The 57,671-nt window shown below is 52.1% G+C and carries 46 protein-coding genes and 1 other annotated feature (1 of these 47 running past the window's edge); of the genes, 32 read left to right on the top strand and 14 right to left on the bottom strand.

Annotation, left to right across the window (positions count from 1 at the left end):
• A protein-coding gene (locus AACU55_RS20330; RefSeq protein ID WP_134705992.1) for a DUF3300 domain-containing protein crosses the window boundary here: on the top strand, positions 1-1,080 show its 3' portion. 462 nt of this gene lie to the left of the window's left edge; 1,080 of the gene's 1,542 nt are visible here — the last part of the coding sequence; its start codon lies off the left edge, out of view; it ends in the stop codon at positions 1,078-1,080.
• A gap of 17 nt (positions 1,081-1,097) precedes the next feature.
• Positions 1,098-1,955, top strand: coding sequence for a DUF2950 domain-containing protein (locus AACU55_RS20325; RefSeq protein WP_134705991.1), 858 nt, complete (start codon positions 1,098-1,100; stop codon positions 1,953-1,955).
• A gap of 69 nt (positions 1,956-2,024) precedes the next feature.
• Here AACU55_RS20325 and AACU55_RS20320 read toward each other — a convergent pair whose 3' ends face one another.
• Positions 2,025-3,026 carry a zinc-binding alcohol dehydrogenase family protein gene (locus tag AACU55_RS20320; protein ID WP_037033476.1) on the bottom strand — a complete coding sequence of 334 codons (1,002 nt, stop codon included), beginning with the start codon at positions 3,024-3,026 and terminating at the stop codon, positions 2,025-2,027.
• 100 nt (positions 3,027-3,126) lie between these two features.
• On the opposite strand from AACU55_RS20320, the gene AACU55_RS20315 reads away from it, so the two are divergent.
• Complete coding sequence (locus tag AACU55_RS20315; protein ID WP_013577089.1) at positions 3,127-4,035, top strand: LysR family transcriptional regulator; 909 nt, start codon at positions 3,127-3,129, stop codon at positions 4,033-4,035.
• 64 nt (positions 4,036-4,099) lie between these two features.
• Here the strand turns inward: AACU55_RS20315 and ettA are convergent, their stop codons facing one another.
• From ettA to AACU55_RS20300, 3 genes are all read right to left on the bottom strand, one after another.
• On the bottom strand, positions 4,100-5,767 hold the full coding sequence (ettA, locus tag AACU55_RS20310) for an energy-dependent translational throttle protein EttA (RefSeq protein ID WP_015690481.1): 1,668 nt from the start codon (positions 5,765-5,767) through the stop codon (positions 4,100-4,102).
• 203 nt (positions 5,768-5,970) lie between these two features.
• On the bottom strand, positions 5,971-6,651 hold the full coding sequence (gene rcsA / locus AACU55_RS20305) for a transcriptional regulator RcsA (protein WP_037033474.1): 681 nt from the start codon (positions 6,649-6,651) through the stop codon (positions 5,971-5,973).
• Positions 6,652-6,974: 323 nt separating this feature from the next.
• A complete protein-coding gene (locus tag AACU55_RS20300; protein ID WP_134705990.1) occupies positions 6,975-9,713 on the bottom strand; it encodes a cation-transporting P-type ATPase in 2,739 nt (912 codons plus the stop codon).
• Between the two features lie 596 nt (positions 9,714-10,309).
• On the opposite strand from AACU55_RS20300, the gene sltY reads away from it, so the two are divergent.
• Together sltY and trpR are read left to right on the top strand one after the other, a co-directional pair.
• Positions 10,310-12,229, top strand: a complete 1,920-nt coding sequence (gene sltY / locus AACU55_RS20295) for a murein transglycosylase (RefSeq protein ID WP_205960131.1) — start codon at positions 10,310-10,312, stop codon at positions 12,227-12,229.
• Positions 12,230-12,285: 56 nt separating this feature from the next.
• Entirely contained in the window at positions 12,286-12,621 is a 336-nt protein-coding gene (trpR, locus tag AACU55_RS20290) for a trp operon repressor (protein WP_013577084.1), read from the top strand.
• Positions 12,622-12,644: 23 nt separating this feature from the next.
• Here the strand turns inward: trpR and yjjX are convergent, their stop codons facing one another.
• Positions 12,645-13,178 (bottom strand): inosine/xanthosine triphosphatase, encoded by a 534-nt coding sequence (yjjX, locus tag AACU55_RS20285; protein ID WP_013577083.1) that lies wholly within the window; start codon positions 13,176-13,178, stop codon positions 12,645-12,647.
• 51 nt (positions 13,179-13,229) lie between these two features.
• On the opposite strand from yjjX, the gene gpmB reads away from it, so the two are divergent.
• Positions 13,230-13,877, top strand: a complete 648-nt coding sequence (gpmB, locus tag AACU55_RS20280) for a 2,3-diphosphoglycerate-dependent phosphoglycerate mutase GpmB (RefSeq protein ID WP_013577082.1) — start codon at positions 13,230-13,232, stop codon at positions 13,875-13,877.
• 12 nt (positions 13,878-13,889) lie between these two features.
• On the opposite strand, the gene robA is transcribed toward gpmB, so the two are convergent.
• The gene (robA, locus tag AACU55_RS20275) at positions 13,890-14,753 is read right to left on the bottom strand and encodes an MDR efflux pump AcrAB transcriptional activator RobA (RefSeq protein ID WP_013577081.1); all 864 of its coding nucleotides are present in this window, start codon (positions 14,751-14,753) and stop codon (positions 13,890-13,892) included.
• Between the two features lie 208 nt (positions 14,754-14,961).
• Between robA and creA the strand changes: the two genes are divergently transcribed.
• Positions 14,962-15,444 carry a protein CreA gene (gene creA / locus AACU55_RS20270; RefSeq protein WP_013577080.1) on the top strand — a complete coding sequence of 161 codons (483 nt, stop codon included), beginning with the start codon at positions 14,962-14,964 and terminating at the stop codon, positions 15,442-15,444.
• Between the two features lie 91 nt (positions 15,445-15,535).
• Here the strand turns inward: creA and arcA are convergent, their stop codons facing one another.
• The gene (gene arcA, locus AACU55_RS20265; protein ID WP_013577079.1) at positions 15,536-16,252 is read right to left on the bottom strand and encodes a two-component system response regulator ArcA; all 717 of its coding nucleotides are present in this window, start codon (positions 16,250-16,252) and stop codon (positions 15,536-15,538) included.
• A 666-nt stretch (positions 16,253-16,918) separates the two neighbouring features.
• Here arcA and AACU55_RS20255 point away from each other — a divergent pair.
• The 5 genes from AACU55_RS20255 to thrC all read left to right on the top strand — a co-directional run bounded on the left by AACU55_RS20255 (position 16,919) and on the right by thrC (position 22,684).
• Positions 16,919-17,605 carry a tRNA/rRNA methyltransferase gene (locus AACU55_RS20255; RefSeq protein ID WP_013577078.1) on the top strand — a complete coding sequence of 229 codons (687 nt, stop codon included), beginning with the start codon at positions 16,919-16,921 and terminating at the stop codon, positions 17,603-17,605.
• A 216-nt stretch (positions 17,606-17,821) separates the two neighbouring features.
• Positions 17,822-17,890 (top strand): thr operon leader peptide, encoded by a 69-nt coding sequence (gene thrL, locus AACU55_RS20250; protein WP_071823645.1) that lies wholly within the window; start codon positions 17,822-17,824, stop codon positions 17,888-17,890.
• Positions 17,829-17,945: a sequence feature (Thr leader region), on the top strand. (Overlaps the previous gene by 62 nt.)
• Positions 17,946-17,979: 34 nt before the next feature.
• Positions 17,980-20,439, top strand: coding sequence for a bifunctional aspartate kinase/homoserine dehydrogenase I (gene thrA, locus AACU55_RS20245; protein WP_013577077.1), 2,460 nt, complete (start codon positions 17,980-17,982; stop codon positions 20,437-20,439).
• Position 20,440: 1 nt separating this feature from the next.
• Positions 20,441-21,370: a homoserine kinase gene (gene thrB, locus AACU55_RS20240; protein ID WP_037033471.1), complete on the top strand. Its 930-nt coding sequence runs from the start codon at positions 20,441-20,443 to the stop codon at positions 21,368-21,370.
• A 24-nt stretch (positions 21,371-21,394) separates the two neighbouring features.
• Positions 21,395-22,684 carry a threonine synthase gene (thrC, locus tag AACU55_RS20235; RefSeq protein WP_013577075.1) on the top strand — a complete coding sequence of 430 codons (1,290 nt, stop codon included), beginning with the start codon at positions 21,395-21,397 and terminating at the stop codon, positions 22,682-22,684.
• 67 nt (positions 22,685-22,751) lie between these two features.
• On the opposite strand, the gene yaaA is transcribed toward thrC, so the two are convergent.
• Both yaaA and AACU55_RS20225 read right to left on the bottom strand, forming a co-directional pair.
• Entirely contained in the window at positions 22,752-23,525 is a 774-nt protein-coding gene (gene yaaA / locus AACU55_RS20230; protein ID WP_037033470.1) for a peroxide stress protein YaaA, read from the bottom strand.
• Positions 23,526-23,636: 111 nt separating this feature from the next.
• Positions 23,637-25,064, bottom strand: a complete 1,428-nt coding sequence (locus AACU55_RS20225) for an alanine/glycine:cation symporter family protein (RefSeq protein ID WP_037033468.1) — start codon at positions 25,062-25,064, stop codon at positions 23,637-23,639.
• 275 nt (positions 25,065-25,339) lie between these two features.
• Here AACU55_RS20225 and tal point away from each other — a divergent pair, with 275 nt between their 5' ends.
• The 3 genes from tal to AACU55_RS20210 all read left to right on the top strand — a co-directional run bounded on the left by tal (position 25,340) and on the right by AACU55_RS20210 (position 28,472).
• Positions 25,340-26,293 carry a transaldolase gene (tal, locus tag AACU55_RS20220; protein WP_037033577.1) on the top strand — a complete coding sequence of 318 codons (954 nt, stop codon included), beginning with the start codon at positions 25,340-25,342 and terminating at the stop codon, positions 26,291-26,293.
• Between the two features lie 126 nt (positions 26,294-26,419).
• Entirely contained in the window at positions 26,420-27,007 is a 588-nt protein-coding gene (gene mog / locus AACU55_RS20215; protein ID WP_037033467.1) for a molybdopterin adenylyltransferase, read from the top strand.
• 142 nt (positions 27,008-27,149) lie between these two features.
• Positions 27,150-28,472: an MFS transporter gene (locus AACU55_RS20210; protein WP_037033465.1), complete on the top strand. Its 1,323-nt coding sequence runs from the start codon at positions 27,150-27,152 to the stop codon at positions 28,470-28,472.
• A gap of 60 nt (positions 28,473-28,532) precedes the next feature.
• Here the strand turns inward: AACU55_RS20210 and satP are convergent, their stop codons facing one another.
• A complete protein-coding gene (gene satP / locus AACU55_RS20205) occupies positions 28,533-29,132 on the bottom strand; it encodes an acetate uptake transporter (protein WP_037033464.1) in 600 nt (199 codons plus the stop codon).
• Between the two features lie 319 nt (positions 29,133-29,451).
• On the opposite strand from satP, the gene dnaK reads away from it, so the two are divergent.
• From dnaK to nhaR, 4 genes are all read left to right on the top strand, one after another.
• On the top strand, positions 29,452-31,353 hold the full coding sequence (gene dnaK / locus AACU55_RS20200; protein ID WP_013577068.1) for a molecular chaperone DnaK: 1,902 nt from the start codon (positions 29,452-29,454) through the stop codon (positions 31,351-31,353).
• A gap of 99 nt (positions 31,354-31,452) precedes the next feature.
• Positions 31,453-32,586 carry a molecular chaperone DnaJ gene (dnaJ, locus tag AACU55_RS20195; RefSeq protein WP_013577067.1) on the top strand — a complete coding sequence of 378 codons (1,134 nt, stop codon included), beginning with the start codon at positions 31,453-31,455 and terminating at the stop codon, positions 32,584-32,586.
• Between the two features lie 229 nt (positions 32,587-32,815).
• The gene (gene nhaA, locus AACU55_RS20190) at positions 32,816-33,991 is read left to right on the top strand and encodes a Na+/H+ antiporter NhaA (protein ID WP_013577066.1); all 1,176 of its coding nucleotides are present in this window, start codon (positions 32,816-32,818) and stop codon (positions 33,989-33,991) included.
• A gap of 39 nt (positions 33,992-34,030) precedes the next feature.
• On the top strand, positions 34,031-34,918 hold the full coding sequence (nhaR, locus tag AACU55_RS20185; RefSeq protein WP_037033463.1) for a transcriptional activator NhaR: 888 nt from the start codon (positions 34,031-34,033) through the stop codon (positions 34,916-34,918).
• An 82-nt stretch (positions 34,919-35,000) separates the two neighbouring features.
• Here the strand turns inward: nhaR and rpsT are convergent, their stop codons facing one another.
• Positions 35,001-35,264 (bottom strand): 30S ribosomal protein S20, encoded by a 264-nt coding sequence (gene rpsT / locus AACU55_RS20180; protein WP_013577064.1) that lies wholly within the window; start codon positions 35,262-35,264, stop codon positions 35,001-35,003.
• A gap of 439 nt (positions 35,265-35,703) precedes the next feature.
• Between rpsT and ribF the strand changes: the two genes are divergently transcribed.
• From ribF to ispH, 5 genes are all read left to right on the top strand, one after another.
• Complete coding sequence (ribF, locus tag AACU55_RS20175) at positions 35,704-36,642, top strand: bifunctional riboflavin kinase/FAD synthetase (protein WP_134705988.1); 939 nt, start codon at positions 35,704-35,706, stop codon at positions 36,640-36,642.
• A gap of 61 nt (positions 36,643-36,703) precedes the next feature.
• Positions 36,704-39,520: an isoleucine--tRNA ligase gene (gene ileS, locus AACU55_RS20170; RefSeq protein ID WP_134705987.1), complete on the top strand. Its 2,817-nt coding sequence runs from the start codon at positions 36,704-36,706 to the stop codon at positions 39,518-39,520.
• Complete coding sequence (lspA, locus tag AACU55_RS20165; RefSeq protein WP_013577061.1) at positions 39,520-40,026, top strand: signal peptidase II; 507 nt, start codon at positions 39,520-39,522, stop codon at positions 40,024-40,026. The genes ileS and lspA overlap by 1 nt, the downstream gene beginning before the upstream one ends.
• A 5-nt stretch (positions 40,027-40,031) precedes the next feature.
• Entirely contained in the window at positions 40,032-40,502 is a 471-nt protein-coding gene (gene fkpB, locus AACU55_RS20160; RefSeq protein ID WP_013577060.1) for an FKBP-type peptidyl-prolyl cis-trans isomerase, read from the top strand.
• Positions 40,483-41,436, top strand: coding sequence for a 4-hydroxy-3-methylbut-2-enyl diphosphate reductase (gene ispH, locus AACU55_RS20155; protein WP_013577059.1), 954 nt, complete (start codon positions 40,483-40,485; stop codon positions 41,434-41,436). Before fkpB ends, ispH begins: the two co-directional genes overlap by 20 nt.
• 65 nt (positions 41,437-41,501) lie before the next feature.
• On the opposite strand, the gene AACU55_RS20150 is transcribed toward ispH, so the two are convergent.
• Both AACU55_RS20150 and AACU55_RS20145 read right to left on the bottom strand, forming a co-directional pair.
• Entirely contained in the window at positions 41,502-42,377 is an 876-nt protein-coding gene (locus AACU55_RS20150; RefSeq protein WP_013577058.1) for an SMP-30/gluconolactonase/LRE family protein, read from the bottom strand.
• A gap of 160 nt (positions 42,378-42,537) precedes the next feature.
• On the bottom strand, positions 42,538-43,683 hold the full coding sequence (locus AACU55_RS20145) for a porin (protein WP_037033459.1): 1,146 nt from the start codon (positions 43,681-43,683) through the stop codon (positions 42,538-42,540).
• A 690-nt stretch (positions 43,684-44,373) separates the two neighbouring features.
• On the opposite strand from AACU55_RS20145, the gene dapB reads away from it, so the two are divergent.
• From dapB to kefC, 6 genes are all read left to right on the top strand, one after another.
• Positions 44,374-45,195 (top strand): 4-hydroxy-tetrahydrodipicolinate reductase, encoded by an 822-nt coding sequence (gene dapB, locus AACU55_RS20140; protein ID WP_013577056.1) that lies wholly within the window; start codon positions 44,374-44,376, stop codon positions 45,193-45,195.
• A 477-nt stretch (positions 45,196-45,672) separates the two neighbouring features.
• Positions 45,673-46,824 carry a glutamine-hydrolyzing carbamoyl-phosphate synthase small subunit gene (gene carA / locus AACU55_RS20135; protein ID WP_134705986.1) on the top strand — a complete coding sequence of 384 codons (1,152 nt, stop codon included), beginning with the start codon at positions 45,673-45,675 and terminating at the stop codon, positions 46,822-46,824.
• Positions 46,825-46,840: 16 nt separating this feature from the next.
• Complete coding sequence (carB, locus tag AACU55_RS20130) at positions 46,841-50,065, top strand: carbamoyl-phosphate synthase large subunit (protein ID WP_037033457.1); 3,225 nt, start codon at positions 46,841-46,843, stop codon at positions 50,063-50,065.
• A gap of 335 nt (positions 50,066-50,400) precedes the next feature.
• A complete protein-coding gene (locus AACU55_RS20125) occupies positions 50,401-52,992 on the top strand; it encodes a glycosyl hydrolase family 18 protein (RefSeq protein ID WP_134705985.1) in 2,592 nt (863 codons plus the stop codon).
• A 118-nt stretch (positions 52,993-53,110) separates the two neighbouring features.
• On the top strand, positions 53,111-53,665 hold the full coding sequence (kefF, locus tag AACU55_RS20120) for a glutathione-regulated potassium-efflux system oxidoreductase KefF (RefSeq protein ID WP_037033576.1): 555 nt from the start codon (positions 53,111-53,113) through the stop codon (positions 53,663-53,665).
• Complete coding sequence (kefC, locus tag AACU55_RS20115; protein WP_037033455.1) at positions 53,658-55,511, top strand: glutathione-regulated potassium-efflux system protein KefC; 1,854 nt, start codon at positions 53,658-53,660, stop codon at positions 55,509-55,511. Before kefF ends, kefC begins: the two co-directional genes overlap by 8 nt.
• A 55-nt stretch (positions 55,512-55,566) precedes the next feature.
• On the opposite strand, the gene AACU55_RS20110 is transcribed toward kefC, so the two are convergent.
• On the bottom strand, positions 55,567-56,181 hold the full coding sequence (locus AACU55_RS20110) for a LysE family translocator (RefSeq protein ID WP_013577050.1): 615 nt from the start codon (positions 56,179-56,181) through the stop codon (positions 55,567-55,569).
• Between the two features lie 105 nt (positions 56,182-56,286).
• On the opposite strand from AACU55_RS20110, the gene AACU55_RS20105 reads away from it, so the two are divergent.
• Positions 56,287-57,096, top strand: a complete 810-nt coding sequence (locus tag AACU55_RS20105) for a threonine/serine exporter family protein (RefSeq protein ID WP_037033454.1) — start codon at positions 56,287-56,289, stop codon at positions 57,094-57,096.
• Positions 57,093-57,557, top strand: coding sequence for a threonine/serine exporter (locus AACU55_RS20100; RefSeq protein ID WP_037033453.1), 465 nt, complete (start codon positions 57,093-57,095; stop codon positions 57,555-57,557). Before AACU55_RS20105 ends, AACU55_RS20100 begins: the two co-directional genes overlap by 4 nt.
• Positions 57,558-57,671 lie beyond the last annotated feature (114 nt).

The raw sequence follows: 57,671 nt of genomic DNA, 5'->3' as shown, positions 1-57,671 counted from the left end.
CTGGGTAACGCGTTTCTGGCACAACCGGACGACGTGATGAATACCGTGCAGAAATTCCGTCAGGTGGCACAAAGCAGCGGGGCACTGAAAAGCACGCCGCAGCAGACCGTGACAGTCAAACCCAAACCGGCGGCACAAAGCAGCTCAACCACAGTGGTGAAAAGTGCGCCTGCGCAGCAAACCATCGTGATTGAGCCAGCGGATCCTCAGGTTGTTTACGTACCGAGCTACAACCCGAATGTGGTGTATGGCGCATGGCCGACACCAGCCTATCCGCCGGTGTATCTGCCACCTCCTCCGGGACAGCAGTTTGTTAACGGTGTGGCGTCGGGCATCGGGTTTGGTGTCGGTGTGGCAGCGACTTATGCCATTTTCGGTAGTATTGACTGGGACGATGATGATCATCATCACGATGATTATGATCATCACGGTGGTTCGCAGAACAATTATGTCAACGTGAACGTCAACAACTACAACCGTATCTCGGGCAACAATAATGGGATCAACCCTGCTGGAAATGCGAATACCACGGGCTGGCAGCACAATCCGACCTACAACGCAGGGCTGCCAAATCACGGCGCAAACCTGAACGGTGCGACACAAAACCAGGTGCTGAGCAAGGCGGCGCAGCGTAATAACTATCGTGGTTTCGACAACAACGCGGTCGGGCGTAACAACGGCGGTGTGCAGAATCAAAATCTGGATCAGCGCCGTCAACAGGCGGCATCGGTGATGAATCAGCATCAGAATACGCTGCAGCAGGCGCATACCCAGCAGCGAAACCTGCCGCATTCAGCACCGGCAGCCAGTACCGGTATGCATAATCCGGCCAGTCGTCAGGTGCCGCAGCACCAGCCACTGTCTCAACACAATGCTAAGCGCCAGCCAGTACAGCAAATCAACCAGCATCAGCGGCAGAATCTTAATGCATCACGCAGCACGGCATTCAGCGGTAACTCCAGCCGCGGGCCGTCGTGGCAACAGCAGCAATCGCGGGGTAATCAGAGCCGCGAGCATATGCGGAACTTCCAGCAGTCACGCCCTGCCAATACAGAGCCAGCTCATTTGCACCGTCGCTAGACTGACGAGGAAAAGTCATGAAGAGATTGCGTAATTTTTTAATTTCCACAGGTCTGATGTTGCTGCCTTTAACCGGTTTCGCACAGCAGATGTTCACCACCCCGGAACTTGCCGCGCAGGCACTGGTAAAAGCCATTGAAGCGCACGATGATGCGTCTATGCAAAAGCTTCTCGGGAATAACTGGCAGGTGTATCTGCCGCCAAAAGAGGTGGATCCGGACGAGGTGGCGCGTTTTCTGCGTGACTGGCATATCAGCCATAAAATCGCAGAACACGGCGACACCGCACACCTGAATGTCGGGCCGGAAAACTGGCAGTTGCCGATCCCGATGAAACACACGGCGCAGGGCTGGTCATTTGATATGGCCGCCGGTGCTGCCGAAATCGAAACCCGTGCTATCGGCCGCAATGAGCTTTCCGCCATTCAGGCGGTTTCCGCTTACGCCGATGCGCAGCACGAATATCAGCAGATTGCCGGGCAATATGCTCAGCGCTTTATCAGCACGGAAGGCCAGCATGACGGCCTGTACTGGCCGGTGAAACAGGGCGAAGCGCCCAGCCCGTTAGGTCCGGCCTTTGGCAATGATCAGCCGGGATCGGATTATCACGGCTACTTTTACCGCATCCTCACCGCGCAGGGCGCAAACGCCAGCGGCGGAGCGTACAGTTACATCGAAAATGGCAAGATGACCAAAGGTTTTGCGCTGATCGCCTGGCCGGCGGTTTACGGCCATACCGGCGTGACCAGTTTTATGATCAATCAGCAGGGCGAGGTATATCAGCAGGATTTAGGCGAGCATACGGACGCTGCGGCAAAAGCGATCACGGCGTTTGACCCCGATGCCAAATGGCAAAAAGTAGACGATGGCGAATAGGGGACATACGTGAATGAAAAAGCCCCGCCATGAAAGTGACGGGGCTTTTCTTTTAAAGCGGCATCGTGCTTAGAAGGCGACGACGACTTTACCTTGCATATGGCCGTCGAGCACTTTGGCGTGGGCGGCTTCGATGCTTTCCACTGTCAGGCCAGAAAGGGTTTCACTCAGTGTGGTTTGTACTTTGCCTTCATCAACCAGCGCCGCGACCTGCTTAAGAATTTCGCCCTGTTCGGCAATATCCGGTGTGGTAAACATGCTGCGGGTGTACATCAGTTCCCAGTGCAGTGCGGCACTTTTCAGCTTCAGTTTATTCATATCCAGCGGATGTTCATTTTCAACGATGGTACAGATGTGGCCCATCGGTGCGATCAGATCAGAGATCGCTTCCCAGTGACCGTCGGTGTCATTCAGGCACAGAATGAAATCCACCTGTCTGATGTCGTGTTTGGCCAGTTCACCTTTCAGATCTTTATAGTTCACGGTCAGATCCGCACCGCGATCCAGACACCATTGTGCGGATTCCGGACGCGAAGCGGTGGCAATAACTTTCACTTTGCTGCGCAGTGACGCGAACGGGATCGCCAGTGATCCCACGCCACCGGCCCCGCCGATGATCAGCAGGGTTTTATCGGCAGACGCGTCCTGGATTTTCAGGTGCTCGAACAGTGCTTCCCAGGCGGTCAGCGTGGTTAGCGGCATGGCAGCGGCTTCAGCCCAGTTCAGGCTTTGCGGTTTGACGGACACAATACGTGAGTCGATCAGTTGTTCTGTCGCGTTGCTGCCGGAGCGGGTGATATCCCCGGCGTACCAGACTTCATCACCGGCTTTGAAGTTTTTCACTGCGCTGCCGACGGATTTGACGATGCCGCTGGCATCCCAGCCCAGCACTTTTGGCGCGTCCAGACCGCTTTTCTGCACGCCTTTATGCACTTTGGTATCGACCGGATTGATCGACACGGCTTTCACTTCCACCAGCAGGTCGTAATCCTTCGCGACGGGTTGTGGCAATTCAACAGCAATAAAATGGGCCGGATCTTTCGGGTTTACGGCAATAGCTTTGATTGTCATGTTCTCTCTCTCCGTTAGGTATACAGACAGTCTAGTCCTCCGGCGGGAAGCTGATAAGATGGACAATAACTAACAAAGTGTTCGTCTGAGGTGAACAATCATGTTTAAACAGTTGCAGGATATGGCATTGTTTGCGCTGGTGGCGGAGTGTGGCAGCTTCACACAGGCCGCAAGCCGCGCAGGATTGCCCAAATCGAGTGTCAGTCATCGCATCAGCCAGCTGGAGAAATCCGTCGGCCTGCGGTTGCTGAACCGCACGACGCGACAGCTTAATCTGACGTTCGCCGGTGAACGCTACCTGATCCACTGTCAGGAGATGATGCAGGCCAGCGAACGGGCAGAACTGGCGATCCGCCGTTTACGCGATAACCCGAGCGGACGGCTGCGGATCACCAGTCCGGCGGGTCTCGGCGCGACGTTGCTGGCGCGCATGAACGTTGAGTTTCAGAAGCGTTATCCCGATGTGTCGCTGGAAGTCTCCGTTTCCGATGCGCTGGTCGATCTGGTGCAGGAAGGGTTTGATATCGCGCTGCGTACGGGTAAACCACAGGATTCCTCGCTGATTGGCCGCGAACTGGGGCACAGCCCGCGTTACCTGCTGGCTTCACCGGCGTATCTGGCGCAGCATCCGTCGCTGGATTCGCCGCAGCAACTGGCGTCGCATCACTGTATCGCGCACCGGGCGTGGTCGGAATGGGTGCTACATCGCGGCGACACCTGGCACCGCTGGCTGCTGCCTGCGGCGCATACCACCGACAATTTGTTGTATGCGCGGGAATGCGCGCTGGCAGGCGCAGGTATCACGCTGTTACCGGCATTTTTATGCCATGACGAAGTGGCGAAAGGCACACTGGTGCGCGTGTTACCGGAATGGGAAGCGGAAGGGAATGATCTGTATCTGGTCTATCCGGGACGAAAACTGAATTCTCCGGCACTGGCCTGTTTTATTGAGTTTATGCTGGAAGAATATGGCTTTGCGAAGAGTTACAGCGAGGCGCTGGCAGGCTAGATTTCAGTGAATTGAAGGCATAAAAAAGGCCCGTTTCCGGGCCTTATATTCAGGCGAAAGACGATTACTTGATCATCTTTTTGTACTTGATGCGCTTCGGCTCTAACGCTTCGGCACCTAAAGTACGTTTTTTGTATTCTTCGTATTCGGTGAAGTTACCTTCGAAGAATTCGACTTTACCTTCATCCTGATAATCGAGGATGTGCGTCGCGATACGGTCGAGGAACCAGCGGTCATGGGAAATGACCATCGCGCAGCCAGGGAACTCCAGCAAGGCGTTTTCCAGCGCGCGCAGGGTTTCGATGTCGAGGTCATTGGTCGGTTCATCGAGCAGCAACATGTTACCGCCAACCTGCAGCAGTTTTGCCAGATGCAGACGGCCACGTTCACCACCGGACAACTCGCCAACGCGTTTGCCCTGATCAACACCTTTGAAGTTGAAGCGGCCCACATAGGCGCGGCTTGGCATTTCAGTGGTGCCGATGCGCATGATGTCCTGACCACCGGACACTTCTTCCCATACGGTTTTGCTGTTATCCATGGAATCACGGAACTGATCCACAGAGGCCAGTTTCACGGTGTCACCCAGCTCGATGGTGCCGCCGTTCGCTTCTTCCTGACCTGACATCATACGGAACAGCGTGGATTTACCGGCACCATTCGGGCCGATAATGCCGACGATTGCGCCTTTCGGGACGGAGAAGGACAGGTCGTCGATCAGAACGCGATCACCGTAAGACTTGCTCAGGTTTTTCACGTCGACAACTTTGTCGCCCAGGCGCGGACCCGGTGGAATGAACAGTTCGTTGGTTTCGTTACGTTTCTGGTATTCGGTGTTGTTCAGCTCTTCAAAGCGTGCCAGACGTGCCTTGCCTTTAGACTGACGGCCTTTCGCGCCCTGACGAACCCACTCCAGCTCTTTCTCAATAGACTTACGACGGGCCGCTTCAGAAGACGCTTCCTGCGCCAGACGTGCATCTTTTTGTTCCAGCCAGGTGGAGTAGTTACCTTCCCACGGAATACCTTCACCGCGGTCAAGTTCCAGGATCCAGCCTGCCACGTTATCGAGGAAGTAACGGTCATGGGTAATCGCCACAACGGTGCCTTCGAAGTCATGCAGGAAGCGTTCCAGCCATGCCACGGATTCGGCATCCAGGTGGTTGGTCGGTTCGTCGAGCAGCAGCATGTCCGGCTTTTCGAGCAGCAGGCGGCAAAGTGCCACACGGCGGCGTTCACCACCGGACAGGTTTGCCACTTTCGCATCCCAGTCCGGCAGACGCAGTGCATCGGCGGCACGTTCGAGCTGGCTGTTCAGGTTATGGCCATCATGTGCCTGAATGATTTCTTCCAGCTTGCCCTGTTCGGCCGCCAGTTTGTCGAAATCAGCGTCCGGTTCGGCGTACAGCGCATACACTTCATCGAGACGTTTTAACGCGCCAACGACTTCAGAAACGGCTTCTTCCACGGACTCACGCACGGTGTGTTCCATGTTCAGTTGCGGTTCCTGCGGCAGATAACCGATTTTCAGATCTGGCTGCGGACGTGCTTCACCTTCGATGTCAGTATCGATACCGGCCATGATGCGCAGCAGCGTGGATTTACCTGAACCGTTCAGACCCAGAACACCGATTTTGGCGCCAGGGAAGAAACTCAGGGAGATGTTCTTAAGAATATGACGCTTCGGCGGAACAACTTTGCCGAGGCGATGCATGGAATATACGTATTGAGCCACGTTGTTTTGAGCCTCTTTCTCTGCGGGCCGCGCGCTGTCTGCGAAGGGCAGGCGCTGCGGCAAATTAAAGCCAGCCCCGCCTGATTGCGGCATGACTGATAAGGGTTCCGACTGCGAAGTTTAGCGTGTTTCAGTCGGGTTCCCAACCATCAGGTTCACAGTAAGGCAAGAATGTTGCTGGCGGGCGGCAGGTGGCGGAGAAATCAGCCGAACGGAATGGTGAATTCATCCGTTTCGCGGTCCGGGCGCAGTGGCTGAGTACGCCCGACAAACATCCCGGATGTCAGAATATCGGTGAGTTTAACAACATGATAAATAGCCTGTTTATTCTGAGTTTTTACTTTGCGCTTGATATTGCCTTTGTGTGACGCCACCGTTTTTTGCTTGATATTCAGGTGCTGAGAAATGATTTGCGTGTTCAGCCCCGACATCCACATTTTCAGAATACTGGATTCAGTCCGGCTCAGGCTGACCGGCGTGAGATCCAGCGGTTGTTCCGTTTCTGCCGAGCGCGCCAGCAGCAGGTTATGGGCAATCAACTGATAAATAGTGGCTGTCCGGATGGATTTTGACAAAATAATGATGTTTTTACGGATCGGCACATAGTTCTGATAATTCAGGTTTTCCTTGGAAATGAAAACAAAAAAAAGCGTACCGGGATGCGCGTCGATCACCTCCCGCAGAACGTGACCTGATTGCGCATCAGACGTAAAGCAATCTTCATTCACGAAGATGATTTCAGGCGTCAGGGAATTGCATGTCGCTTGCAGTTCGTCGATGTCCTTAAGCGAAAGAATATCTTTCGGATGTTGTCCGTTTAATTGCAATAGCGAATGCAATGCCAGCTGTGTGTAATAGCACTTATCTACAATGAGCGATGACATTGTGTGTTACCTGTTTGTTGGCCTTTGTTTGACTGCGGTACAGCCAGAGAGCTCGTTTTTATAAAACTGATCGTATAGCGATGGGGCATTCCCGTAAAAGTTGCCGGACGCTGGCAAAACTAACATTGCTGTGAGAAGGGATGCCCCTGGAGAGAGTAATAAGGCGGTAAAGAATTGATGTAAATCAGCAGAATGGGCTTTGGGACGTTTTGTGAGATCTTTGAGACGAATTGAGCGGGGAAAAGACTAAAGTTTCAGAATTGTGACGTTTTTTATGTGAAAAAGCCAGGTTACACAAGGTAACCCGGCATAAGCATAAATCGTCAGACTTTCTTGCGGATGAAGCGGTTAACCAGCCATTTCTCGATTTCGACGATCACGAAGATCATCGCGCCAACCACCAGCGTGATCCCCCAGAATTTCAGTGGCATCGGCACGGTGCCAAACAACTGGTTCATGACTGGCAGATAAATCAACGCCAGTTGCAGGAGCAGCAAGACACCGGAAACAATCCATAACCCTTTGTTGACGAACACTTCGCGCGTCAGCGGGAAACGGTCCATTACGCGGCAGTTAAACATATACACCCACTGCGCGGTGACCAGCGTCTGTAACAGCACGGTACGGATCAAATCGCTGCTGTAACCACGCGGTTGCATCCAGGCTTCCAGCACAAAGGCACTGCAGGCAATCAGAATACCCACGAAGGCGATACGCCAGACAGCATGCAGGTCGAGGACGTGCTGACCCGGCGCGCGCGGACGGCGCCTCATCATGCCTTTCTCACCCGGCTCAAAGGCCAGACCGAAGGACAGCGTGGTCGACGTTGCCATGTTCATCCACAAGATCTGAACCGGCGTCAGCGGGATGACTGCCCCGGCCAGAATGGCCAGGATAATCAGCAGTCCCTGCGCGAGGTTAGTCGGCAGAATAAACAGAATGGTTTTCTTCAGGTTGTCGTAAACGCGACGACCTTCCCTGACCGCGCTGGCGATGGTCGCGAAGTTGTCATCGGTCAGCACCATGTCAGCGGCTTCTTTGGTAACTTCGGTGCCTTTGATCCCCATCGCGATACCGACGTCAGCCTGTTTCAACGCGGGCGCATCGTTGACACCGTCACCGGTCATTCCGACCACTTCACCGGTATCCTGTAACGCTTTTACCAGCCGTAATTTATGCTCGGGACTGGTACGGGCGAAAATATCATACTGGCTGGCGGCAGCGGCCAGTTCTGCATCATCCATATGCTCGAGCTGGTAACCGGTGATGGAATCACTGCTGTTGCCAATCCCTAACATTTTGCCGATGGCCATCGCGGTTTCCTGATGGTCGCCGGTGATCATCTTCACGCGGATCCCAGCCTGCTGACACTGGGCAATCGCATCAATGGCTTCCGGGCGAGGGGGATCCATCATGCCAGCGATACCGACAAAAATCAGATCCTGTTGCAGATCGCTATGGTTCAGGTCGCCACCGATTTCCGGCTCATCTTTCAATGCCGCAGCGACCATGCGCAGACCCTGACGGGCATAGCGCGCCATCTCTTCTTCCCAGTATTCCCGGCGGAAAGACTGCACGCCGTTTTCGGTCAGTTCAAACGAGGCTAAAGAGAACAGTACGTCCGGTGCGCCGGTCACGAACAACCGGGTTTTGCCGTTGATGCGTTGCAGCGTCGACATGTATTTGTGTTTGGAATCGAACGGGATTTTATCCAGCGGCTCGACTTTGCCGGTATTCAGGTTTGATTTCGCCGCCAGTACTTTCAGTGCGCCGGAAGTCGGCCCGCCGGTAATGCCCCAGTGGCCTTTATCGTCCTGCATCAGTTGGCTGTCGTTGCATAAATCAACTGCAGTGATGAAGGTATTGAGCACCGGTGTATGAGTGACATCAATCTGTTGCCGGGTTTGTGCGTCAACAATCCGGCCTTTAGGCTGATAGCTTTCGCCTTCAACCTGATAAACGCGGTCTGCCAGAATGACGGCTTTCACGGTCATTTCATTCATGGTCAGCGTGCCGGTTTTATCCGAGCAGATAACCGTCATGGAGCCGAGTGTTTCGACTGTCGGCAGCTTGCGGATAATGGCGTGATTACGCGCCATCGACTGCACGCCAAGGGAGAGAATAATCGAGATAATCGCCGGTAAACCTTCGGGAACCGAAGCCACGGCCAGGCTAATCAGCGACAACAACAGTTCGCCCAATGGCATATCGCGCAGGATAAAGGCGAAGACAAACAGGAACGCCATCATCAGCAGAATCAGGGCGAAAATGCCTTTGCCCAGTTTGTCGATTTGCTGCAACAGCGGGGTGCGCTGCGGCGTAATCGACGACATCATCTGGTTGATGTGACCCAGTTCGGTGTCTTTACCTGTGGCATAAACCACACCGGTTGCGGTGCCGCCACTGATCATGGTGCCGGAGAACAGCAGGTTGTGGCGGTCGCCGATCATGACTTCATCGTCAATGACCTGTGCGTTTTTCACCACCACGGTGGATTCACCGGTCAGAATGGCTTCTTCGACCTGCAGGTTATGCGCGCTGACAATGCGCAAGTCCGCCGGGATTTTATCTCCCGGGCGCAACTGCACGATATCACCGGGCACCAGCTGGTCGGCATTGATGGTTTGTATCTGTCCGTCACGCATGACAACTGCCTGACTTGACAGCATATTCTGAATGCTTTTCAGCGATTTCTCAGCGCTGTTTTCCTGCAAAAAACCGATCAGCGCATTGATGACGGCCACGCCCAAAATCACCAGCGTGTCCACCCAGTGTCCCATGGCACCGGTCACGATGGCAGCCGCGAGCAGGATATAAATCAGGACATCATTGAAGTGCGCCAGAAAACGCATCAGGGCGCTTTTGGCGGCTTTTTCCGGTAAGGCGTTCGGGCCATATTCTTTCAGACGCTCGCTGGCATCGTGCCGGGTCAGGCCATTCTCGCCAGTTCCCAGACGCTGCATGGCGTCGTTACCACTAATCTGATACCAGTTTTTGTTTTCTGTCGCGACAGAAGAAGAGGGGCTGGCATTCGTTTTTACAGATGAAGTTGAGTGAGTCATATACTTTTCCATAAGCCATGAACTGCGCTGCTATTAATATTTCAATCCTGACGGCGAAATAGTGAATATCAAAAAATCAATTTTACAATAGGGTGTGATCATAATTAATTATCTGTGAATAAATTTGATCTGAGCCAATAAATACTTTTTTTGTATCAGCATTAATAGATAAATTGCTTTAAAAACAGATGGATAAGTCCTTTGGGAATTTCGGTATTAATTACACTTCATTTAGGGTTTGTTTAGGAATTAAATATCTAAGTAAATTGAAGTAAGTAAATCTCAGTTTTGTCAGCGTGGTTATTTTGGTAGAAATGGTAAGGGTGCTATCTATTGGCGTTTTACCGGGCAATACCCGCTAATTAATTGCGGATATTGAATTCTGAGAAATTATTCCCGCCGCCACGTTCTGTGACAGAAAATAGATCTGCCGCTGTCTGGTAACTGTCCGTCGCTTGCACCACACTGTGTAAAGTTTGTGATGCTGTCCGCACATCGCTTCAATTTTAAAAATGAATCGATTAGCGTAGTGGCTGTCTACAGAATGCAAAACAGTTTCGGCACAACCCGTGAGGATAAAGGTAAGTATGGTCAAGGTGGACAAATGGCACTCTCTGGCAATGAGCGTGTTGCTGGTAACAGTATCGGGCGTGGCGAAAGCTGACTCGCTGGACTCGCAACGCCAGCACTATATGCAGATTAAACAGGCGTGGGATAACAATCAGTTGGACGTCGTCAGTCAGCTGATGCCCACGCTGGAAGATTATCCGCTTTACCCTTATCTGGAATACCGGCAACTGACGCAGGAACTGGGCGATGCCACGCCCGCGCAGGTGAATGCCTTTATTAAAGCCAACCCGACATTGCCGCCTGCGCGTTCCCTCCCGGCCCGCTTTGTGAATGAGCTGGCGCGTCGTCAGGACTGGAACAGTTTGCTCTCTTTCAGCCCGCAGCCGCCGAAACCGGTCGCTGCACGTTGCAACTACTATTACGCCAAATGGGCGACAGGCGATCAGAAAACCGCGTTTGATGGCGCGAAAGATATCTGGCTGACCGGCACGTCACTGCCGAATACCTGCGACAAGCTGTTCTCCGTCTGGCAGGGCGCAGGCAATCAGACTGCATTGACTACGCTGCAACGCATCGGCCTGGCGATGAAAACCGGCAATACGAATCTGGTGAACTTTCTGGCGAAGCAGTTACCGCCGGATTACCAGACCATGCGCGATGCGCTGCTGGATTTACAAAATAACCCGAATACCATTGAAAGCTTTGCGCGCAGTGTCGGGCCGACTGATTTTACCCGCAATGCCACCAGCATTACGTTTGCGCGTATCGCCCGTGATGATGCGGAAAATGCCCGTTCGATGATCCCCGTTCTCGTGCGTCTGCAGAAGATGAGCGACAGCGAACGTCTGGATCTGGAAGAAGCGGTCGCCTGGCGCTATATGGGCAGCGACGCCACACCGGAACAGGCGGCATGGCGCGATAACGTTATTCTGCGCAGCCATTCCACCACGCTGGTGGAGCGTCGGATTCGTATGGCGCTGGCCGCCGGTGATCGTCAGGGACTGAGACAGTGGCTGGATCGTTTACCTTCGGATGCCCTGCAGGAAGATGAATGGCAGTACTGGCGTGCGTCAGTGATGATCGACAACGGTCAGCGCTCACAAGGTGAAGCGATGCTGCGCACATTAATGAAAGGGCGTGGATTCTATCCGATGGCCGCCGCGCAAAAGCTGAATGTCGCTTATCCGATGCAAATTTCTGTGGCTGCGAAGCCTGATGCCAGTATTGCGAAATTGCCGGAAGTCGCCCGCGTTCGTGAACTGATGTACTGGCAGATGGACAATCTTGCACGCACTGAATGGAGCTATCTGGTCAGCAGTCGTTCTGAATCTCAGCAGTCGGCACTGGCGCGTTACGCTTTCGAGCAGAAATGGCCCGATCTCAGCGTGCAGGCGACCATTACCGGCAAGCTTTGGGATTATCTCGAAGAACGTTTCCCGCTGGCCTGGCCGGATGAATTCCGCCGTGCGACCAATGACAAAGGCATCACGCAAAGCTACGCGATGGCGATTGCCCGTCAGGAAAGCGCGTGGAACCCGAAAGCCCGTTCGCCGGTAGGAGCCTCTGGTCTGATGCAGGTGATGCCTGCGACAGCGCAGCATACCGTGGATATGTTTGGTTTGCAGGGCTATAGCAATCCGGCGCAACTGCTGGACCCGCAAATGAACATCACCATCGGTACCAGCTATCTGGAATATGTCTATCAGATGTTTGGCCGCAACCGTATTTTATCCAGCGCTGCTTACAACGCCGGGCCTTCCCGTGTGAATACCTGGCTGGGCAATAGCGCGGGCAGGGTAGATTCGGTCGCGTTCATTGAGAGTATCCCTTTCTCCGAAACTCGCCGATATGTTAAAAATGTGTTGGCATATGATGCATTTTATCGCTATTTTTTACATCAACCGGCCAAGATTTTGACGGATGCCGAATGGCAGAGGCGTTACTGATCCCGTATCGTTTATGATAAGCTGCTGTACTAGTTTAATAGTATGGCAGCCCAATCATGAATCAACGACCCATCACTGACCCTGCTCTTTCCCAACAAGGCAATGAGGACTGGCAGTGCTTTCTGGCACTGCTACAGCAATCTTTTGCTGAAAATCTGCATCAGGATCTGCTGCAACTGCTTCTGACGCCCGACGAACGTGCGGCGCTGGGAACGCGGGTACGCATTATTCAGGAGCTGATGCGGGGAGAGATGAGTCAGCGCGAACTGAAAAGCCAGCTGGGTGCCGGTATCGCTACGATAACCCGGGGATCTAATGGCCTGAAAACGGCTCCGGCAGCGCTAAAGGATTGGTTGAGCGGGCAACTGCTGGCAGACAAAACGGGCGAATGAAGTGCCCGTTTCAGTCTGAAATTTTAATGGGTCTGGGCGCGGGTTTGATAAACCGGGTTATGAAAAGGCGCTAAAGCCAGCACCAGTGCCTGATGATAAACGCTGGTGCGGTTCAGTTTCCCGGCGGTAAAAATGCCGATGGCGCCGCCTTTACGCTTCACCTCTGCGATACCCGTCAGTTTTTCCATTTCATCCCCCAATTCACTGCCCTGGTTGATCCCCTGTAAAATGATTTCAGGTAACATTAAACTGGCTGAACGTGATTCGCCGCGCTGGTGCATATTCTCAATCACCATCCAGGCGAATGTCATATTGTCTTCGATACCCGCTTCCACGCCGACCCAGAAGTCTGCTTCGGGACGAACCTGACGCGCACCGATTACACGATGGCGTGCCCCGGTACGGGTTTCATTACTGCCAATAGGTTGATTTGGAACACCACTGTCGACATCAACGCCTTCAATGCGAAATGCCTCAGCGCCGAAAATGTCTTCAAAAGCCATGGCGATAGCTTTGATTTTTGCCGGGTTAGTGGTTGCAGCGACAACATGATACATAGAGTTTTAGCATCCTTTAGCAAATTTCACGCAGTATAACGGAAAACACTCATGTTACAGGTATATCTCGTCCGTCATGGCGAAACAGAATGGAACGCCGCCCGCCGTATTCAGGGGCAGTCAGACAGCCCGCTGACGGCTAAAGGTCTTTACCAGGCCCGTCAGGTTGCTGAGCGCGTGCGTAAAGAAGGGATCACTCACGTTATCACCAGTGATTTAGGACGTACCCGCCACACGGCGCAGATTATCGCTGATGCCTGCGGGTGTGAAGTGATCAATGAGCCACGTTTGCGCGAACTGCACATGGGCGTGCTGGAAGAACGTATTCTGGATGGTCTGACGGAGCAGGAAGAAATATGGCGTAAGCAGATGGTTGATGGTTCACCCAAAGGGCGCATCCCCGAAGGTGAAACGATGACTGAACTGGCCGTGCGTATGCGTGCCGCGCTCGACAGCTGTCTGGATTTACCGGCGGGAAGCAAGCCGCTGCTGGTCAGCCACGGTATTGCGCTGGGCTGTCTGATCAGTACGATCCTCGGCTTGCCTGCGTATGCGGAACGCCGTCTGCGCCTGCGTAACTGTTCGCTGTCGCGTGTTGATCACCAGCAAAGCGCCTGGCTGGCAAATGGCTGGATTGTGGAAACGGCGGGCGATGTCTCACATCTTGATCTGCCCGCGTTAGACGAGTTGCAACGCTAACGCCAGAAGGCGTTAGCGGCGGATTGGGATCAGGTAATCACACTGTATTTCGGTTGGCGCAGTGCCGGGAGCATGGCCATTCGTGTAAAAGCGTTCGATATCCTGTCCCTTTCTGCGGGTCAGTTTCAATGTTGGCAGACAGGTGCTGTACAACGTCAGAATAAATTCCTGCAAACGTTCCGGCGTGCCATTGTAGTGGAACATGGCATATTCACCGTGCTGCAACACAATAGGCTGACCTTCAACGTTTTCCGGCAGGTGCTGAGCTTCCAGCGCTGTCGTGTACAATACTTCCTGCTCGTCATCTTTCTCCTGGCTTGGACGTGAATGGTGCAGGCCATAAAGAATTGGCGGCAGCGTTTTCGCTTCCCCAATGTATTGACGCCAGAAGTGACGACGCATCTCGTTGCGGTACGTGGTGATTTGCTCCAGCGTACATGAATAGCTTTGCGTCATGCCTATCAGATGCTGTTCTGGTAATGAGACATACTCGGGTTGCGGCAGAATGAATGCACCCAGTCGGATAGGCGGACAAATACCAAACGAATGCCAGTCTTCAGCACGACGATACAATGCCGGCGTTTGTGCGAATTGTTTTTTGAAAGCCCGGGTAAACGTTTGTTGGGAGTCAAAACGGTACTGAAGGGCGATATCTAATATCGGGCGACTGGTGAGACGCAAAGCGACAGCCGCTTTCGACAGGCGGCGGGCACGAATATAAGCACCAATGGCATTATTCGTGACGTCTTTAAACATGCGCTGCAGGTGCCACTTGGAATAGCCGGCCTTGGCTGCGACATTGTCGAGTGACAAGGGCTGGTCTAAATGGGTTTCTAACCAGCTAAGAAGGTCACGAATGATTCCTGCTTGATCCATAGATCGTCCTCGTTGAACTAAGATAAATGCACAGAATGATGGGCGGCATAATAGCAACTTTTTCCCGATAAGACTGCTTAAGATTTTTTTGGCTATCTGTGCTATTTACAGGTGTTACAGAGTATTTCATTCCGAAAGTGTGAATGCACGCTTTCTGATTGTGGTTTCTTTAGAAAACAACGTCATGCTGATGACGTGGAGTAACTTAATGAATAAATGTTGGATTTTTGTATTTGGGATGTTTATTTTTTGTTCTGGAGCAGCACGTGCAGAGCAAGTGGGATCAGTGGATACCGTCTTCAAATTATTCGGTCCGGACCATAAAATTGTGGTCGAGGCCTTTGATGATCCTGATATTAAAAATGTAACTTGTTATATCAGTCGTGCAAAAACCGGCGGCATCAAGGGCGGATTAGGTCTGGCCGAAGATACATCGGATGCGGCGATTTCCTGTCAGCAGGTAGGACCTATCGAGCTCAGCGATAAGATTAAGCAGGGGAAAGATAAAGGCACTGTAGTTTTCCAGAAACGTACTTCTCTGGTGTTTAAAAAGCTGCAGGTGGTGCGTTTTTATGATGAAAAACGTAATGCGCTTATCTACCTGAGTTATTCCGATAAAGTTGTGGACGGTTCACCGAAAAATGCCCTCAGCGCGGTGCCGATCATTCCGTGGGGACATGCTGAGCCTTGAGTTTCACCAAGGGATCCAAATCAAAAGGCCAGCTTTCGCTGGCCTTTACGTTTTATCACATCGACTGCAGAGCGGTTGGCAACCTTCTGTATCAGTCTTCCAGATCACCGCAGAAACGGTAACCTTCACCATGGATAGTGGCGATGATTTCCGGCGTATCCGGAGTCGCTTCGAAATGCTTACGGATGCGACGGATAGTCACGTCAACAGTACGGTCATGAGGTTTCAGCTCACGGCCGGTCATTTTCTTCAGCAAATCGCCACGGGTTTGGATTTTGCCCGGGTTTTCACAAAAATGCAGCATGGCGCGGAATTCACTGCGCGGTAACTTGTACTGTTCGCCCTGCGGGCTTATCAGTGAACGGCTGTTGATATCGAGTTCCCAGCCATTGAATTTGTAGCTTTCAACCAGACGACGTTCTTCACCGGTAGTACCCAGGTTCATCGTGCGGGACAGCAGATTGCGTGCGCGGATGGTCAGTTCGCGCGGGTTGAATGGCTTGGTGATATAGTCATCAGCGCCGATTTCCAGACCCAAAATTTTATCAACTTCGTTGTCGCGGCCGGTCAGGAACATCAAAGCAACGCTGGCTTGTTCACGCAGTTCGCGTGCCAGCAGCAGGCCATTTTTGCCTGGCAGGTTGATGTCCATGATAACCAGATTGATATCATTTTCGGACAGAATGTGGTGCATTTCAGCGCCATCATTGGCTTCATGCACCATGTAGCCTTCTGCTTCAAAAATGCTCTTTAACGTATTACGTGTCACTAACTCGTCTTCGACGATCAGAATGTGAGGGGTCTGCATGATTGCTACCTAAGATTGCCAACAAATAGAAAATAGGAGTACAGAAGTCCTTGATATCCCAATGAATTTTGATGCCTTATTGGCCATCTCACTCGTTACATGACTAAAGTACGTAAATGCGTTCTCGATGCAATTTCCATCAACGGCAACAACATCGCAAGCTCGGTCAGGGATTCCACTTTCTGCAGTTCCACGGGGTCCTAAAGCGGCGCATATCCTAACCCTATTAACAGCAATATAACAGCGAGTGTCGAAATTACCACCCAACAAAATTACGGTTTGTTGACATATATCAAGTTCAATTGTAGCACGGTAACAGAACAGTGAAAAACACTTACAAGAATGCACGTTTGAGTCACATTTCGGCCTTTATTGTACACGATTCAGCTAATCCTCAGGAAACCCAAGATAAATGCAAAATCTGTATGTATCATTATTATATATCCATATGAAAAATAATGACTAATTTTTTAAGGGAATGTGCTTAACCCTGCCAGCAGCTTTTTTACCTCCCGGTTAAGCTTTTCCGATAAAATAAAGGAATATATCAAGTCGACTGTTAAGTTCTTGTGAAGAATATAAACGATGAATAGGTCTGAAACAGGATAAAATTTCATCGCTGAAATACAGGCGGCAAATTCTTTTTCCTTCCTGCAAAGGCGTCATATGCAACTTCATATTATTTTAGTGTCACCGGCTCGCCCGGAAAATGTCGGTGCGGCAGCCCGCGCAATGAAAACCATGGGCTTTGCTTCCTTGCGTATTGTGGACAGCGAGGCACATCTCAAGCCGGAAGCCGGTTGGGTGGCACATGGTTCGCAGGACATCCTGCAAAATGCTCTGCATTTCAGCACACTGGCAGAAGCCCTGGCTGATATTGATTTTACTGTCGCGACGACGGCCCGCAGCCGGGCTAAATTTCACTATTACTGCACGCCTCAGGAGTTGCAGGTGCAGCTTGAAGAGAAAAGCCAGTGGGTGAATCACGCTGCGCTGGTATTTGGCCGTGAGGATTCCGGGCTGACCAATGAAGAGCTGGAACTGGCTGATGTGCTGACCGGCGTACCGATGGTGGCGGATTACCCGTCGCTGAATCTGGGGCAGGCCGTGATGGTATTCTGTTATCAGTTATCGTCTCTCAATCAGGTGACCTCAGTGAAACCTGAAAATGCCGAAGCGGGACAGTTGTCGGCATTGCGTGCACGGGTCGGGCGATTACTGGAAAATGTCGGGGCAGAAGATGACCAGAAATTGTCCGACTGGCTGCATCAGCGTCTCGGTCTTTTGCAGCAGCGCGATGCGGCAATGCTGCATACTTTGCTACATGACATCGAAAAAAAACTGACCCAATGATGTGAGGGGAATCCTTACCGCTACAGTTCGATATCCGGTGCGGTGATAGCAGAGTTATCGATCGTACTGGAAATGCTTTTAAAGGCAGATAATTATCCATTTCATTCTGTCCGTGATTAACCTGCCGAAAATAGAAAAAAATTGACTTATTGTGCCTTATGCTTTAGCTAATAGAGGCAGACAGAGTACAAACCTAAAGACAGACAGAAAATAAAAATGCGAATCATCAGCCTGAACACAACAATTATTACCACCACCGATACCACAGGTAACGGGGCGGGCTGACGCGTACAGGAAAAAGAAAAAAAGCCCGCACCTAACCAGTGCGGGCTTTTTTTTTACATTTAAACGAGAGCTTCAGGAGAGAACCAGAAATGCGAGTGTTGAAATTTGGCGGGACCTCGGTAGCAAACGCAGAACGCTTCTTGCGGGTTGCGGACATTATGGAAAGCAATGCACGTCAGGGACAGGTCGCGACGGTATTATCCGCGCCTGCCAAAATCACCAACTATCTGGTTGCTATGATTGAACGAACTGTCGCAGGGCAGGACATTCAGACCATCATGAGTGATGCGGAAAACATTTTTGGTCAGCTGATAACCGGCCTGGCGGCCGCGCAACCGGGTTTTGATTTGCCGAAAGTGAAAGCGTTTGTCGATCACGAATTCGCTCAGCTTAAACAACTGATGCACGGTATTGCCCTGCTGGGACAATGCCCGGACAGCGTAAATGCCTCCATCATCTGTCGTGGTGAAAAGCTCTCTATCGCTATTATGGAAGCGGTGTTCCTTGCCAAAGGTTTTGGCGTCACCGTCATTAACCCGGTCGAAAAACTGCTCGCGCAGGGGCATTACCTTGAATCGACCGTGGACATCAACGAATCCACCCGGCGTATCGCCGCCAGCGCTATTCCAGCCGATCACATTGTGCTGATGGCCGGTTTCACTGCCGGTAACGAGCAGGGCGAACTGGTGGTGCTCGGACGTAATGGTTCCGATTATTCAGCCGCCGTGCTGGCTGCCTGTTTACGTGCCGACTGTTGTGAAATCTGGACTGACGTCGACGGTGTGTATACTTGCGATCCGCGCATCGTGCCGGACGCCCGCTTACTGAAATCCATGTCATATCAGGAAGCGATGGAGCTGTCGTACTTTGGTGCGAAAGTGCTTCATCCGCGTACCATCCTGCCGATTGCCCAGTTCCAGATCCCTTGCCTGATTAAAAACACCACCAACCCGCAGGCGCCAGGCACGCTGATAGGCAGCGAAAGCCTCGGCGATAATACGCCGGTGAAAGGCATCACTAATCTGAACAACATGGCGATGATCAACGTTTCCGGTCCGGGAATGAAAGGGATGATCGGCATGGCGGCGCGCGTGTTTGCGGTGATGTCCCGTTCAGGCATTTCGGTGGTGCTGATCACCCAGTCTTCTTCTGAATACAGCATCAGTTTCTGTGTGCCGCAAAGCGAACTGGAACGCGCCCGTAAAGCGCTGGAAGACGAGTTCTATCTGGAGCTGAAAGACGGTCTGCTTGAGCCGCTGGATGTGATGGAGAAGCTGGCGGTTATTTCTGTCGTCGGCGACGGCATGCGTACCCTGCGCGGTATCTCGGCGAAATTCTTCTCGGCACTGGCGCGCGCCAATATCAATATCGTGGCGATTGCGCAGGGGTCGTCTGAACGTTCTATCTCGGTGGTCGTCAATAACGACGATGCGACCACCGGTGTGCGCGTAAGCCACCAGATGCTGTTCAACACTGATCAGGTTATCGAAGTCTTCCTGATCGGGGTAGGCGGCGTGGGCGGGGCGTTGATTGAACAGATCCGCCGTCAACAAGCGTGGCTGAAAACCAAACATATTGATCTGCGCGTTTGCGGCATCGCCAACTCCCGGGCATTGCTGACTAACGTTCACGGCATTGCGCTGGAAACCTGGCGTGATGAACTGGGTGCCGCGAAAGAGCCGCTGAATCTGGGACGCCTGATCCGTCTGGTGAAAGAATACCACCTGCTGAATCCGGTGATAGTTGACTGTACTTCCAGTCAGGAAGTGGCTGATCAATACGCCGATTTCCTTGCCGACGGTTTCCACGTCGTAACGCCGAACAAAAAGGCCAATACTTCTTCCATGAATTACTACCATCAGTTGCGTAAAGCGGCGGATGGTTCACGCCGTAAATTCCTCTATGACACCAACGTCGGCGCGGGTTTACCGGTCATCGAAAACCTGCAAAACCTGCTTAATGCCGGTGATGAGCTGATGCGTTTCTCCGGCATCCTCTCCGGCTCGCTGTCCTTCATCTTCGGTAAGCTGGATGAAGGTATGTCGTTATCTGCTGCAACATTGCAGGCGAAAGAGATGGGCTATACCGAACCGGATCCGCGTGATGATCTGTCCGGTATGGACGTTGCCCGTAAATTGCTGATCCTGGCGCGTGAAGCCGGTTACAAACTGGAGCTGACGGATATTGACGTGGAATCCGTTCTGCCGCCGTCCTTCAATAGCGAAGGCACTGTGAATGAATTTGTGGCGCGTCTGCCGGAACTGGATGCCGAATTTGCCAGGCGTGTTGCGGATGCCACCGCGGCAGGTAAAGTATTGCGTTATGTCGGTGCTATCGAAGACGGACAATGCAAAGTAAAAATCGATGCCGTCGATGGTAATGACCCGCTTTATAAAGTAAAAAATGGGGAGAATGCGCTGGCGTTTTACAGCCGCTATTATCAGCCGTTGCCGTTGGTTCTGCGTGGCTACGGTGCCGGTAATGATGTGACGGCGGCAGGTGTGTTTGCCGATCTTTTGAGAACGCTGTCATGGAAGTTAGGAGTTTAATATGGTTAAGGTGTATGCCCCGGCTTCAATCGGGAACGTCAGCGTAGGCTTCGATGTTCTGGGCGCGGCCGTGTCTCCGGTGGATGGCACACTGCTGGGCGACTGTGTTTCCGTTGAGGCGGCCACAGTGTTCAGTCTGAAAAACGAAGGCAAGTTTGTGTCTAAACTGCCGGATCGCATGGAAGACAACATCGTTTATCAGTGCTGGCAGCGTTTCTGTCAGGAAATCGGCAAAGAAGTGCCGGTGGCGATGACGCTGGAAAAAAACATGCCGATCGGCTCAGGTCTGGGTTCCAGCGCCTGTTCGGTGGTCGCCGGTCTGATGGCGATGAATGAGTTTTGCGGTAAACCGCTGAATGAAAACCAGATGCTGTTGCTGATGGGCGAGCTGGAAGGGCGGATTTCCGGTAGCGTACATTTCGATAATGTGGCGCCATGCTATTTAGGCGGCATTCAGCTGATGCTGGAAGAACTCGATATCATCAGCCAGGACGTGCCAGGCTTTGATGACTGGCTGTGGGTGATGGCGTATCCGGGGATTAAAGTCTCGACGGCCGAGGCGCGTGCCATTTTACCTGCGCAGTATCGCCGTCAGGATTGCATCAGCCACGGACGTTATCTGGCGGGCTTTATTCATGCCTGCCACACTCAGCAACCTGCGCTGGCCGCAAAACTGATGAAAGATGTGATTGCTGAACCTTACCGCACCCGTCTGCTGCCGGGCTTTGCAGAAGCCCGCAGCGCCGCAGAAGAAATTGGTGCGCTGGCTTGCGGGATTTCCGGTTCCGGCCCGACGTTGTTCGCGGTGTGTAACGACAGTGCGACAGCGAAACGTATGGCTGACTGGTTGCAGACGCATTATCTGCAAAATGACGAAGGCTTTGTTCATATTTGTCGTCTTGATACCGCGGGCGCGCGGGTATTGGGATAACTCGATAATTTATTGGGATAACTAATGAAACTGTACAACCTGAAGGATCACAACGAGCAGGTCAGCTTTGCTCAGGCCGTCAAACAAGGTCTTGGAAAACAGCAGGGATTATTCTTCCCACTGGAATTGCCTGAGTTTGAACTGACCGAAATTGATCGCTTGCTGGAACTGGATTTCGTCACCCGCAGCAGCCGAATTCTTTCTGCTTTCATCGGCGATGAAATTCCGGAAGAAGAATTATATCAGCGTGTAAAAAATGCGTTTGCCTTCCCGGCACCCGTTGCCAAAGTGGAAGACGACATTGCCTGTCTGGAACTGTTCCACGGCCCGACCCTGGCCTTTAAAGATTTCGGTGGCCGCTTCATGGCGCAGATCCTGACTCAGGTATCTGGCGATCAGCCGGTGACCATTCTGACCGCGACCTCCGGTGATACCGGCGCGGCAGTGGCACATGCGTTCCACGGTCTGAAAAATGTTCGTGTGGTGATTCTGTATCCGCGCGGCAAAATCAGCCCGTTGCAGGAAAAACTGTTCTGTACGCTTGGCGGAAATATTCATACCGTCGCCATCGACGGCGACTTTGATGCCTGTCAGGCACTGGTGAAACAGGCGTTTGATGATGAAGAACTGAAACACGCGCTGAAACTGAACTCAGCCAACTCCATCAATATCAGCCGCCTGCTGGCGCAGATTTGCTACTACTTTGAAGCGGTTGCCCAACTGCCTCAGGAAGCGCGCAATCAGCTGGTGGTTTCCGTACCAAGCGGTAACTTCGGTGATCTGACCGCCGGTCTGCTGGCGAAATCCCTCGGCCTGCCGGTGAAACGCTTTATTGCGGCGACCAACGCCAATGATACGGTGCCGCGTTTCCTGTCTAACGGCGAGTGGGAACCGAAGAAAACCGTTGCGACTCTGTCGAACGCTATGGATGTCAGCCAGCCCAACAACTGGCCGCGTGTGGAAGAGTTGTATCGTCGTAAAACCTGGCAGCTGAAAGATCTGGGCTTCGGCGCAGTCAGCGATGACACCACCGAAGACGCGATGCGCGAGCTGGCCAATATCGGTTATATCTCTGAACCTCACGCGGCAATTGCTTACCGTGTGCTGCGTGACCAGCTGCAACCGGGCGAGTTCGGCCTGTTCATCGGTACTGCACATCCGGCAAAATTCAAGGAAAGCGTGGAAGCGATTCTGGATCAGGACATCGGTTTACCGAAAGAACTGGCGGATCGCGCTGACCTGCCATTGTTGTCGCATAATCTTCCGGCTGATTTCAGCGAGATGCGTGCATTCCTGATGGCGCTGCCTGAATAAAGATTGTGTTTAAGACAGGCAAAAGCCCTCTTCGTGAGGGCTTTTTTGTATCCGCAGATCAGGTCAATCAGCGCTCAGGACGGGTAAACACCAGTTCATTGCCCTGCGAACGTGATTCATCAAATTCATAACCTTCCAGATTGAAATCCTGAAGCTGTTTCGGCTTATCCAGACGCTCTTTAATAATAAAGCGGCTCATCAGGCCGCGCGCTTTTTTGGCGTAGAAGCTGATGACTTTGTATTTGCCGTTCTTCTCGTCGAGGAATACCGGCTTGATGATTTCGCCATCCAGCAGTTTGGGTTTCACCGCTTTGAAGTATTCATCAGACGCCAGGTTCACCAGCACTTTGCTTTTTTGTTCACTGAGCAGTTGGTTGAGTTTTTCGGTCAGCAAATTTCCCCAGAAGGCATACAGATTCGCGCCCTGGGGATTTTCCAGACGGATACCCATTTCCAGACGGTAAGGCATCATCAGATCCAGCGGACGCAGCAGGCCATATAAACCTGACAACATCCGCAGATGTTTCTGTGCAAAATCAAAATCCTTCTCACTGAAATCTTCTGCCTGCAGACCGGTATACACATCGCCTTTAAAGGCCAGCAAGGCCTGACGGGCGTTATCCGGCGTGAAATCCGGCTGCCAGTCATTAAAACGTTCGGCGTTCAGATGGGCCAGTTTGTCGCTGATCCCCATCAGTGAAGAAATCTGCGCAGGAGACATTTTACGTGCCACGGTGATCAGCTGGCTGGATTTATCCAGCAGTTCCGGTTGGGTATAGCGCGTTGTCGCAAGCGGGCTTTCGTAATCGAGCGTTTTGGCAGGTGAAATAATGGTCAGCATAGTCTCGTCCGTTGGTCAGTGACGGTTCACATTCAGGATTTTTGTTGCCTTACTGTAGCAAAAAAGTCACTGCGATGGAGGCATGATATCGATAGGTAAAAGCGCAGGAAATCAGCGCGGAGGCATTTTTTTATCCCAGACGCCGGGCTGGAGCTGACCGCGTAATTCAGGGTAGTGATCAGGATTAAACACCGGCGTTTTCCCCATCCGTCGCTGGCGTTCATAATCTTTCACCACGCTGACCGCGATGCCCGAAAGCAGCAACAGTGCGGTGAGATTGAGTATTGCCATCAGCGCCATGACAATATCGGCCAGTTTCCACAGGACTTGTAATTCCATCAGGCATCCGCAGAACACCATGCTGATGACCATCAACCGGAAAATCAGTAATTTAACGGGCGAAGAACCGTGAAAGAAATTCAGATTGTTTTCGGCATAGGCATAGTTTCCGGCGATCGACGTGAACGCAAAAGAGAAGACCAGAATGGCCAGAACCACATGGCTCCAGCCTGCGGTCACCGGCATAATCGATTGCTGTATCAGCCGGATGCCAACCGGGGCGTCAGGTTGATCAAGGGCTCCTGACGTCAGGATGATCAGCGCGGTTGCGGTACAAATCACCATGGTATCGATGAAGACGGCAAACATCTGGCTGAACCCCACCATAGCCGGGTGGCTTACGCCCGCCATCGCCGCCGCATTGGGTGAAGAACCGACACCGGCTTCGCTGGCAAAGGCGCCGCGTTGCATGCCCTGAGTAATGGCCTGTGTCACGCCATACGCCAGTGCGCCGGAAGCGGCCTGCTGTAAGCCGAAGGCGCTTTTGAATACCAGCGCCAGCACCTGTGGCAACTTTTCAATGTGATGACCAATAACCCAGATGGCCAGCAACAAGTAGGCGAAGGCCATCAGCGGTACAAGCCATTTCGAAAGCCAGGTGATTGCGCGTATACCGCCAAAAATCAGTATCGCGACCAGCACGGATAAAATGCAGGCGGTGGACAGCGCCGGTACATGCAGAAGATGGAAAGAAGCCTGAGCAATGGAATTGGCCTGTAAGGCGCTGAAAATAAAGCCGCAGGAAATCACCATCAGCAAGGAAAACAAGATACCCATCCAGCGCATTCCAAGCCCTTTTTCCATGTAATCAGCCGGCCCGCCGCGAAATTTTTCATGGGCTACATTGCCTTTGTAAATCTGCGCCAGCGTGTTTTCTATCATTGCCGTCGCCATGTTGAAAACTGCAATAATCCACATCCAGAAAATAGCGCCAGGGCCGCCGAGCGTAATGGCGATGGCGACACCGGTGAGATTCCCGGTACCAATACGCGATGCAAGGCTGAGACACAGCGCCCGCCACGGGGAAATACCTCGTGTGATGTGTTTTCGCTTATAAAGAGTGGGGGAGAAAAGGTGGCCAAAGTGACGAAACTGAATGAAACCAAGACGAAACGTAAGGTAAATGCCGGTGCCGCATAGCAGGTAAATCAGGATTGAACTCCAGAGAATAGTATCGAAAAAATCCAGCAGGTCGTTCATAAGTTGTCCTTGGTTGATTTGCCCTTCATCATTTTTATTTGTTTGCTTGCGGGCAATGACCACTTTGGGTGGCTAACATACCTGTTTTATTGAACGGGTAACATATGCATTTTGGCTAATTTTGTGTGTTTTGGAAGGTGAGAAATCCATAGATGTTCGTAGCCGAGCATGCCGTGATATGCGCCTTGCGCCTGGCTTTTTGCATGTTATCATCAGCCAAAGGCAAGGCATGAAAATGCCTATACGAAAACGTCCAAACGATGAGATATGCCAAAATGACCGATAAACTGACTTCCCTACGCCAAATGACTCAGGTTGTTGCTGACACCGGAGATATCGCGGCAATGAAGTTGTACCAGCCGCAGGATGCGACCACGAACCCGTCACTGATCCTCAGCGCTGCGCAAATTCCTGAATACCGTAAACTGATCGACGAAGCAATCGCCTGGGCACGTGACCAGAGCAGCGATCACGATCAGCAGATTACTGATGCAGCTGACAAACTGGCAGTGAACATCGGTCTGGAAATTCTGAAACTGGTACCGGGCCGCATTTCAACAGAAGTTGATGCACGTCTGTCTTACGACACTGACGCAAGCGTGGCCAAAGCCAAACGCCTGATCAAACTGTATAACGATGCGGGTATCAGCAACGACCGTATTCTGATCAAACTGGCTTCTACCTGGCAGGGCATCCGCGCTGCAGAGAAACTGGAAAAAGAAGGCATCAACTGCAACCTGACGCTGCTGTTCTCCTTCGCACAGGCGCGTGCTTGTGCTGAAGCGGGCGTGTTCCTGATTTCTCCGTTCGTTGGTCGTATCCTTGACTGGTACAAAGCCAATGGCGACAAAAAAGAGTTCGCACCGCATGAAGATCCGGGCGTTGTGTCCGTAACCGAAATCTACGAATACTACAAACAACACGGCTACGAAACTGTCGTGATGGGCGCAAGCTTCCGTAACATCGGTGAAATCATCGAACTGGCTGGCTGTGACCGTCTGACCATCGCCCCTGCACTGCTGAAAGAACTGGCAGAAAGCGAAGGTCCGCTGGAACGTAAACTGTCCTTCTCCGGTGAGACCAAGCCACGTCCTGCGCCACTGACTGAATCTCAGTTCTACTGGGAGCACAACCAGGATCCAATGGCGATCGATAAACTGGCTGACGGCATCCGTAAGTTTGCAATCGACCAGGGTAAACTGGAAAAAATGATTTCTGACCTGCTGTAATCAGCATTCAGTTCCAGCATAAAGCGGCTAATCAGCCGCTTTTTTTGTGCCTGCGATAAAACCACCGGCCGGTTACCGATATACTGAGTACTGTGACTACGAAGAAAAATGCTGTGGAGAAATAGCATGGATACATTACGGATTGGTCTGGTATCAGTGTCGGACCGCGCCTCAAGCGGTGTTTATCAGGACAAAGGTATTCCGGCACTGGAAGAATGGCTGGAAAAAGCGCTTATTACGCCTTTTAAGCTGGAGAAAAAGCTGATCCCGGACGAGCAGCCTTTGATTGAACAGGCTATCAGTGAACTGGTTGATGAAAGCGGCTGCCATCTGGTGTTAACCACCGGGGGGACCGGGCCTGCGCGCCGGGATGTCACACCGGATGCCACGCTGGCTGTTGCCGATCGTGAAATGCCCGGTTTCGGCGAACAGATGCGTCAGATCAGCCTGCACTTTGTACCGACGGCAATTTTGTCACGTCAGGTTGGGGTGATCCGCAAACAGGCTTTAATCCTGAATTTACCTGGCCAGCCGAAATCTATTCAGGAAACGCTGGAAGGACTGAAAGATGCCGACGGTAAAGTGATTGTTTCCGGCATTTTTGCCAGTGTGCCCTATTGCATCCAGTTGCTCGACGGACCTTACATTGAAACGCATGATGAGGTGGTAGCAGCTTTCCGTCCGAAAAGTGCCCGCCGCGAGATAAAAAACTGAATACAGTTCCTTTTTGAAATTTAGCGACGTTAAGCGTCAGACACCACTGGTGTGAAAAATATTTGCCGCTATAGTAAGGATTACTTTACATAAGGTGGCAAAACCTTTTTCCATTTTTTACTCTGGTGTCTGACGGTATCCTATGCAACACACACAATCGCGCCGGTTGAACCGGCAGGACTTCAAAACGCTTTCCCTGGCTGCACTGGGTGGCGCCCTCGAATTCTACGATTTCATCATTTTCGTCTTTTTCGCTGCGGTAATTGGCGATCTCTTCTTCCCGGCCAATATGCCCGACTGGCTGCGTCAGGTTCAGACTTTTGGTATTTTCGCTGCCGGTTATCTGGCGCGCCCGTTGGGCGGTATCATCATGGCGCACTTCGGTGATTTGGTTGGCCGTAAGCGCATGTTCAGTCTGAGTATTTTATTAATGGCTTTACCGACACTGGCAATGGGGCTGTTGCCAACCTACGCCTCGATTGGCATGGCAGCACCGCTGTTGCTGCTGCTGATGCGTCTGTTACAGGGCGCGGCGATCGGCGGCGAAGTGCCGGGCGCGTGGGTGTTTGTCGCTGAACATGTGCCACGTAATCGCATCGGTTTCGCCTGCGGCACCCTCACCGCCGGTTTAACGTTGGGGATTCTGCTGGGTTCTCTGGTGGCAACTTTACTGAACACCAGCTTGACGCCAGCGACCATCAGTCAGTACGGCTGGCGTATTCCGTTTTTCATCGGCGGCATTTTTGGTCTGATCGCCATGTATCTGCGCCGATGGTTACAGGAAACGCCTGTCTTTATGGAAATGAAAGCGCATAAGGCGCTGGCGGAAGAATTGCCGTTGAAATCTGTCGTGGCCAATCATAAAAAAGAAATCGTGGTATCGATGCTGATGACCTGGCTGTTATCCGCCGGTATCGTGGTGGTGATCCTGATGACGCCAACCTGGTTGCAGAAGCAATTCGGCATTCCGGCGGCAGCCGCATTACAGGCCAACTGTCTGGCTACAGTAGCGCTGATGTTTGGATGCATTATCTCTGGAAGCATTGTTGATCGCCTCGGTGCCAGCAAAACCTTTATTTTCGGCAGCCTCTTCCTCGGGATTTGCAGCTGGTCTTTCTATCACATGGTCGCGGCTGATGCCTCGGTGCTGATGGGCATGTATGCGCTGGCGGGGTTGAGCGTAGGTGTGGTCGGCGCAGTACCTTATGTGATGGTGCGGGCCTTCCCGGCGGAAGTGCGTTTTACCGGCATCTCTTTCTCATACAACATGGCCTACGCGATTTTCGGCGGCCTGACTCCGGTCTTCGTCACGCTGATTATGCGTCTGACGCCGATGGCTCCGGCTTATTATGTGCTGGCCTTGTCGGTGATTGGCTTGCTGACCGGTATTTACCTTAGCCGCGATTTGAACAGCGAAACGATCCGTACAGAGAAATTTGCCGAAGGCGCAACTTCCGGCCAGTGATTTCTTTTATGCATAAAAAGGCCCTGCGATGCAGGGCTTTTTACGTCTGGCTGAGGGGGTTTATGCCACAACAGCGTCAATCTGGGGAGCGTGGTTTTTCGGCTCACCGACCGGCAAAACGGTACGGCCATATTGCTCGTTCAGCACTTCGGCCATCGCCAGATAAATCGCGCTGGCGCCACAGAAGATCCCTTCGAAACCGGCAAAATGCAGTACCGCCGTGTTTCCGGTCATATTACCGAAGCACAACAGCGCGAACAGAATAACCAGACTGCCGAAAACGATCTGTAAACCGCGGTTTGCTTTCAGGGTGCCAAAGAACATGAATAAGGTGAACACGCCCCAGATGCCGAGGTAAGCGCCAAGGAAGCTTTCGCTGCTGGCTTCAGCCATGCCCATGCGCGGCAGCATCAGGATACCAACCAGGCTTAACCAGAATGCGCCATAAGAAGTGAATGCGGTCGTGCCGAACGTATTCCCTTTTTTAAATTCCATCATCCCGGCAAGAATCTGAATCAAACCACCATAAAAAATCCCCATACTGACAATCACTGCTGTCAGGGGAAAAAAGCCTGCATTGTGTAAATTCAATAAGATAGTGGTCATACCAAATCCCATCAACCCGAGCGGGCCTGGATTTGCCAACGTTTTGCTGTGCATAGATCCTCTGTATCGGAATTATTATTAATTGATAATCGGGGGAAGAAACGCTTGGGAAATGAGTAAAAAACCCACATATCTTTAGAAGCGCGCGGCATCATAAGGAGGGTTGCGTCAGCAAACATTGATCTGGCGTAACAGCAATTGAAGATTTTTTTTCACTTTGCCCCTTGATGCTGAGCTGCATGGCCCCATCTTATTCCCAACCGCAGTTGTTACCGTCGGGAAATCCGTTAAATGGGGCTGTTGAAATCGAAAAGATCGGCCACATATACAGTAGCAACCTGAACGAATATGAATTTAAGTGGAGACGTTTTAGATGGGTAAAATTATTGGGATCGACCTGGGCACCACCAACTCTTGTGTAGCTATCATGGATGGCACGACTGCTCGTGTACTGGAGAATGCTGAAGGCGACCGCACCACTCCTTCCATCATCGCTTATGCGGCAGATGGCGAGACTCTGGTAGGTTCTCCGGCTAAACGTCAGGCTGTGACTAACCCGCAGAACACCCTGTTCGCGATCAAGCGCCTGATTGGCCGTCGCTTCCAGGATGAAGAAGTACAACGTGATAAAGGCATCATGCCTTACCAGATCGTAAGCGCTGACAATGGCGACGCCTGGATCGACGTTAAAGGTCAGAAAATCGCACCTCCGCAGATCTCTGCAGAAGTGTTGAAGAAAATGAAGAAAACCGCTGAAGATTATCTGGGTGAACCTGTAACTGAAGCTGTTATCACCGTACCTGCTTACTTCAACGATGCTCAACGTCAGGCAACGAAAGACGCTGGCCGTATCGCAGGTCTGGAAGTCAAACGTATCATCAACGAACCGACTGCTGCGGCACTGGCTTATGGTCTGGATCGTGAAATCGGCAACCGTACTATCGCGGTATACGACCTCGGTGGTGGTACTTTCGATATCTCTATTATCGAAATTGATGAAGTTGACGGCGAAAAAACCTTTGAAGTACTGGCGACCAACGGTGACACTCACCTTGGTGGTGAAGACTTCGACAGCCGTATGATCAACTATCTGGTTGAAGAATTTAAGAAAGAGCAAGGCATGGATCTGCGTAACGATCCACTGGCGATGCAACGTCTGAAAGAAGCCGCTGAAAAAGCGAAGATCGAATTGTCTTCTGCTCAGCAAACTGACGTGAACCTGCCGTACATCACTGCTGATGCGTCAGGTCCAAAACACATGAACATCAAAGTGACCCGTGCAAAACTGGAATCTTTGGTTGAAGACCTGGTTAACCGTTCTATCGAACCACTGAAAGTGGCGCTGAAAGACGCAGGCCTGTCAGTTTCTGACATTCAGGACGTTATCCTGGTGGGTGGTCAGACCCGTATGCCAATGGTTCAGAAGAAAGTTGCTGATTTCTTCGGTAAAGAACCACGTAAAGACGTGAACCCGGATGAAGCTGTGGCAATCGGTGCAGCAGTTCAGGGTGGTGTCCTGGCAGGTGACGTGAAAGACGTTCTGCTGCTGGATGTGACTCCGTTGTCTCTGGGTATCGAAACCATGGGCAGCGTGATGACTCCGCTTATCACTAAAAACACCACCATCCCGACCAAACACAGTCAGGTGTTCTCTACTGCGGAAGACAACCAGTCTGCAGTCACCATCCATGTGTTGCAGGGTGAACGTAAGCGTTCAAGTGATAACAAATCTCTGGGTCAATTCAACCTGGACGGTATTCAGGCAGCACCACGCGGTCAGGCTCAGATCGAAGTCACCTTCGACCTTGATGCCGATGGTATCCTGCACGTGTCTGCGAAAGACAAAAATACCGGCCGTGAGCAGAAGATCACCATCAAGGCATCTTCTGGTCTGAGCGAAGAAGAAATCCAGAAAATGGTTAACGATGCTGAAGCCAATGCTGAATCTGACCGTAAGTTTGAAGAACTGGTTCAGACCCGCAATCAGGCGGACCATCTGATCCACGGTACCCGTAAGCAACTGGAAGAAGCCGGCGACAAACTGCCAGCTGAAGACAAAACCGCAGTAGAAGAAGCCCTGAAAGCACTGGAAGTGTCTGCTAAAGGTGAAGACAAGGCTGATATCGAAGCGAAAATCCAGGCGCTGGTACAGGTTTCCGGCAAACTGATGGAAATGGCTCAGCAACAAGGTCAGGCTGAAGGCGGCGATACCAGCGCGCAGAAAGATGACGACGTTGTTGACGCTGAATTCGAAGAAGTTAAAGACAAAAAATAATCGCCCTTAAGCGGGCACAGTAAGAAGCTTTACTGATAACCAGCACGGGCGTCGAGGAAACTCTACGCCCGTGCACGCATGTTGAGGGTAGGTTAAAGCATGGCGAAGCAAGATTATTATGAGATTTTAGGCGTATCCAAAACAGCGGATGAGCGTGAAATCAAAAAGGCTTATAAGCGTCTGGCGATGAAACATCACCCTGACCGCAATCAGGGCGATAAAGAATCTGAAAGCAAATTCAAAGAAATTAAAGAAGCTTATGAAATTCTGACCGATGCGCAAAAGCGTGCGGCCTACGACCAGTATGGTCATGCAGCCTTTGAACAAGGTGGCATGGGCGGCGGTGGTGGCTACGGCGGCGGCGGTGCAGATTTCAGCGACATCTTTGGTGACGTCTTTGGCGACATCTTTGGCGGCGGGCGCCGTCAGCGTGCCAGCCGGGGCTCAGACCTGCGTTACAACATGGATCTGACTCTGGAAGAGGCCGTTCGTGGTGTCACCAAAGAAATCCGCATCCCGACACTGGATGAATGTGACGTTTGCCACGGCAGCGGCGCGAAAGCGGGGAGTTCTCCGACCACCTGTCCGACCTGTCATGGTGCAGGTCAGGTTCAGATGCGTCAGGGCTTCTTCACAGTCCAGCAGGCGTGTCCGACCTGTCAGGGGCGCGGTAAAGTGATTAAAGATCCGTGCACCAAATGTCATGGTCATGGTCGCGTAGAACGTTCAAAAACGCTGTCAGTGAAGATTCCTGCGGGTGTGGATACCGGAGACCGTATTCGTCTGGAGGGTGAAGGCGAAGCCGGTGAGCATGGTGCTCCGTCAGGTGATCTGTACGTTCAGGTTCAGGTTAAAGCGCATAAAATCTTTGAGCGCGAAGGTAATAACCTGTACTGCGAAGTGCCAATCAATTTTGCCATGGCAGCACTGGGTGGCGAAATTGAAGTGCCAACGCTTGATGGCCGCGTGAGCCTGAAAATTCCTGCTGAAACGCAAACGGGCAAAATGTTCCGTATGCGCGGGCGCGGTGTGAAATCTGTCCGTGGTGGTGTTCAGGGCGACCTGATGTGCCGGGTGGTAGTGGAAACTCCGGTCAGCCTGAACGAGAAGCAGAAGCAGTTGCTGCGTGATCTGGAAGAAAGCTTTGGTGGCGTTTCGGGTGAGAAAAACAGCCCGCGCTCTAAAAGCTTCCTGGACGGCGTGAAAAAGTTCTTTGATGATCTGACCCGCTAAGCTTTCGCGAATCGAGCGACGGAAAGCCAGATAACATCCCCGGCAGCGGTTGACGCGCCGGGGATTTTTTATGGATTTTTATTCAACAATGTGAAAACCAATGATTCGTAAAAAGCGAAGTATAATCCAGAAATAATCGACTTTTTACGAAGTGATAGTTTGCGTACAATTCAGACATACCCTTGTGGTGAGCTTTTTTTTGCCACGTTTTTTCTACAGGAGAGTCAGAATGTCAAATATCATTCGTCAGTTTTTACGGATGGAAGCCGCCGGTGGTGTGATATTAATCATCGCAGCCATTGTGGCATTAATCATGGCGAATAGTCCGTTGCAGGGGATTTATCAGGCATTTCTGGATATTCCCGTCACCCTGCGTTTTTCCGAGCTGTTGATCGACAAGCCACTTTTGCTGTGGATTAACGATGGCCTGATGGCAGTGTTTTTCCTGATGATTGGTCTGGAAGTCAAGCGTGAGATGTGCGAAGGCGCGCTGGCCAACCGCGAGCAGGCGATGTTTCCTGCTATTGCCGCGCTCGGGGGTATGGTTGTTCCGGCATTAATCTATTTACTGTTTAACGGCAGCGATGAAATAGCCCGTCAGGGTTGGGCTATTCCGGCGGCAACGGACATTGCGTTTGCGCTGGGGGTGATGGCACTGCTGGGGTCACGAGTGCCGACCGGGTTAAAAGTGTTCCTGCTGGCACTGGCCATTATTGATGACTTGGGTGCCATCGTGATCATCGCACTGTTTTATAGTCACGATGTGTCGATGATGGCGCTGGGGTTATCGGCGGTGTGCATCGCTGTACTGGCTCTACTGAACTGGCGGGGGGTAACGAAGCTGACGCCGTACCTGCTGATTGGTGCTGTGTTCTGGGTGTGTGTGCTGAAATCAGGTATCCACGCGACGCTGGCGGGTGTCATTCTTGGCTTCTTAATTCCGCTGAGAACCAAAGAGAATAAAAGGTCACCTGCTCGCCGCCTGGAGCATGGGATCCACCCCTATGTTTCCTGGTTTATTTTGCCGCTGTTTGCGTTCGCCAATGCGGGTATCTCTTTGCAGGGCGTGACAGTTGCGGGTTCATTCTCGACATTACCCATGGGTATTGCTGCCGGGCTTCTTCTCGGTAAGCCGCTGGGTATCATTCTGTTCGGCGGGATCGCCTTGAAATCAGGGATTACACGGCTGTCATCCGGCATAACTTTTAGCCAAATTTCGGCAGTCTCCGTGCTGTGCGGTATCGGTTTTACGATGTCGATTTTCATTGGTTCTCTGGCCTTTGCGACGCTGGAGCCTGCGTTGCTGACGTACGCCAAAATGGGCATCCTGATGGGATCAGTCGCATCAGCGGTTCTGGGATACCTGCTCCTGAGCCGGGCCTTGCCTAAGAAACGTGCAAATTAATAATGATGCTGACTTCATACTTTCGGAAAGGGTGAAACCATGCCTCATATCAATTACAACCACTTGTATTATTTTTGGCACGTGTGTAAATCAGGTTCTGTTGTGGGGGCTGCGGAAGTGTTGCACCTTACTCCGCAAACGATCACCGGGCAGATTAAATCCCTGGAAGAAAGATTGGATGGGAAACTCTTCAAACGGCAGGGGCGTGGGCTGGTGCCTTCTGAGTTAGGGCAACTGGTTTACCGCTATGCGGATAAAATGTTCACCCTTAGTCAGGAAATGCTGGATATCGTGAATTACCGCAAAGAGGCGAGCCTGTTGTTTGATGTGGGTGTGGCGGATGCGTTATCCAAACGACTGGTCAGTCGCGTATTGGAAGCTGCCGTGCCGGACAACGCGCAAATTCACCTGCGCTGTTTTGAATCGACTCACGAAATGCTGCTCGAACAACTGAGCCAGCATAAACTGGACATGATTTTGTCTGATTGCCCGGTGGACTCCACGCAGCAGGCAGGGCTGTTCTCGGTCAAACTGGGTGAAAGTCCGATCAGCTTCTTTTGTTGTAATCCACCGGCAGGCATGAATTTCCCGGCTTGTCTGGAGCGTCGTTCATTACTCATCCCCGGCAGGCGTTCAATGCTGGGGCGCAAACTGCTGAACTGGTTTAATACGCAGGGGCTGAAGGTCAATATTCTCGGTGAGTTTGATGATGCCGCGCTGATGAAAGCGTTTGGAATGAACAACAACGCGATATTTGTCGCTCCGGCTATTTATTCATCAACTGAATTTCAGGATGAAAAAATAGAGGAAGTCGGACGGGTGGAAGGGATTATGGAAGAGTACTACGTGATATTTGCCGAAAGAATGATTCAGCATCCTTCGGTACAGCGGATTTGCCATACGGACTTTTCAGCGTTGTTTGAATAGCTTTTAGTGTTGAACTCAAATTTCAGATATAAAAAAACCGGCGTGAGCCGGTTTTTTTATCAAGCATTTCAGCGTAATGCGATTATTGCATTGCGTTGATTTGCGCAGTCAGGTTTGACTTATGACGCGCTGCTTTGTTTTTGTGGATCAGGCCTTTGCAAGACTGACGGTCCACGATTGGTTGCATTTCGTTAAATGCGTTTTGTGCAGCAGCTTTGTCGCCTGCTGCAATAGCCGCGTATACCTTCTTGATAAAGGTACGCATCATAGAACGACGGCTCGCGTTGTGCTTACGGCGTTTTTCTGACTGTACGGCGCGTTTCTTAGCTGATTTGATATTAGCCAAGGCCAACTCCCAAATATTTTTCTATTGATGAACAATTCAAAGGCCGAGGAATATGCCTTTTCGGTCTTCTTTTGTCAACGGATTTGTGCAAATAAGCGGCGTTTTAAAGAGTGAACTTTACTCGTCGCTTGTTACGTTGTGATGGCGCAGGATTTTAACAGCTTCCGGCATCGGAATACAGTCTTTCGCGAGAAAAATCGACAGGAGAGTGTACAAACTGCCCACTACGGCCATTAACGCTTTGTTTATGCGAAAAGTCACGCATTCCCTGTATGCAACGAAAGATTTTCATCGCCACGCCGCCATTTGAACCGCAATATCTGCCGTATGCAAGAGAGAATGGTGTGATCCTGCTAATCGCTGGTTAACCTTGGAGGCTGTACAAGGTATAATCCGCCGATTTCCATCGTTATGAGTCAGCATTGGATTTGAGCCAGCTATGGAGCTAATTCGCGGAATACACAATATTCGAGCACGTCATCATGGATGTGTGCTGACTATTGGCAATTTTGATGGTGTACACCGTGGTCATCAGGCCCTGATTGAACAGCTTAAGCTGGAAGGTCAACGTCTGGGGTTGCCGGTGATGGTAATGATTTTCGAGCCACAGCCTCTGGAATTGTTTGCCGGTGATAAAGCACCTGCACGCCTGACCAGTTTGCGTGACAAAGCCAAGTATCTGGCGGAGTGCGGGGTTGATTACCTTTTATGTGTGCGTTTCGAACCCCGGTTTGCCGCACATATGGCGCAGGCCTTTATCTCACAACTGCTGGTAGAGAAGCTGGGTGTTAAATTCCTGACTGTCGGGGATGATTTCCGCTTTGGTGCCAGCCGTCTGGGGGATTTTGAGCTATTGCAGAAAGCCGGTGAAGAATACGGCTTTGAAGTGATCAGCACGCAAACGTTCCGTGAAGGTGAGAACCGCATCAGCAGCACGGCGATCCGTAATGCGTTGCGCGACGATGATCTGGCGCTGGCCGAGAATTTACTGGGCCATCCGTTCAGTATCTCGGGCCGGGTCGTACACGGCGATAAACTGGGACGCACCATTGGCTTCCCGACGGCAAACGTGCCGTTGAAGCGGCTCGTGTCTCCGGTGCGCGGCGTGTATGCGGTTGAAGTCTTAGGCCTCGGGACTGAACCTCTGCCGGGCGTGGCGAACATTGGAATACGTCCTACAGTCGGAGGCGTGCGCAAGCAGTTGGAAGTGCACCTTCTCGACACCACATTAGATTTATACGGGCGCCACATTGATGTGGTGCTCCGCGCGAAATTGCGCAACGAACAGCGTTTCTCCTCGCTTGATGCTTTAAAGCAACAAATTGCGAACGATGAAGTGACGGCCCGTGAATTCTTTGGGTTAAAGACACTGCGCTAAACATGTACTGACAGGCGTATAACAAAGCCTGGAATCCAGCCGAAAACGGAACCGAGAATCTATGAGTGACTACAAGAACACCCTGAATTTGCCGGAAACAGGGTTCCCGATGCGTGGCGATCTGGCCAAGCGTGAACCTGACATGCTGAAAAATTGGTATGAACAGGATCTGTACGGGATTATTCGTGCTGCCAAGAAAGGCAAGAAAACCTTTATTTTGCATGACGGCCCTCCGTATGCGAACGGCAGCATTCATATTGGTCACTCAGTAAACAAAATTCTTAAAGACATGATCGTTAAGTCCAAAGGACTGGCGGGCTTTGATGCGCCGTATGTGCCGGGCTGGGACTGTCATGGTCTGCCAATCGAGCTTAAAGTCGAACAACTGATCGGCAAGCCGGGCGAGAAAGTCACGGCAGCAGAATTCCGTGAAGCCTGCCGTAAATACGCAGCAGAGCAGGTTGAAGGCCAGAAGAAAGACTTCATCCGTCTGGGCGTGTTGGGCGACTGGGATCATCCGTACCTGACCATGGACTTCAAAACTGAAGCCAACATCATTCGTGCACTGGGCAAAATCATCGGTAACGGCCACCTGCACAAAGGGGCTAAGCCGGTTCACTGGTGTACAGATTGCGGTTCATCCCTGGCAGAAGCCGAAGTTGAGTATTACGACAAAGCGTCTCCTTCTATTGATGTGGCGTTCAACGCGACTGACGCTGCAGCAGTGGCTGCGAAGTTTGGCGTATCTGCTTTTAACGGCCCGATTTCTCTGGTGATCTGGACCACCACGCCGTGGACCATGCCAGCAAACCGTGCGATTTCACTGAACCCTGAGTTTTCTTATCAGCTGGTTCAGGTTGAAGGCCAGTGCCTGATCCTGGCAACCGATCTGGTTGAAAGCGTCATGAAACGCGCCGGTATCGCAGAATGGACTGTACTGGGCGAATGTAAAGGCGCGGACCTCGAACTGCTGCGCTTCAAACACCCGTTCCTTGGTTTCGACGTTCCGGCGATCATGGGCGACCACGTAACGCTCGATGCCGGTACCGGTGCCGTGCATACCGCACCGGGTCATGGCCCGGACGACTTTGTTATCGGCCAGAAATACGGTCTGGAAGTGGCGAACCCGGTAGGGCCAAACGGCTGCTATCTGCCAGGCACTTACCCGACGCTGGACGGTAAATTCGTCTTTAAAGCCAACGATCTGATCGTTGAGCTGCTGCGTGAGAAAGGCGCATTGCTGCACGTTGAGAAAATAACGCACAGCTATCCGTGCTGCTGGCGTCATAAAACGCCAATCATCTTCCGCGCGACGCCACAATGGTTCATCAGCATGGATCAGAAAGGTCTGCGTCAGCAATCTCTGGAAGAGATCAAAGGCGTGCAGTGGATCCCGGACTGGGGCCAGGCGCGTATCGAAAACATGGTCGCCAACCGTCCTGACTGGTGTATCTCCCGTCAGCGTACCTGGGGCGTGCCGATGTCTCTGTTCGTTCACAAAGACACTGAGCAACTGCATCCGCGCAGCCTTGAGCTGATGGAAGAAGTGGCGAAACGTGTTGAAGTGGATGGCATTCAGGCGTGGTGGGATCTGAATCCGGAAGACATTCTGGGTGCGGACGCTGCCGATTACGTCAAAGTGCCGGATACGCTGGACGTGTGGTTTGACTCCGGTTCAACGCATTCTTCCGTGGTGGATGTGCGTCCTGAGTTTAACGGTCATTCACCGGATCTGTATTTGGAAGGGTCTGACCAGCATCGTGGTTGGTTCATGTCTTCCCTGATGATTTCGACTGCCATGAAAGGCAAAGCGCCTTACAAACAAGTTCTGACGCACGGTTTCACCGTGGATGGTCAGGGTCGCAAAATGTCTAAATCCATCGGCAATACTATTGCGCCGCAAGACGTGATGAACAAGCTGGGTGGCGACATCCTGCGTCTGTGGGTGGCATCTACGGATTACACCGGCGAAATCGCCGTGTCCGACGAAATCCTTAAACGTGCTGCGGATTCTTACCGCCGCATCCGTAACACCGCGCGCTTCCTGCTGGCGAACCTTAACGGTTTCGATCCGGCGCTGCACAGCGTGGCACCGGAAGACATGGTTGTTCTGGATCGCTGGGCTGTTGGCCGTGCGAAAGCCGCACAGGACGAAATCATTGCCGCGTACGAAGCCTATGATTTCCATGGCGTCGTTCAACGCCTGATGCAGTTCTGCTCGATCGAAATGGGTTCCTTCTACCTGGATATCATCAAAGATCGCCAGTACACCGCGAAAAGCGACAGCGTTGCACGTCGCAGCTGTCAGACCGCGCTGTATCACATCAGCGAAGCACTGGTCCGCTGGATGGCACCGATCATGTCGTTCACTGCCGATGAAATTTGGGCAGAACTGCCGGGAAGTCGTGAGAAATTCGTCTTTACCGAAGAATGGTATGACGGTTTGTTCGGTCTGGCGGGCAACGAATCCATGAACGATGCGTTCTGGGATGAACTGCTGAAAGTCCGTGGCGAAGTGAACAAAGTGATCGAACAGGCGCGTGCTGATAAACGTCTGGGCGGTTCTCTGGAAGCGGCGGTCACGCTGTTTGCTGATGATGCGCTGGCAACGGACCTGCGTTCTCTGGGCAACGAACTGCGCTTTGTCCTGCTGACGTCAGGCGCGAAAGTCGCCGCTTTGTCTGAAGCTGACGATGCCACTGTGCCGAGTGAATTGCTCAAAGGCCTGAAAATCGGTCTGGCGAAAGCGGAAGGTGACAAATGTCCGCGTTGCTGGCATTACACAACTGACGTTGGTCAGAACGCGGAACACAGCGACATCTGTGGCCGTTGTGTCACTAACATCGCCGGTGACGGCGAAGAGCGTAAGTTTGCATAATGAGTAAATCGATTTGTTCCACCGGACTCCGCTGGCTCTGGCTGGCGGTCGTGGTCATCATCGTGGATCTGGGCAGTAAGTTTCTCATTATGGGAAACTTCCAGCTCGGTGAATCCATGCCGTTGATCCCGTATTTAAATCTGTTCTACGCGCAAAATCATGGCGCTGCGTTCAGCTTCCTGGCTGATAAAGGCGGCTGGCAGCGCTGGTTCTTTGCGTTAATCGCGCTGGTGATTGTCGTGGCGCTGGTCGTGCTGATGTACCGCGGCACCGCGAAGCAAAAGCTGAACAATATCGCTTTTGCGATGATTATCGGCGGGGCGCTGGGCAACTTGTTTGATCGCCTGTATCACGGCTTTGTGGTCGATTTTATCGATTTTTACGTCGGTAACTGGCATTTTGCTACGTTCAATCTGGCTGACAGTTTTATCTGTGTCGGCGCAGCCATGGTGGTGCTGGAAGGTTTTCTGGCAAAGCCATCAGAAGCTACAAAGAGTAAAGGATAAGGTCTATGTCTCAACAGGTGAAACATGACAGCGCTGTACTGGTGCATTTTACGTTGAAGCTGGAAGATGGCTCTACGGCGGAATCAACCCGCGCCAATGGCAAACCTGCACTGTTTCGCCTTGGCGACAGCAGCTTGTCTGACGCGCTGGAAAATCAGCTGTTAGGGTTGAACGTAGGGGATAAACGGGCGTTCACGTTAGCCCCTGAATCGGCATTCGGTAGCAAAAGTCCGGATCTGGTTCAGTTCTTCTCCCGCCGTGACTTTCAGGAAACTGGGGTGCCGGATGTCGGCACCATCATGTTGTTCAGTGGTCGTGATGGCAGCGAAATGCCGGGCGTTGTCCGTGAAGTGACAGAAGATTCAATCACTGTAGATTTCAACCATCCGCTGGCAGGGCAACATATCGATTTCGATATTGAAGTGCTGGAAATTGACCCGGAGCTTGAGGGGAAACATGCAGATATTGCTGGCTAATCCGCGAGGATTTTGTGCGGGTGTTGACCGCGCAATCAGTATTGTAGAACGTGCGCTGGAAATTTACGGCGCACCTATCTATGTCCGCCATGAAGTGGTGCATAACCGCTACGTGGTCGACAGCCTGCGTCAGCGCGGTGCTGTTTTTATCGAGCAAATCAGCGAAGTACCTGATGGGTCTATTCTGATTTTCTCTGCCCACGGTGTTTCTCAGGCGGTACGTGCAGAAGCGAAAGCGCGTGATCTGACGATGCTGTTTGACGCGACTTGTCCGCTGGTGACCAAAGTTCATATGGAAGTTGCGCGTGCCAGCCGTAAAGGCACTGAAGCCATTTTGATTGGTCACGCCGGGCATCCGGAAGTGGAAGGCACCATGGGGCAGTACAGCAATCCGAACGGGGGAATGTACCTGGTCGAGGCGCCGGAAGATGTTTATAAATTGCAGGTGAAAGACGAAAACAACCTGTGCTTTATGACGCAAACCACGCTGTCGGTTGACGACACTTCTGCGGTGATTGATGCGCTTCGCGATCGCTTCCCGAAAATCATCGGGCCGCGTAAAGATGATATTTGCTATGCCACAACGAACCGTCAGGAAGCCGTGCGTACGCTGGCTGACGGAGCAGATGTTGTGCTGGTGGTGGGTTCAAAGAACTCGTCGAACTCCAACCGTCTGGCCGAACTGGCACAACGTGTCGGTGTACCTTCTTATCTGATCGACTCGGCGGCAGATATTCAGGAAAACTGGCTGAAAGATGCGAAAAGCATTGGCGTTACGGCAGGCGCATCCGCACCGGATATTCTGGTGCAGGACGTGATCAGCAAGCTGAAAACCTTTGGCGGGCTTGATGTGATCAACATCGAAGGGCGCGAGGAAAATATCGTGTTCGAAGTGCCAAAAGAACTGCGTGTTGATGTACGTCAGATCGACTGATCTCAGATCCTAAATGAAAACCGGCTCAAAGTGGCCGGTTTTTTTATGTCTGCACTCCTGCGGCATCAATGAGGCGGGAGTTTAAACAAATTCTGCGGTGCACCCACGGTGGTGGTTTCAACGTGCAGCAACGCTCCCTCCAGCGCATGCGGCGCATCGAGGTTTTTTCGCGCCGAGGTGATAAACAGCTCAGTCATATCCGGCCCGCCAAACGTGCAACAACTCGGTTGTGTGACCGGCACTGGCTGGGTATCCAGTGTCAGTAATTCGCCCTGATTGATCTGCTGGCGCAGCAGGCATTTTGAACCCCAGCAGGCAGTGATCAGCCAGCCATTCTGTGCCAGCGCAGAGCCATCGGGGATCTTATCGCCCGAAGAAAAACAGGATATTTTCAGTGGATTGATGCGGCGGGCGTTGGCGGAGAAAAAGCGTTTTTTCTTACTGTCTGCAAACCAGACTTTGCCTTCATACCAGACCAGTGTGTTGGTACAACCGACGCCATCGAGCATCATTTCCGGCTTTTCTGCGCCCGCTTCATAGCGGAACCATTCGCCGTTATCTTTTTCTTCCTTTATATCCAGCGTACCAAACCACAGAGAACCATCGGGCGCGATGGCTGCTTCATTCGGACGGGTGCCTTCTGCGCCGGGATAATCACAAAGCTTCTGGCGGGTTTTCTGTTCGTACTCGTAAAGATGGATCCCGTCGACGGAAACCAGCAAAAATTGATTTCTTTTTTCGGTCAGCAACACGGCGCTGGTCAGCGAGGGGAGTTCATGAATTTCAGTTTGCCCGTTGTCGGGCCAGTAGCGCAAAACACACTGAGCCAGAATATCGACCCAAAGCAAAGATTGTGTACGCTGGCACCAGACGGGAGTTTCACCCAATTCGGCTCGGTAGTCGCCAATGGCAGTCACGTCGGACCGGAAAAATGCTGACATCGCAAAGCTCTCCTGCAGGTTACATAGTGGATATAGCGACAGCTGTCTCTATGAGTTTAGTCTGGCTTTGCGTACGTGGGATAGATGAAATGGTGTAAAAAGAAAGGGCCAGCCCGTCAATAAGACGTAAAGCTGGCCCCAAAAGTTCAGTCGTTAAGATTTAGAAATCGTAACGCAGACGGATCAGATTCATATCACCGAGATTATCGGTAGAGGACGTGAACACGTGCTCGTAATCAACACGGAAGCCGTAATCGAGCTGGAAGGACACACCCAACCCGTTATCAATACGCTGGTAATTACGGCCGGTTACATAGGTCAGACGGTCACCCATGAAGTACGGCTGAATGGTTTTGACCGCCAGCTGATTGATTGGGAAAGCATAACCCAGGAAGTATTCCAGACCATAAGCATCGCCCGCGAAGAAGCGATCTTCAGTTTTCACACCAGTCGTCAGGAAGTCATGGTAGTAACCGCCACCGAAGGACGCTGTCCAGTTGCCGGGTTTCCAGCTCAGCGCAGTACCAACAATGCTCTGGTTGTAGTCTTTAGAGGTGTTGTCGCCCGGGTTTCTCATTTCTGCGTCGGTGTAGTTGTACGCAGTACCCCATGTCAGGTCTTTGGTGATGTGGTAATCCACACCGACAGAACCGCCGCCGTTACGTTTGTAACGCAGCCCGTTTTTGCCGGTGAGCAGTTCACTGTCTTCGAAAAGATAAGAGGCATAGACATCTGCATCGCCGAAGGTGTTTTTGTATTTCAGCATCTTACGGGAACGGTAAGAACCATCGTAGTCGCCGTTAACACCATTGCCAGGTGCCTGAGCGAGCATATCGTAGTCCCAGATATCGGTTTTTGCCCCGACCACATCGTAATAAACGCTGTTTTGCTGACCGAAGGTCAGCTGGCCGTAAGTTTTGCTTTTCAGACCGGTGTAGAGCATGCGACGGCTGGTGTTATGCGCGCCATCTGCGTGGTGATTATCCCAGCCAGTCAGGGCAGGGATATTGACACCCAGTTCGTAGTAGTTAATCCAGCTGATGTCATCAAACAGATAATAATCAGCAGAAAAACGGAAACGTGTACCGCCATCAAAACCATTGGTCTTGTAGTTTTTCACCCCGTTCTGGAACTGGAACTGCGGACGAATACTGCCGCCAACCTGGAAGTTCAGGCGGCTCAGCGGATCGTTCGGCTGTGGGTCTTGTTTAATCAGAGTGATTTCTGCGTGTGCAGCAAAAGAAGTTAAACCAAATAAAAGACCTGCGGTCGCCACTTGTGTGACTTTGTTCAGTTTGAATTTCATGTTAAGTCCCTGTGCCAATATACTGATCTGAAAAATCAGCAACAAAATTGGCAGTGTGTATTTTTTTATATTCCCCTTACTGATGACTGTCTGGTAAGGGTGAAGACGCGCCTTATGAAGCCAGGCTACTTATTTTGACTGTCGTTTAAATCAAATTTCGGCAGTTAAAATTAGGTTGCTATTTATTATCATAATCATTGATTTTATCAATATTATTTCGCCATATATAATAAAAATTTAATGTTTCAGATCTAAGAAATGTTTTGTTTGCTGCTTATCTGTCTCACGCAAGGATGTGAATACGCGTTTTCAGAAATCACCGTCATATTCTTCTTTCTCCTTTAATACATATTGTCAGACGGTGCCCTGGGGGAGAGTGATAAAATCAGTGTCGCGAAAGATGCAGGGAGAAGGGCGGACGAAAGCTGAAACTTATGCACTACATTGCATGGTTATGCGAGCCGCATTAAGGCGGGCTTTTTGGTGTTTTTTTGTCCGTTAGTTCCAGTTTTGCCAGTCGTTTAACACAAAATCACAGATTGCGTAACCTGAAACCAGATGGCTTTTACTGATATTAACGGGGCTGTATCATAATTTTCTAATTATGAGGCAATTTTGCTGGCTCCCAGATCGCGGGGTCGATAACCTGATTCTGTTTCACGGCAGAACCACAAAAAGAAGAGAGTAATTATGAGTAACGCTGATATTCGCATGGCTGTTGTTGGCGCGGGTGGCCGTATGGGCCGGCAGCTGATTCAGGCCATCTCTGACGCCGAAGGCGTGGTGTTGGGCGCAGCGCTGGAACGTACCGGTTCTTCCTTAGTGGGCACCGATGCGGGTGAACTGGCTGGCGTGGGTACTGCTGGCATTAAAGTGCATGACAATCTGGATGCCGTGAAGAATGACTTCGATATTTTGATCGACTTCACCCGTCCGGAAGGCACCCTGGCTCATCTGGAATTTTGCCAGAAACACCATAAAGGTATGATTATCGGCACTACGGGCTTTGACGATGCCGGTAAGGCTGCAATTAAGCAGGCTTCTGAGGTTATTCCGGTGGTTTTTGCGGCCAACTTCAGCGTGGGCGTGAATGTTGTCCTCAAGCTGCTGGAAAAAGCGGCCAAAGTCATGGGCGATTACACGGATATTGAAATCGTGGAAGCGCACCACCGTCATAAAGTTGATGCACCATCAGGTACAGCACTGGCAATGGGTGAAGCGATTGCTGATGCGTTAGGGCGTGATCTGAAAGATTGTGCGGTGTATGCCCGTGAAGGTCATACCGGTGAACGTGATCCAAAAAGTATTGGTTTTGCCACCATTCGTGCCGGCGATATCGTTGGTGAACATACCGCGATGTTTGCCGATATCGGGGAGCGTGTTGAGATTACCCATAAGGCTTCCAGCCGTATGACCTTCGCAAATGGCGCAGTTCGTGCAGGAAAATGGCTTTTCTCGCATAAAAGTGGTCTTTATGACATGCGGGATGTCCTTGGTTTAGAAGATTTGTAGTCAACATTTTAGATGTGATGTGGTTGTTTTGGTCATAATCTTTTGATAAAAGGGCAGTTCCTTGATTGCCCTTCTCTTTTTTATTTAAAATGGCTATTTGGGTTTGTTTTAATTTTGAATCCTGTGTTTTACTGACTTTATCCCGATCCCTCATGCTGTATTGTTTGTTTTTTGCACTCCCTTGTTTCCCTGAGCTGTAACAAAACTCCTTTCTTCGTCATTTTTCAGACATCCTCTTCCGCAAACGGTTACTATACTGACTTAGGCTGTGTTTTTATGGCAGTGAGAGTCCATTTTCACTGAGTTGTGCGAAAAACAGAGAAATATTGGCGCTTTTGGTAGACAAACCGAACTGCCATCATTAGAATGCGCGCAATTTGCCAAAAATTGGCTTCGGGAGCGATTTTTGCATTGATTTAGATCGGGTTATCTGAATTAATATGCAGATATTGTGATTTATTATTCTTGGAGGATGCTTTGATAAAGTCAGCGCTATTGGTTCTGGAAGACGGAACCCAATTCCACGGTCGGGCCATCGGGGCAGAAGGGTCGGCAGTGGGGGAAGTGGTCTTCAATACGTCGATGACCGGTTATCAAGAAATCCTCACTGATCCTTCCTATTCCCGCCAGATTGTCACTCTCACTTATCCCCATATCGGTAATGTCGGCACCAATGCCGCTGATGAAGAATCCTCCGCAGTACATGCTCAAGGCCTGGTCATCCGCGATTTACCCCTGATAGCCAGCAACTACCGCAGTGAAGAAAATCTTTCTGATTACCTCAAGCGCAACAATATTGTTGCCATCGCCGATATTGATACCCGCAAACTGACCCGTCTGTTACGCGAAAAAGGCGCACAGAACGGCTGTATTATCGCGGGCGATTCACAGGATGCTGAACTGGCGCTGCAAAAAGCCAAAGCATTCCCGGGCCTGAAAGGCATGGATCTGGCGAAAGAAGTGACCACGACGGAATCTTACCGCTGGCAACAAGGTAGCTGGACTCTGGAAGGCGAACTGCCTGAAGCGAAAAAAGCCGAAGACTTGCCATTCCACGTGGTGGCTTATGACTACGGCGCGAAACGCAATATCCTGCGCATGCTGGTGGATCGCGGATGCCGCCTGACGGTCGTTCCTGCACAGACTCCGGCAGAAGACGTCCTGAAAATGAATCCGGACGGCATCTTCCTGTCCAATGGCCCGGGCGATCCGGAACCTTGTGATTACGCTATCGCGGCCATCAAAACCTTCCTGGAAACCGACATACCGGTCTTCGGCATCTGTCTCGGCCATCAGTTACTGGCACTCGCCAGCGGCGCTAAGACCGTGAAAATGAAACTCGGCCACCACGGCGGTAACCACCCGGTGAAAGATCTCGATAAAGATATCGTGATGATCACCGCACAGAACCACGGCTTTGCGGTGGATGAATCTGACCTGCCTGCCCGCCTGCGCGTGACGCACAAATCTCTGTTTGACCATACGGTGCAGGGTATCCACCGTACCGATAAAGCGGCGTTCAGCTTCCAGGGCCACCCTGAAGCCAGCCCGGGCCCGCACGATGCGGCACCGCTGTTTGACCACTTTATCGAACTGATTGAAGCTTTTCGCACAAACAACGCCAGATAACAGGAGCGAATAAAAAATGCCAAAACGTACAGACATAAAAAGCATCCTGATTCTGGGCGCCGGCCCGATTGTTATCGGCCAGGCTTGTGAATTTGACTACTCCGGCGCACAGGCGTGTAAAGCGCTGCGTGAAGAGGGTTACCGCGTCATTCTGGTGAACTCCAACCCGGCAACGATCATGACTGACCCTGAAATGGCGGATGCGACTTACATCGAGCCGATCCACTGGGAAGTTGTGCGCAAAATTATCGAAAAAGAACGTCCCGATGCCGTGCTGCCAACGATGGGCGGCCAGACCGCACTGAACTGTGCACTGGAACTGGAACGTCAGGGCGTGCTGGAAGAATTCGGTGTGACCATGATTGGCGCGACCGCAGACGCCATTGATAAAGCCGAAGATCGTCGCCGTTTCGACGTGGCGATGAAAAAAATCGGCCTCGACACCGCACGTTCCGGTATTGCACACACGATGGAAGAAGCGCTGGCTGTTGCCGCTGACGTTGGCTTTCCGTGCATCATCCGTCCGTCATTCACTATGGGCGGCACCGGTGGCGGTATTGCGTACAACCGTGAAGAGTTCGAAGAGATTTGCGAACGCGGGCTGGATCTTTCCCCGACCAAAGAGCTGCTGATTGATGAGTCGCTGATTGGCTGGAAAGAGTACGAGATGGAAGTGGTGCGTGATAAAAACGACAACTGCATCATCGTCTGCTCCATTGAAAACTTCGATGCGATGGGCATCCACACCGGTGACTCCATCACCGTGGCGCCAGCGCAGACCCTGACCGACAAAGAATACCAAATCATGCGTAACGCCTCGATGGCGGTGCTGCGTGAAATCGGCGTAGAAACCGGTGGCTCCAACGTTCAGTTCTCGGTGAACCCGAAAAATGGTCGTCTGATTGTTATCGAAATGAACCCGCGTGTCTCCCGTTCCTCAGCCCTGGCCTCCAAAGCGACCGGTTTCCCGATTGCTAAAGTGGCAGCGAAACTGGCGGTGGGTTACACCCTCGATGAGTTGATGAACGATATCACCGGCGGCAAAACGCCAGCGTCGTTTGAACCGTCTATCGACTACGTTGTGACTAAAATCCCTCGCTTCAACTTCGAGAAATTTGCCGGTGCCAACGACCGTCTGACCACGCAGATGAAATCTGTCGGCGAAGTGATGGCGATTGGTCGTACACAGCAGGAATCTCTGCAAAAAGCCTTGCGCGGCCTGGAAGTCGGCGCGAGCGGTTTCGACCCGAAAGTGAGTCTGGATGATCCGGAAGCGCTGACCAAAATTCGTCGTGAACTGAAAGAAGCCGGTGCCGAGCGTATCTGGTATATCGCTGATGCCTTCCGTGCCGGGATGTCTGTTGACGGCATCTTCAACCTGACCAACGTGGACCGCTGGTTCCTGGTGCAGATTGAAGAGCTGGTGAAACTGGAAAATGAAGTGGCCGAGGGCGGCTTCAACATTCTGACCCACGACTACCTGCGCATGCTCAAGCGTAAAGGCTTTGCGGATCTGCGTCTGGCTAAATTGGTCGGCGTGTCAGAAAGCGAAGTGCGCAAACTGCGTCACAAATACAACCTGCACCCGGTCTACAAACGTGTTGATACCTGTGCGGCGGAATTCTCTACCGATACCGCCTACATGTACTCCACGTATGAAGAAGAGTGTGAATCTAACCCGACCAATGATAAGCCAAAAATCATGGTGCTGGGCGGTGGTCCGAACCGTATCGGTCAGGGTATCGAGTTCGACTATTGCTGCGTACACGCCTCGCTGGCGCTGCGTGAAGACGGTTACGAAACCATCATGGTTAACTGTAACCCGGAAACTGTGTCTACCGATTACGACACCTCCGACCGCCTGTACTTCGAATCCGTCACTCTGGAAGACGTGCTGGAAATCGTGCGTATCGAACAGCCGAAAGGCGTGATTGTTCAGTACGGCGGCCAGACTCCGCTGAAACTGGCGCGTGAACTGGAAGCCGCTGGCGTGCCAATTATCGGCACCAGCCCGGATGCCATCGACCGCGCCGAAGACCGTGAACGTTTCCAGCAGGCGGTTAACCGTCTGGGCCTGAAACAACCGGCAAACGCCACAGTCGCGACTATCGAACAGGCTGTTGAGAAAGCTGCGGGTATCGGTTATCCGCTGGTGGTACGTCCGTCTTATGTTCTGGGCGGCCGCGCGATGGAAATCGTATACGACGAAATCGACCTGCGCCGTTACTTCCAGAACGCCGTCAGCGTGTCGAACGACGCACCGGTTCTGCTGGACCGCTTCCTTGACGACGCCGTAGAAGTTGACGTTGATGCTATCTGCGACGGTGAGCGCGTGCTGATTGGCGGTATCATGGAGCACATCGAACAGGCGGGCGTTCACTCCGGTGACTCTGCATGTTCACTGCCGTGCTACACGCTGAGCAAAGAGATTCAGGATGTGATGCGTCAGCAGGTCGAGAAACTGGCCTTCGAGCTGAGCGTTCGCGGCCTGATGAACGTCCAGTTCGCCGTGAAGAACAACGAAGTCTACCTGATTGAAGTCAACCCGCGTGCAGCCCGTACCGTTCCGTTCGTCTCTAAAGCGACCGGTGTACCACTGGCGAAAGTGGCGGCTCGCGTGATGGCAGGTCAGACTCTGGCAGAGCAGGGCATTACCGAAGAAGTCATCCCGCCTTACTACTCCGTGAAAGAAGTGGTGTTGCCGTTCAACAAATTCCCTGGCGTTGACCCGATTCTTGGGCCGGAAATGCGTTCTACCGGTGAAGTGATGGGCGTTGGCCGTACCTTCGCCGAAGCCTTTGCCAAAGCGCAGTTGGGCAGCAACTCCGGCATGAAGAAAGCCGGACGCGCACTGTTGTCGGTTCGTGAAGGCGACAAAGGCCGTGTGGTGGATCTGGCCGCGAAACTGCTGAAACGCGGTTTCGAGCTGGATGCGACTCACGGTACTGCGGTAGTGCTGGGCGAAGCCGGGATTAACCCGCGTCTGGTCAACAAGGTGCATGAAGGCCGTCCGCATATTCAGGACCGTATCAAGAACGGCGAATATGTGTATATCGTGAACACCACGGCGGGTCGTCAGGCGATTGAAGACTCCAAGCTTATCCGTCGCAGTGCGCTGCAATACAAAGTGCATTACGACACTACGTTGAACGGTGGTTTCGCGACGGCAATGGCATTATCTTCTGACCCGACTGAACAGGTGATTTCAGTGCAGGAAATGCACGCCAAAATCAGCAAATAAGTATCTTCTGTTTCCATCCGGTCGTTAAGACGCCTGCTCCCGAAAGGGGCGGGCGTCTTTTTATATGTGTTTGGCTAAAATGTTAAATATAATCATTAAGTATGTTTATCATTAAAATTATATTTTTTATGTATGAAAGTCTTCATATGAAAGTGAATTTATCATAAGTTATTATTTTAGATCGATATTTTGTGTTAATGTGATGGGCGTCATGATGTTTTAATGTTTAATTATTGTTATGTTTTTGTTCCTGATTTTATACTCGGAGCTTGGGTTAGTTCACATCGAGAATTAACCCTTCTTGCAGCGCTTTCAGTCAAAATGAGGAATTTCACATGTACAAAACACCTGTCACCCTTCTGGCTTTACTCATCGGCGCGGTTCTTGCGCCGGTCTCACAGGCGGCACTTCCCGGAAAGCCGACACTCGGTGCGGATGAAACCACCTTTGCCATCATTGATATCAATCAGTCCGCCTCGGCCTACAATCAACTGGTCACTGTAAAGAATGCGGCGGATGTCACCGTCACCTGGAATTTGTGGACCGGCGATGCGGGGCAGACGGCCAAAGTGTTACTGAACGGTGCGCAGGTCTGGAGCGGCCCTTCCGGCGCAACGGGCAGCGCCACGTTTGCTGTCAATAAAGGCGGGCGCTATCAGTTGCAGGTTGCGTTATGTAACAGCGAAGGCTGTACCACCAGTGACGCCAAACAAATTGTAGTGGCGGATACCGATGGCAGCCATTTGCTACCATTGACCAGCACGCTGAAGGAAAACAACCAGCCTTATAACAATAAATCCGGCAAGGTCGTAGGCGCTTATTTTGTCGAGTGGGGCGTGTACGGTCGCGGGTTCCCGGTGGATAAAATCCCTGCACAGAACCTGACTCATATCCTGTACGGCTTTACGCCGATTTGCGGCGGGAATGGGATTAACGACAGCTTAAAAAGCATTGAGGGCAGTTTTCAGGCCTTGCAACGCGCCTGTGCAGGGCGTCAGGATTTTAAAGTCGCGATCCATGATCCCTGGGCTGCAGTGCAAATGCCTCAGCAGGGTGTCAGTGAATATTCTGCGCCTTACAAAGGCAATTTCGGCCAGCTGATGGCGCTGAAGAAAGCCTACCCGAATCTGAAAATTGTCCCTTCCATCGGTGGCTGGACGCTATCCGACCCGTTCTATTTCATGAAAGACAAAGCGAAGCGGGATGTTTTTGTGGCCTCGGTGAAGGAGTTTCTGCAAACCTGGAAATTCTTCGACGGTGTGGATATCGACTGGGAATTTCCGGGCGGTGGCGGTGAAAATCCTGCACTGGGCAGCACGGCGGATGGAGATACCTATGTGCAGCTGATGAAAGAGCTGCGGACTATGCTCAATGAATTATCCGCCCAAACCGGAAAAACCTATGAACTGAGTTCGGCGATCAGTGCAGGCCGGGACAAAATTGATAACGTGGATTACAGCGCCGCACAGCAGTATATGGATCATATTTTCCTGATGAGCTATGACTTCTATGGTGCTTTCTCACTGACGACGCTGGGACACCAAACTGCGTTGTACGGCTCCGCCTCGAAACCCGATACCGATTACACCACCGATCATGGCGTGCAGGCGTTGCTTTCACAGGGCGTGACGCCGGGCAAAATTGAAGTGGGTGCGGCCATGTATGGGCGCGGCTGGACGGGGGTGAAGAATTTCCAGAATAACGATCCTTTCACCGGGACCGCGACCGGCCCGACCGCAGGTACCTGGGAAAATGGCATTCTTGATTACCGTCAGGTGGCGAAACTTAAAGCCAACAGTGACTGGCAGTACAAGTATGATGCCGCAGCTGAAGCACCGTATTTGTGGAAGCCTTCCACCGGCGATTTGATCACTTACGACGACAACCGTTCAGTGGTCGCGAAAGGTAAATATGTTTTGGCTAATCAGCTGGGTGGCCTGTTTGCATGGGAAATTGATGCGGATAATGGCGATATTTTAAATGCCATGCATGAAGGCTTAGGGAATGGCACCGGCGGCGGCACGACGAACCTTGCGCCGCTGGCCAGTGCCGGGACAAATCAGAACGTGACCGGTCCGTTGACCGTGACGCTCGATGGTTCTGCTTCCCGTGATCCGGAAAATACAGCCCTGACGTATTTGTGGACCAAAGTCTCCGGGCCTGCGGTGACGCTGACCAATGCAGACAAAGCCAAAGCGCAGTTTAATGTCCTTACTACCGCGCAAGATCAGGTGTGGGTATTCCAGCTGAAAGTGACCGATCCACAAGGGCTGAGCGCCACGGCGCAGGTTCAGGTGACAAACTCGGCGGTTCAGGCGAACCAGCCGCCGGTGGTGACGTTGCCGGCGACCATGGCTGTAACGGCAGGTAATACCTTCGCGCTGGTGGCACAGGCGACGGATGCCAATAACGATCCGCTCACGTATCAGTGGACGTTGCCCGCCGGTCTGAGCGCCAGCTCGCTGACCACCAGCTCCATCAACGTTACCGCTCCGGCGGTCACCAGCAGCACAGTGTATCCGGTCAGTGTGATGGTCAGCGATGGAAAATCATCCACGTCTGCCAGCTTACAACTGACGGTTAACCCGGCGAGCACGGGCGGGTGTGGTGTGACAACGGATCCTGCGGCGGCGCAAGTGCCTGCCTGGGACAGCAGCAAAATCTACAATACCGGCGATGCCGTCAGCTACAACCAGCTGATATGGAAGGCGAAATACTGGACGCAAAACAACCCGCCATCGCGCAGCAGTGATCAGTGGCAACTCGTCAGCAATATCACATTGCCTTACGACAATGCGGCCACGTATGTTCAGGGGGAAATGGCCACTTACGGCGGCCATAACTGGAAAGCGAAGGTCTGGACTCGGGGTGTCACGCCGGTTGCAGGTGACAACTGGCTGGATCTCGGGGCAGTCAGTTGTCCGTGAATCCTTTCATGTAAATCGACAGGGCGTGAGGGCCCTGTTTTTCATCGTATTTACGGCAGTTAATAAATGTTAAAAATACTTTATGATGAATGCATATTTTGTCGATATGAGTTCACAGATGATTTTAATAATTTACGCCCATCCTTATCCGCGCCATTCAAGAGCCAATCAGGGGCTGCTGTCGGCAGTCAGTGATTTGCCCAACGTCGAAGTACGTTCGCTCTACGACCTCTATCCCGATTTCAATATCGACATTGCCGCTGAACAGAAAGCTGTTGAACGTGCAGATCTGGTGGTCTTCCAGCATCCGATCCAGTGGTACAGCTTGCCGCCACTGATGAAACTGTGGATCGACAAAGTGCTCGAGCACGGCTGGGCGTACGGCCATGAAGGCAATGCCTTAAATGGCAAACATTGCTTGTGGGCGGTAACGACCGGCGGTAACGAGCACCATTTCGAGCTGGGCGATCACCCCGATTTTGACGTGCTGGCGCAGCCGCTACAGGCGACAGCCATTTATTGCGGCATGCACTGGCTGCCGTATTTCGCCGTGCACAACACCTTCATTTGCGATGAAGTGGCGCTGAAAGCGGCGGGAGAAGAATACCGCCGTCGTTTAACCGCCTGCCTGAGTCTGAAAGAAGGCTGCCCGCCGGAGGTGAGCCTTGGATAACCATAACCTGATGATTGAAGGCCTGATTTATCTCGGCTCGGCGGCGCTGTTTGTGCCGATTGCGGTACGTCTGGGTCTGGGTTCTGTGCTCGGTTACCTGATTGCGGGCTGCATTATCGGCCCGTGGGGGCTGAAACTGGTCTCTGATGCCGAATCAATTCTGACCTTTGCGGAGATCGGCGTGGTGCTGATGCTGTTTGTCATCGGACTTGAGCTGGATCCCAAACGGTTGTGGACGATGCGTGCCTCGGTTTTCGGCGGCGGCAGCATTCAGATGGTGGGCTGCGGCGCAGTGCTCAGCGCATTCTGTTATTTCCTCGGACTGGACTGGAAAATCGCCCTGTTGATCGGCCTGACGCTGGCGCTTTCTTCAACGGCCATTGCCATGCAGGCGATGAGTGAGCGCAGCCTGACGGCTTCACCCATTGGCCGCAGCGCTTTTGCGGTGTTGCTGTTCCAGGATATCGCCGCCATCCCGCTGGTGGCGATGATCCCCTTACTGGCGAGCACCGGCGAAGCCACAACGCTGATGAGTTTTGGTTTGTCAGCAGCAAAAGTGGCCGGTGCGCTGGTGCTGGTGGTGTTGCTCGGGCGCTATGTCACGCGGCCCTTGCTGCACTTCGTGGCACGCTCCGGCATGCGTGAAGTGTTCAGTGCTGTTGCGCTGTTTCTGGTATTCGGCTTCGGTATTCTGCTGGAAATGGCCGGTATGTCGATGGCGATGGGCGCGTTTCTGGCGGGTGTCTTGCTGGCAAGTTCTGAATACCGTCACGCACTGGAAAGTGATATTCAGCCGTTCAAAGGTCTGCTTCTCGGGCTGTTCTTTATCGGTGTCGGTATGTCCATCGACTTCGGCACGCTGGTCCATCAGCCGCTGCTTATTGCCACATTGCTGGTCGGTTTTATGGCGCTGAAAGCGGCCTTGTTATGGCTGGTTGCGCCATGGCTGGGTGTGCCGAAAAAGCAGCGCGGCCTGTTTGCCATCTTAATCGGGCAGGGCAGTGAGTTCGCGTTTGTGATTTTCAGCACCGCTCAAATGGCAGGTGTGTTGCCGGTTGAATGGTCGAAGGCCCTGACGCTGGCTGTGGCGCTTTCCATGGCGGTGACGCCATTGCTGCTGGTACTGTCCGCGCGCCTTGAGCGCAATGCGCCGAAAGATGACCGTCCGCATGACACCATTGATGATGAGAACGCGCAGGTAATTATTGCCGGTTTCGGGCGGTTTGGTCAGATTGCCGGTCGTTTGCTGCTGGCAAACAACGTCCACACGGTGGTCCTGGATCACGATCCGGATCACATCGAAACGCTGCGTAAATTTGGCACCAAAGTGTTTTACGGCGACGCCACACGCGTTGATTTGCTGGAGTCCGCCGGTGCCGCGCAGGCGAAGGTTCTGATTAATGCCATTGACGATGTGGAAGCCAACCTTCAGCTGACGGCACTGGCGAAAGAGCATTTCCCGAATCTGAAAGTGATTGCCCGCGCCCGTGATGTCGATCACTGGTATCAGTTGCGTCAGTTGGGTGTCGAAGCGCCGGAACGTGAACTGTTTGAAGGCTCCTTGCGCGTCGGCCGCGATGTGCTGGAGGCGCTGGGGCTGGATGCGTATGAAGCCCGCGAGAAGGCAGATCTGTTCCGCCGCTATAACCTGAAAATGCTGGAAGCCACTATCGAGAATTACGAAGATACTGAGTTCCGTATCGCCAGCATGCAGCGTGCGAAAGATATGCTGACAGCCGCTATCGAGCAGGATCAGGAGCGTCTGGCTTCCGGTCAGCAACAGGGCTGGCGTGGCAGTATTGACGGAAAAGCGCCTGAGAAAGAGGTGATTGAAGCGAAGGGCTAAACCGCCGTTAAAACAGAAAACCGGTGCCTGATGCACCGGTTTTTTCTTTCTGAACTCAGCTCAGTGCGACTTTAATGCCCAAACCGATCAGTACACCGCCCAGCAGTTTATCGATAAGTTTCTGCGCTTTCGCCAGACCACGACGCACCGGCGGGCTCTGGATAAGTAACGCCAGCGAAGGCCACCAAATGGCCGACAAACCGACGATTATAGAGGCGTACCACAGCTTTTCACCGAAGGTGGAGTTAATCTGCAAGACCTGCGTAAACATCGCCAGGAAGAAAAGTGTCGCTTTTGGATTGAGCAGGTTACACAGATAACCCTGCACGAACGCGGTGCGCAGTTTTACCTGCTGTGGCTCCAGTCCGTCGAGGTTCATTTTGCTGTTGCTGCGGGAAAACAACGCCTGAATACCGACCCAGATCAGATAAGCCGCACCGACGTATTTCAGTAAATCAAATAACCACGGCGTGGTGGTGATCACCACTGCCAGACCGGCCACGCAGTAAGACATATGCGTAATCACACCACAAATAACACCCAGTGACGTCATGAGTGCCGCGATGCGCGGATAGCGGGCCGCATTTTTGATGACCAGAAAGAAATCGGGACCGGGAGAAAGCATGCCGAGGAAGGCGATACTGGCAACAAAAAGGGTGGTTTCAAGCATGAAAATAACCGTCGTCAATGTTCGGAACAAAAGAAGGCGGCATGATACGCCAATCCTCAGTAAGTTAAATCACTCTTATTGCTTTTTTTGCGGGCGGTGAATGGTATGCAGGATCCGGTCATAGAATACCCGGTGCGTGAAAGCCCCGAGGCGCATCATCAACGTGAAATTACCCGTTTGTGCATCGAATGTGCCCTGATGCTGTTGCAGCATGGTGCCGAAAGTATGCTGGTCGAACAGCTGTCGGCGAGGCTTGGCGTCGCGCTGGGAATGGACCGGGTGGAAAGCTCGATCTCCGCCAATGCCATTGTGCTCAGCACCTTAAGCGGCGGTTATTGTCTGACCTCGACGCGTAAAAATGTTGACCGCGGGATCAACATGCAGGTTGTGACACAAGTCCAACATACGGTGATCCTGGCTGAGCATAAACTGCTCGACAGTCAGCTGGTGGCAAAACGCCTGCAAAAAATCAAACCGCTGCGGTATCCGCGCTGGCTGATGATCCTGATGGTGGCGCTCTCCTGCGGGTGTTTCAGCAAACTTAATGGTGGCGGCTGGGATGCATTCATTGTCACTTTTTTCGCCAGCGGCGTCGCCATGGCCGTACGCCAGAGCCTTACTGCACGGCATATGAATCCGCTCATCAACTTTTGCTGCACGGCATTCGTGGCGACTTCCATTTCAGGGTTGCTGTTGCGGCTGGGCATTTTTCAGCAGTCATCAAATGTCGCAATGGCTGCCAGCGTGTTATTGCTGGTGCCGGGGTTTCCGCTGATTAATGCCGTGGCGGATATGTTCAAAGGGCATGTGAATACCGGACTGGCGCGCTGGACTATGGCCAGCCTGCTGACACTGGCGACCTGCATTGGTGTGGTCATGGCAATGGCATTGTGGGGTTTACGGGGGTGGTCATGAGCCTTTTATGGGCACTGATTCAGGATATGCTTTTCGCTGCCGTGCCCGCACTGGGCTTTGCGATGGTGTTTAATGTGCCGCCGCGGGCATTACGTTATTGCGCACTGCTCGGCGCAGTTGGCCACGGCACGCGGATGTTGCTGATCCACGGCGGGATAAACATCGAATGGGCCTCCCTGCTGGCAGCTATACTGATTGGCATTATGGGCATTCGATGGTCACGCTGGTTACTGGCACATCCTAAAGTTTTCACCGTTGCCGCTGTTATACCGATGTTCCCCGGCATTTCTGCCTACACGGCGATGATCTCAGTCGTGGAGATTTCGCATCTGGGCTACAGCGAAGCATTGCTATCGACGGCACTCACCAATTTTCTGAAAGCCAGTTTTATCGTCGGGGCATTATCTATCGGATTATCGTTACCGGGATTGTGGCTGTACCGTAAACGCCCCGGTGTGTAAGCGTTGTTGTACAACGTGGGGCTACCATGCAAAAAAGCAGGTGAGCGCTTCAGCATTTTCGACTGGAATACGGCGATACCTTCCTGCTTTTGAGCGTCCTTTGCCGGCGGAACC

Source organism: Rahnella sp. CJA17(1/100), assembly GCF_963881615.1.
Lineage (GTDB): Bacteria > Pseudomonadota > Gammaproteobacteria > Enterobacterales > Enterobacteriaceae > Rahnella > Rahnella aceris.
Note: the sequence above shows the minus strand (reverse complement) of the source record. Positions and strands in the feature narration are given on the sequence as shown.

Bases quoted from the DNA above. Each gene is read 5' to 3' on its own strand.
- ileS (WP_134705987.1), top strand. From the start codon at position 36,704: ATGAGTGACTACAAGAACACCCTGAATTTGCCGGAAACAGGGTTCCCG.
- rcsA (WP_037033474.1), bottom strand. From the start codon at position 6,651: ATGTCATCGCTCATTGTAGATAAGTGCTATTACACACAGCTGGCATTG.
- AACU55_RS20300 (WP_134705990.1), bottom strand. From the start codon at position 9,713: ATGACTCACTCAACTTCATCTGTAAAAACGAATGCCAGCCCCTCTTCT.
- arcA (WP_013577079.1), bottom strand. From the start codon at position 16,252: ATGCAGACCCCTCACATTCTGATCGTCGAAGACGAGTTAGTGACACGT.
- dnaK (WP_013577068.1), top strand. From the start codon at position 29,452: ATGGGTAAAATTATTGGGATCGACCTGGGCACCACCAACTCTTGTGTA.
- lspA (WP_013577061.1), top strand. From the start codon at position 39,520: ATGAGTAAATCGATTTGTTCCACCGGACTCCGCTGGCTCTGGCTGGCG.
- nhaR (WP_037033463.1), top strand. From the start codon at position 34,031: ATGCCTCATATCAATTACAACCACTTGTATTATTTTTGGCACGTGTGT.
- AACU55_RS20315 (WP_013577089.1), top strand. From the start codon at position 3,127: ATGTTTAAACAGTTGCAGGATATGGCATTGTTTGCGCTGGTGGCGGAG.
- AACU55_RS20225 (WP_037033468.1), bottom strand. From the start codon at position 25,064: ATGAACGACCTGCTGGATTTTTTCGATACTATTCTCTGGAGTTCAATC.
- trpR (WP_013577084.1), top strand. From the start codon at position 12,286: ATGAATCAACGACCCATCACTGACCCTGCTCTTTCCCAACAAGGCAAT.
- carB (WP_037033457.1), top strand. From the start codon at position 46,841: ATGCCAAAACGTACAGACATAAAAAGCATCCTGATTCTGGGCGCCGGC.
- AACU55_RS20210 (WP_037033465.1), top strand. From the start codon at position 27,150: ATGCAACACACACAATCGCGCCGGTTGAACCGGCAGGACTTCAAAACG.
- dapB (WP_013577056.1), top strand. From the start codon at position 44,374: ATGAGTAACGCTGATATTCGCATGGCTGTTGTTGGCGCGGGTGGCCGT.
- yaaA (WP_037033470.1), bottom strand. From the start codon at position 23,525: ATGCTGACCATTATTTCACCTGCCAAAACGCTCGATTACGAAAGCCCG.
- satP (WP_037033464.1), bottom strand. From the start codon at position 29,132: ATGCACAGCAAAACGTTGGCAAATCCAGGCCCGCTCGGGTTGATGGGA.
- AACU55_RS20105 (WP_037033454.1), top strand. From the start codon at position 56,287: ATGCAGGATCCGGTCATAGAATACCCGGTGCGTGAAAGCCCCGAGGCG.
- nhaA (WP_013577066.1), top strand. From the start codon at position 32,816: ATGTCAAATATCATTCGTCAGTTTTTACGGATGGAAGCCGCCGGTGGT.
- robA (WP_013577081.1), bottom strand. From the start codon at position 14,753: ATGGATCAAGCAGGAATCATTCGTGACCTTCTTAGCTGGTTAGAAACC.
- AACU55_RS20255 (WP_013577078.1), top strand. From the start codon at position 16,919: ATGCAACTTCATATTATTTTAGTGTCACCGGCTCGCCCGGAAAATGTC.
- thrA (WP_013577077.1), top strand. From the start codon at position 17,980: ATGCGAGTGTTGAAATTTGGCGGGACCTCGGTAGCAAACGCAGAACGC.
- ispH (WP_013577059.1), top strand. From the start codon at position 40,483: ATGCAGATATTGCTGGCTAATCCGCGAGGATTTTGTGCGGGTGTTGAC.
- ribF (WP_134705988.1), top strand. From the start codon at position 35,704: ATGGAGCTAATTCGCGGAATACACAATATTCGAGCACGTCATCATGGA.
- AACU55_RS20110 (WP_013577050.1), bottom strand. From the start codon at position 56,181: ATGCTTGAAACCACCCTTTTTGTTGCCAGTATCGCCTTCCTCGGCATG.
- fkpB (WP_013577060.1), top strand. From the start codon at position 40,032: ATGTCTCAACAGGTGAAACATGACAGCGCTGTACTGGTGCATTTTACG.
- dnaJ (WP_013577067.1), top strand. From the start codon at position 31,453: ATGGCGAAGCAAGATTATTATGAGATTTTAGGCGTATCCAAAACAGCG.
- AACU55_RS20150 (WP_013577058.1), bottom strand. From the start codon at position 42,377: ATGTCAGCATTTTTCCGGTCCGACGTGACTGCCATTGGCGACTACCGA.
- thrB (WP_037033471.1), top strand. From the start codon at position 20,441: ATGGTTAAGGTGTATGCCCCGGCTTCAATCGGGAACGTCAGCGTAGGC.
- AACU55_RS20145 (WP_037033459.1), bottom strand. From the start codon at position 43,683: ATGAAATTCAAACTGAACAAAGTCACACAAGTGGCGACCGCAGGTCTT.
- AACU55_RS20320 (WP_037033476.1), bottom strand. From the start codon at position 3,026: ATGACAATCAAAGCTATTGCCGTAAACCCGAAAGATCCGGCCCATTTT.
- kefF (WP_037033576.1), top strand. From the start codon at position 53,111: ATGATTTTAATAATTTACGCCCATCCTTATCCGCGCCATTCAAGAGCC.
- thrC (WP_013577075.1), top strand. From the start codon at position 21,395: ATGAAACTGTACAACCTGAAGGATCACAACGAGCAGGTCAGCTTTGCT.
- AACU55_RS20100 (WP_037033453.1), top strand. From the start codon at position 57,093: ATGAGCCTTTTATGGGCACTGATTCAGGATATGCTTTTCGCTGCCGTG.
- yjjX (WP_013577083.1), bottom strand. From the start codon at position 13,178: ATGTATCATGTTGTCGCTGCAACCACTAACCCGGCAAAAATCAAAGCT.
- AACU55_RS20125 (WP_134705985.1), top strand. From the start codon at position 50,401: ATGTACAAAACACCTGTCACCCTTCTGGCTTTACTCATCGGCGCGGTT.
- gpmB (WP_013577082.1), top strand. From the start codon at position 13,230: ATGTTACAGGTATATCTCGTCCGTCATGGCGAAACAGAATGGAACGCC.
- AACU55_RS20325 (WP_134705991.1), top strand. From the start codon at position 1,098: ATGAAGAGATTGCGTAATTTTTTAATTTCCACAGGTCTGATGTTGCTG.
- tal (WP_037033577.1), top strand. From the start codon at position 25,340: ATGACCGATAAACTGACTTCCCTACGCCAAATGACTCAGGTTGTTGCT.
- creA (WP_013577080.1), top strand. From the start codon at position 14,962: ATGAATAAATGTTGGATTTTTGTATTTGGGATGTTTATTTTTTGTTCT.
- mog (WP_037033467.1), top strand. From the start codon at position 26,420: ATGGATACATTACGGATTGGTCTGGTATCAGTGTCGGACCGCGCCTCA.